The 57,327-nt window shown below is 64.3% G+C and carries 53 protein-coding genes (2 of these 53 running past the window's edge); 33 read left to right on the top strand and 20 right to left on the bottom strand.

Going from position 1 to position 57,327, the window contains the following annotated elements:
* The 4 genes from NR193_RS06120 to pcaQ all read right to left on the bottom strand — a co-directional run.
* Positions 1-137: the beginning of an ABC transporter ATP-binding protein gene (locus NR193_RS06120; RefSeq protein WP_256749976.1), read on the bottom strand. 592 nt of this gene lie to the left of the window's left edge; only the first 137 of its 729 coding nucleotides appear in the window; it begins with the start codon at positions 135-137; the stop codon falls past the left edge of the window.
* Positions 134-877 (bottom strand): ABC transporter ATP-binding protein, encoded by a 744-nt coding sequence (locus tag NR193_RS06115; RefSeq protein ID WP_256750282.1) that lies wholly within the window; start codon positions 875-877, stop codon positions 134-136. The genes NR193_RS06120 and NR193_RS06115 overlap by 4 nt, the downstream gene beginning before the upstream one ends.
* A gap of 21 nt (positions 878-898) precedes the next feature.
* On the bottom strand, positions 899-2,212 hold the full coding sequence (locus NR193_RS06110; RefSeq protein ID WP_256749975.1) for an ABC transporter substrate-binding protein: 1,314 nt from the start codon (positions 2,210-2,212) through the stop codon (positions 899-901).
* 142 nt (positions 2,213-2,354) lie between these two features.
* Positions 2,355-3,272, bottom strand: a complete 918-nt coding sequence (pcaQ, locus tag NR193_RS06105) for a pca operon transcription factor PcaQ (protein WP_256749974.1) — start codon at positions 3,270-3,272, stop codon at positions 2,355-2,357.
* A gap of 93 nt (positions 3,273-3,365) precedes the next feature.
* Here pcaQ and pcaD point away from each other — a divergent pair, with 93 nt between their 5' ends.
* From pcaD to pobA, 6 genes are read left to right on the top strand one after another with little or no spacing between them, the layout of a single operon-like run.
* Positions 3,366-4,175: a 3-oxoadipate enol-lactonase gene (gene pcaD / locus NR193_RS06100; protein ID WP_256749973.1), complete on the top strand. Its 810-nt coding sequence runs from the start codon at positions 3,366-3,368 to the stop codon at positions 4,173-4,175.
* The gene (gene pcaC, locus NR193_RS06095; protein WP_256749972.1) at positions 4,168-4,575 is read left to right on the top strand and encodes a 4-carboxymuconolactone decarboxylase; all 408 of its coding nucleotides are present in this window, start codon (positions 4,168-4,170) and stop codon (positions 4,573-4,575) included. Before pcaD ends, pcaC begins: the two co-directional genes overlap by 8 nt.
* Positions 4,565-5,320 carry a protocatechuate 3,4-dioxygenase subunit beta gene (gene pcaH / locus NR193_RS06090; protein WP_256749971.1) on the top strand — a complete coding sequence of 252 codons (756 nt, stop codon included), beginning with the start codon at positions 4,565-4,567 and terminating at the stop codon, positions 5,318-5,320. Before pcaC ends, pcaH begins: the two co-directional genes overlap by 11 nt.
* Positions 5,320-5,934 (top strand): protocatechuate 3,4-dioxygenase subunit alpha, encoded by a 615-nt coding sequence (gene pcaG, locus NR193_RS06085; protein WP_256749970.1) that lies wholly within the window; start codon positions 5,320-5,322, stop codon positions 5,932-5,934. Before pcaH ends, pcaG begins: the two co-directional genes overlap by 1 nt.
* A 19-nt stretch (positions 5,935-5,953) precedes the next feature.
* A complete protein-coding gene (locus tag NR193_RS06080; protein WP_256749969.1) occupies positions 5,954-7,006 on the top strand; it encodes a 3-carboxy-cis,cis-muconate cycloisomerase in 1,053 nt (350 codons plus the stop codon).
* Complete coding sequence (gene pobA / locus NR193_RS06075; protein ID WP_256749968.1) at positions 7,006-8,178, top strand: 4-hydroxybenzoate 3-monooxygenase; 1,173 nt, start codon at positions 7,006-7,008, stop codon at positions 8,176-8,178. Before NR193_RS06080 ends, pobA begins: the two co-directional genes overlap by 1 nt.
* Positions 8,179-8,199: 21 nt before the next feature.
* Here pobA and NR193_RS06070 read toward each other — a convergent pair whose 3' ends face one another.
* Positions 8,200-8,871 (bottom strand): FadR/GntR family transcriptional regulator, encoded by a 672-nt coding sequence (locus tag NR193_RS06070; RefSeq protein ID WP_256749967.1) that lies wholly within the window; start codon positions 8,869-8,871, stop codon positions 8,200-8,202.
* Positions 8,872-9,076: 205 nt separating this feature from the next.
* On the opposite strand from NR193_RS06070, the gene NR193_RS06065 reads away from it, so the two are divergent.
* The 11 genes from NR193_RS06065 (at position 9,077) to NR193_RS06015 (ending at position 23,060) form a co-directional block, all read left to right on the top strand.
* Positions 9,077-9,955: a fumarylacetoacetate hydrolase family protein gene (locus NR193_RS06065; RefSeq protein WP_256749966.1), complete on the top strand. Its 879-nt coding sequence runs from the start codon at positions 9,077-9,079 to the stop codon at positions 9,953-9,955.
* Entirely contained in the window at positions 9,952-10,731 is a 780-nt protein-coding gene (locus tag NR193_RS06060; RefSeq protein ID WP_091576676.1) for an alpha/beta fold hydrolase, read from the top strand. The genes NR193_RS06065 and NR193_RS06060 overlap by 4 nt, the downstream gene beginning before the upstream one ends.
* Before the next feature lie 52 nt (positions 10,732-10,783).
* A complete protein-coding gene (locus tag NR193_RS06055) occupies positions 10,784-12,112 on the top strand; it encodes an amidohydrolase family protein (RefSeq protein WP_091576674.1) in 1,329 nt (442 codons plus the stop codon).
* Positions 12,109-13,158, top strand: coding sequence for a branched-chain amino acid ABC transporter permease (locus tag NR193_RS06050; protein ID WP_375162688.1), 1,050 nt, complete (start codon positions 12,109-12,111; stop codon positions 13,156-13,158). Before NR193_RS06055 ends, NR193_RS06050 begins: the two co-directional genes overlap by 4 nt.
* A complete protein-coding gene (locus tag NR193_RS06045) occupies positions 13,155-14,183 on the top strand; it encodes a branched-chain amino acid ABC transporter permease (protein ID WP_256749965.1) in 1,029 nt (342 codons plus the stop codon). Before NR193_RS06050 ends, NR193_RS06045 begins: the two co-directional genes overlap by 4 nt.
* Before the next feature lie 51 nt (positions 14,184-14,234).
* Positions 14,235-15,482 (top strand): ABC transporter substrate-binding protein, encoded by a 1,248-nt coding sequence (locus NR193_RS06040; protein WP_256749964.1) that lies wholly within the window; start codon positions 14,235-14,237, stop codon positions 15,480-15,482.
* 24 nt (positions 15,483-15,506) lie between these two features.
* A complete protein-coding gene (locus tag NR193_RS06035; protein WP_091576667.1) occupies positions 15,507-16,292 on the top strand; it encodes an ABC transporter ATP-binding protein in 786 nt (261 codons plus the stop codon).
* A complete protein-coding gene (locus NR193_RS06030; RefSeq protein ID WP_256749963.1) occupies positions 16,285-18,510 on the top strand; it encodes an ABC transporter permease in 2,226 nt (741 codons plus the stop codon). The genes NR193_RS06035 and NR193_RS06030 overlap by 8 nt, the downstream gene beginning before the upstream one ends.
* 89 nt (positions 18,511-18,599) lie before the next feature.
* Entirely contained in the window at positions 18,600-20,786 is a 2,187-nt protein-coding gene (locus NR193_RS06025) for a flotillin family protein (RefSeq protein ID WP_256749962.1), read from the top strand.
* A gap of 306 nt (positions 20,787-21,092) precedes the next feature.
* A complete protein-coding gene (locus tag NR193_RS06020) occupies positions 21,093-21,530 on the top strand; it encodes an SRPBCC family protein (RefSeq protein ID WP_256749961.1) in 438 nt (145 codons plus the stop codon).
* A gap of 9 nt (positions 21,531-21,539) precedes the next feature.
* Positions 21,540-23,060: a zinc-binding dehydrogenase gene (locus NR193_RS06015; protein WP_256749960.1), complete on the top strand. Its 1,521-nt coding sequence runs from the start codon at positions 21,540-21,542 to the stop codon at positions 23,058-23,060.
* An 8-nt stretch (positions 23,061-23,068) separates the two neighbouring features.
* On the opposite strand, the gene NR193_RS06010 is transcribed toward NR193_RS06015, so the two are convergent.
* Together NR193_RS06010 and NR193_RS06005 are read right to left on the bottom strand one after the other, a co-directional pair.
* Positions 23,069-24,352, bottom strand: a complete 1,284-nt coding sequence (locus tag NR193_RS06010) for a D-tagatose-bisphosphate aldolase, class II, non-catalytic subunit (protein ID WP_256749959.1) — start codon at positions 24,350-24,352, stop codon at positions 23,069-23,071.
* Complete coding sequence (locus NR193_RS06005; protein WP_256749958.1) at positions 24,349-25,302, bottom strand: sugar kinase; 954 nt, start codon at positions 25,300-25,302, stop codon at positions 24,349-24,351. The genes NR193_RS06010 and NR193_RS06005 overlap by 4 nt, the downstream gene beginning before the upstream one ends.
* A gap of 269 nt (positions 25,303-25,571) precedes the next feature.
* On the opposite strand from NR193_RS06005, the gene NR193_RS06000 reads away from it, so the two are divergent.
* Positions 25,572-26,606 carry a LacI family DNA-binding transcriptional regulator gene (locus tag NR193_RS06000; RefSeq protein WP_256749957.1) on the top strand — a complete coding sequence of 345 codons (1,035 nt, stop codon included), beginning with the start codon at positions 25,572-25,574 and terminating at the stop codon, positions 26,604-26,606.
* Here NR193_RS06000 and NR193_RS05995 read toward each other — a convergent pair.
* The 3 genes from NR193_RS05995 to NR193_RS05985 form a co-directional block, all read right to left on the bottom strand.
* Positions 26,594-27,562 (bottom strand): alpha/beta hydrolase, encoded by a 969-nt coding sequence (locus NR193_RS05995; RefSeq protein ID WP_256749956.1) that lies wholly within the window; start codon positions 27,560-27,562, stop codon positions 26,594-26,596. The genes NR193_RS06000 and NR193_RS05995 overlap by 13 nt on opposite strands.
* 10 nt (positions 27,563-27,572) lie before the next feature.
* Entirely contained in the window at positions 27,573-28,721 is a 1,149-nt protein-coding gene (locus tag NR193_RS05990) for a Gfo/Idh/MocA family protein (RefSeq protein WP_256749955.1), read from the bottom strand.
* 268 nt (positions 28,722-28,989) lie between these two features.
* Positions 28,990-29,751, bottom strand: a complete 762-nt coding sequence (locus NR193_RS05985; protein WP_091576910.1) for a DeoR/GlpR family DNA-binding transcription regulator — start codon at positions 29,749-29,751, stop codon at positions 28,990-28,992.
* 162 nt (positions 29,752-29,913) lie between these two features.
* Between NR193_RS05985 and NR193_RS05980 the strand changes: the two genes are divergently transcribed.
* From NR193_RS05980 to NR193_RS05925, 12 genes are all read left to right on the top strand, one after another.
* On the top strand, positions 29,914-30,714 hold the full coding sequence (locus NR193_RS05980) for a class I fructose-bisphosphate aldolase (RefSeq protein ID WP_256749954.1): 801 nt from the start codon (positions 29,914-29,916) through the stop codon (positions 30,712-30,714).
* Positions 30,715-30,717: 3 nt separating this feature from the next.
* Entirely contained in the window at positions 30,718-31,668 is a 951-nt protein-coding gene (locus NR193_RS05975; RefSeq protein WP_256749953.1) for a PfkB family carbohydrate kinase, read from the top strand.
* 89 nt (positions 31,669-31,757) lie between these two features.
* Positions 31,758-32,903 (top strand): ABC transporter ATP-binding protein, encoded by a 1,146-nt coding sequence (locus NR193_RS05970; protein WP_256749952.1) that lies wholly within the window; start codon positions 31,758-31,760, stop codon positions 32,901-32,903.
* 124 nt (positions 32,904-33,027) lie between these two features.
* Entirely contained in the window at positions 33,028-34,275 is a 1,248-nt protein-coding gene (locus tag NR193_RS05965) for a sugar ABC transporter substrate-binding protein (protein WP_256749951.1), read from the top strand.
* 133 nt (positions 34,276-34,408) lie between these two features.
* Positions 34,409-35,305: a carbohydrate ABC transporter permease gene (locus tag NR193_RS05960; RefSeq protein ID WP_256749950.1), complete on the top strand. Its 897-nt coding sequence runs from the start codon at positions 34,409-34,411 to the stop codon at positions 35,303-35,305.
* Between the two features lie 5 nt (positions 35,306-35,310).
* Positions 35,311-36,153 (top strand): carbohydrate ABC transporter permease, encoded by an 843-nt coding sequence (locus NR193_RS05955; protein WP_256749949.1) that lies wholly within the window; start codon positions 35,311-35,313, stop codon positions 36,151-36,153.
* A gap of 63 nt (positions 36,154-36,216) precedes the next feature.
* Positions 36,217-37,038 carry a sugar phosphate isomerase/epimerase gene (locus tag NR193_RS05950; protein ID WP_256749948.1) on the top strand — a complete coding sequence of 274 codons (822 nt, stop codon included), beginning with the start codon at positions 36,217-36,219 and terminating at the stop codon, positions 37,036-37,038.
* A gap of 11 nt (positions 37,039-37,049) precedes the next feature.
* Complete coding sequence (locus NR193_RS05945; RefSeq protein ID WP_256749947.1) at positions 37,050-38,126, top strand: Gfo/Idh/MocA family protein; 1,077 nt, start codon at positions 37,050-37,052, stop codon at positions 38,124-38,126.
* The gene (locus NR193_RS05940; RefSeq protein ID WP_256749946.1) at positions 38,126-38,944 is read left to right on the top strand and encodes a sugar phosphate isomerase/epimerase; all 819 of its coding nucleotides are present in this window, start codon (positions 38,126-38,128) and stop codon (positions 38,942-38,944) included. Before NR193_RS05945 ends, NR193_RS05940 begins: the two co-directional genes overlap by 1 nt.
* Positions 38,944-39,777, top strand: coding sequence for an alpha/beta fold hydrolase (locus tag NR193_RS05935; RefSeq protein ID WP_256749945.1), 834 nt, complete (start codon positions 38,944-38,946; stop codon positions 39,775-39,777). Before NR193_RS05940 ends, NR193_RS05935 begins: the two co-directional genes overlap by 1 nt.
* Entirely contained in the window at positions 39,774-40,496 is a 723-nt protein-coding gene (locus tag NR193_RS05930) for a ribulose-phosphate 3-epimerase (RefSeq protein ID WP_256749944.1), read from the top strand. Before NR193_RS05935 ends, NR193_RS05930 begins: the two co-directional genes overlap by 4 nt.
* Positions 40,493-41,515 carry an ROK family protein gene (locus NR193_RS05925; RefSeq protein WP_256749943.1) on the top strand — a complete coding sequence of 341 codons (1,023 nt, stop codon included), beginning with the start codon at positions 40,493-40,495 and terminating at the stop codon, positions 41,513-41,515. The genes NR193_RS05930 and NR193_RS05925 overlap by 4 nt, the downstream gene beginning before the upstream one ends.
* A 165-nt stretch (positions 41,516-41,680) precedes the next feature.
* Here NR193_RS05925 and NR193_RS05920 read toward each other — a convergent pair whose 3' ends face one another.
* A complete protein-coding gene (locus NR193_RS05920) occupies positions 41,681-43,009 on the bottom strand; it encodes a dicarboxylate/amino acid:cation symporter (protein ID WP_256749942.1) in 1,329 nt (442 codons plus the stop codon).
* Between the two features lie 276 nt (positions 43,010-43,285).
* On the opposite strand from NR193_RS05920, the gene NR193_RS05915 reads away from it, so the two are divergent.
* The 3 genes from NR193_RS05915 to NR193_RS05905 all read left to right on the top strand — a co-directional run bounded on the left by NR193_RS05915 (position 43,286) and on the right by NR193_RS05905 (position 47,011).
* Complete coding sequence (locus NR193_RS05915; RefSeq protein WP_256749941.1) at positions 43,286-45,127, top strand: sensor histidine kinase; 1,842 nt, start codon at positions 43,286-43,288, stop codon at positions 45,125-45,127.
* On the top strand, positions 45,124-46,515 hold the full coding sequence (locus tag NR193_RS05910) for a sigma-54 dependent transcriptional regulator (protein WP_256749940.1): 1,392 nt from the start codon (positions 45,124-45,126) through the stop codon (positions 46,513-46,515). The genes NR193_RS05915 and NR193_RS05910 overlap by 4 nt, the downstream gene beginning before the upstream one ends.
* 67 nt (positions 46,516-46,582) lie before the next feature.
* Positions 46,583-47,011 carry an N-acetyltransferase gene (locus tag NR193_RS05905; protein ID WP_256749939.1) on the top strand — a complete coding sequence of 143 codons (429 nt, stop codon included), beginning with the start codon at positions 46,583-46,585 and terminating at the stop codon, positions 47,009-47,011.
* 85 nt (positions 47,012-47,096) lie between these two features.
* Here the strand turns inward: NR193_RS05905 and NR193_RS05900 are convergent, their stop codons facing one another.
* The 9 genes from NR193_RS05900 to murA form a co-directional block, all read right to left on the bottom strand.
* On the bottom strand, positions 47,097-48,212 hold the full coding sequence (locus NR193_RS05900) for an anhydro-N-acetylmuramic acid kinase (protein WP_256749938.1): 1,116 nt from the start codon (positions 48,210-48,212) through the stop codon (positions 47,097-47,099).
* A gap of 63 nt (positions 48,213-48,275) precedes the next feature.
* Positions 48,276-49,280: a serine hydrolase gene (locus NR193_RS05895; protein ID WP_256749937.1), complete on the bottom strand. Its 1,005-nt coding sequence runs from the start codon at positions 49,278-49,280 to the stop codon at positions 48,276-48,278.
* Between the two features lie 37 nt (positions 49,281-49,317).
* Positions 49,318-51,066, bottom strand: coding sequence for an ABC transporter ATP-binding protein (locus tag NR193_RS05890; RefSeq protein WP_256749936.1), 1,749 nt, complete (start codon positions 51,064-51,066; stop codon positions 49,318-49,320).
* Entirely contained in the window at positions 51,063-51,902 is an 840-nt protein-coding gene (locus NR193_RS05885) for an ABC transporter permease (RefSeq protein ID WP_256749935.1), read from the bottom strand. The genes NR193_RS05890 and NR193_RS05885 overlap by 4 nt, the downstream gene beginning before the upstream one ends.
* Complete coding sequence (locus NR193_RS05880) at positions 51,902-52,861, bottom strand: ABC transporter permease (protein WP_256749934.1); 960 nt, start codon at positions 52,859-52,861, stop codon at positions 51,902-51,904. Before NR193_RS05880 ends, NR193_RS05885 begins: the two co-directional genes overlap by 1 nt.
* A 34-nt stretch (positions 52,862-52,895) precedes the next feature.
* Positions 52,896-54,410 carry an ABC transporter substrate-binding protein gene (locus tag NR193_RS05875; RefSeq protein WP_256749933.1) on the bottom strand — a complete coding sequence of 505 codons (1,515 nt, stop codon included), beginning with the start codon at positions 54,408-54,410 and terminating at the stop codon, positions 52,896-52,898.
* 197 nt (positions 54,411-54,607) lie between these two features.
* On the bottom strand, positions 54,608-55,555 hold the full coding sequence (gene murQ, locus NR193_RS05870) for an N-acetylmuramic acid 6-phosphate etherase (RefSeq protein WP_256749932.1): 948 nt from the start codon (positions 55,553-55,555) through the stop codon (positions 54,608-54,610).
* Positions 55,556-55,735: 180 nt separating this feature from the next.
* Positions 55,736-56,620: an N-acetylglucosamine kinase gene (locus NR193_RS05865; protein ID WP_256749931.1), complete on the bottom strand. Its 885-nt coding sequence runs from the start codon at positions 56,618-56,620 to the stop codon at positions 55,736-55,738.
* Positions 56,617-57,327 carry the 3' portion of a UDP-N-acetylglucosamine 1-carboxyvinyltransferase gene (murA, locus tag NR193_RS05860; protein WP_256749930.1) on the bottom strand. Its footprint extends 546 nt past the window's final position, so 711 of the gene's 1,257 nt are visible here — the last part of the coding sequence; its start codon lies off the right edge, out of view; its stop codon occupies positions 56,617-56,619. The genes NR193_RS05865 and murA overlap by 4 nt, the downstream gene beginning before the upstream one ends.

Genomic DNA, 57,327 nt, shown 5'->3' with positions numbered 1-57,327 from the left:
AGCAGCGTCGTCTTGCCGGCGCCGTTGGCGCCGACCAGCGCCAGTGTCTCACCGCGTTCGATTGTGAAACTGACGCCGCGCACCGCCTGTAGCAGGCCATGCCGGACAACCAGGTTCTCGACCGAAAGCAGGCTCATTTCGGGCCTCCGCCGAGATAGGCGTGGATCACTTGCGGGTCGGCCATCACCGTTTGCGGGTCGCCGTCGGCGATGATCCTGCCGGCGTCCATGCAGATCAGCCGCTCGGCCACCTGCAGCAGAATGTGGACGATGTGCTCTATCCAGACGATGCCGATCTTGCGCCGGCGCAATTCCTTGATGGTCTCGACAAGTTCGCCGGCTTCGCCATCGGTCAGGCCGCCGCCGATCTCGTCCAGGAGAAGCAGCGTCGGCCTTGCGGCGAGCGCCCGGGCCAGTTCCAGCCGTTTGCGGTCGAGCAGCCCGAGCGTCTCGGCGCGCCGGTTGGCGACGCTGAGCATGCCGCACAGTTTCAGCGAGCCGAGCGCCTCCTCATAGGCTTCGTCTCGGCCGAGGCCGGCGCCGTGCGACGCGGCGACGAAAACGTTCTCAAAGGTGGTCATGCCGCTGAACGGTTTCGGCACCTGATGCGTGCGCACCAGGCCGAGCCGGCAGCGCTGCGTCGCTGTCAGGGTCGTCACGTCACCGCCCTTGAAACTCACCTTGCCCAAACTCGGCGGAAAGGCGCCTGAAAGCACGCTGAGCAGCGTGGTCTTGCCGGCGCCGTTCGGGCCGACAATGCCGACCGCCTCGTCGGCGCCCATCGTAAAGTCGACGGCATCCAGCACCACAAGCGCGCCGAAGCGCTTGTGGATACCGGCGGCAGTGAGAACAGCCTGTTGTTGCGGATGGGTCACCAGGCGATCCTCGTCAGCGGTCCATCAACCGTTGTAAGGCAGAAGCTTGGCTTCGACGGGCACCTTGGGGTCGGTGGCGTTCTCGGTCACCACGTAGTCGAGCGGGAATTTGCTGCCTTCCTTGGCGGCGACCCACTGCGTGCCGATGATCGGGCCGGGCGAGACATTGGCCACTGGCCCGCTGGTGAAGTCGACCTTGCCGATCATCGTCTCGGTCTTGAGCGTGCTCAGCGCCTTCGCCACCGCCGCCTTGTCCTTGGCGTCGGTGCTTGCCTTCAGCGCCTCGAAGCCGGCATCGAGCAGCGACATCGAGGCGCCGAGCTGCTGCGTCCACTGCTTGCCGCTCGCCGCCTCATAGCCGTCGGCAAGCTCGGTGCCCGAAACGCCGGTCAGCGGCGACTTGTAGGGAAAGGCCTTGTGCCAGTAGGCGGCGCTCGAAATCTTCATGCCGAGATCGCCGAGCGCCTCGATGTCCGAAGGGAACAGGCCGGTCTTGGCGACCTGGCAGATCTTGATCTGTTTGATCAGGCCCTGTTGCGCCGCCTGGCGCCAGAAGGCGGCGAAATCCGGCGGGATCGGGAAGGAGTTGAAGATCTCGACACCCTCCTGCTTGAACAGCGCGATCTGCGAGGAATAGTCGGTGGTGCCGGTTTCATAGGCGCCGGGATCGACGATGGTGAAACCTTGCTTGGCCAGCAGCGGCGCCAGATTGGCGCGGATCGCGTTGCCGTCGGCATCGTTCGGATACATGACGCCGACCTTCTTGTTGGTCTCGATCAGGTTCCATTGCGAGATGTAGGTCTTGAAGAACTCGCCGACGCCGAAGCCGAAATGATAGGTCCATTTGAACGGCGAGGGCGCACCGGGCTTGGCGCCACGGCCGAAATACCAGGCTTCCCACGGCATGACCGTGGAGAGGCAAGGCACGCCGGCGGCTTCGCAGGCGTCGGCTACCGGATTGATCACCTCGGGCGTCGAGACCGCCAGCATCAGGTCGATGGCCTGGTTGTTGATCAGGTCCTTGGCCAGCTGGCCCGCGCGGGACGGATCCGATTGCGTATCCTGGTCGAGGATTTCGACGCTGTATTTCTTGCCGCCTATATCGAGGCCGCCGGCCAGCGCCTTGCGGGCAAGGTCGAGCACGTAGCCGTCGGTCTGGCCGAAGCCGGCCAGCGGCCCGGTGCGCGGGCTGACGAAGCCGACCTTGAGCGTGTCGCCTGCCGCAAAAGCCTTGCGGCCGCCAAGTGCCAGCGCCGTGCTGCCGGCGATCGAGGTGGCAATGAACTGGCGTCGCGAAATGCCTGGAATCGTGGATCTGCTGCCGAGTGCGTGTGTCATGTGTTCCTCCCTCTGTGGCTCCTCCAACACCACAGTGCACCACGCGTTTGGTTCGGTAAAATGATATTTTGCGGTGTTTCATTAACCTATGGGTTAGGAAATCTCAGGTCGCGACAACATCTTGTTCGGATGTTTCGGCGCGTCAACCGCCTTGCCTTGCCGCTTCGCGGATGGTCTGCAGCAGGATGGAGAAAGCGGGCGAGGGCGCCGTGTCGGTCCGCATCGTCAGGCCGACCGGTCCCTTGGTTTCCTCCGTGTTGACCGGCAGGGCGACAAAGGCGCCGCTGCCGAGCTCATTGGCAACGACGCCCGCCGAAATAATCCAGACCGCATTGCTTTGCCGCAGGAAAGCGCGGCCGAAGGAGTCCGATACGGTTTCGATTTCGGTTGCCGGCGCCGTCATGCCGTTGGTGATGAACAGCCGGTCGACGAAGGGGCGGATGACCGATTCCCGCGTCGGCATCAGCGCCGGGAATTCGTCGAGCCGTGCGAACACGTCCTGTCCGGCTTCGAGCAGCGGATGGCCCGCGCGCACCACGAACAGCACCTGTTCGGAATAGAGGTGCTCGAAGAAGAAGCCGGTCATGTTCTCCGGCGCCGCCAGCCGTCCGACAACGAGATCGAGCGCTCCGACACGCAACTGCTCGAGCAGCACCGCGTTCTCGCCGGTGACGATCTTGATCGCAGCACCGGTGCTCTCCTTGAGGAACAGGCTCATGGCGAGCGGCATCACGCGCGCCGAAACCGTCGGCAACGCGCCGATGCGGATCGGGTGCCGGTTGACCGCGCCATCCTGCCTGACGGAATCGACGCCTTGCTTCAGCGCCGTGATTGCCGTGCCGGCATGGCGAAGGAAGATTTCGCCGATGCGCGTCAGCCGGATGCCGCGGCCGTCGCGTTCGACCACCGCCACACCCAGCGCCTCTTCCAGTTCGCGCAACGTCTTGGTCACCGCCGGCGGGCTGACATGCAGGAAGTCGGCCGCTCTCGCCACGCTTCCCTGCCGCGCAACTTCAAGGAACGCCTGCAGGTGACGGAAGCGGATGCGGCCTTCGGACATGAATTCGATAACCTCTGAGTTAATGAAACGGCGCAAAATATCATTTTACCGAACCAAATGCCTTGTGCAATGTGGAGATGGAGGACCGAAATCGTGCCATTCGTCACCATCGGCGGCATCACGCTGCACCATCGTCGCGTCGAAGCGAACAGCGAGGCACGCCCGATCGTGTTCATCAATTCGCTCGGCACCGACTTCCGGATCTGGGACGACGTCGTCTCGGCGCTTGATGGTGAAATGCCCTTGCTGGTCTACGACAAGCGTGGCCACGGGCTCTCCGACATCGGCGATATCAAGTCGATCGACGATCATGTCGACGACCTCTGCGGCCTCGTCGATCACTTCGATCTCGGCAAGGTGGTATTGTGCGGCCTGTCGGTCGGCGGTCTGATTGCGCAGGGCTTTTATGCCAGGCGCCCCGCAGACGTCGAGGCGCTGATCCTCTGCGACACGGCACACAAGATTGGCACCACGGACAGCTGGAACACACGCATCGCGACGGTCGAAACCAAGGGCATCCAGGCCATTGCCGATGCCGTGCTCAAAGTGTGGTTCACCCCGGCCTTCCACGCGGCACGTTTGCCCGAGCTGGACGGCTATTGGAACATGATGACCCGGCAAGCGCTTGCCGGTTACATCGGCACTTGCGCGGCGGTTCGCGACGCGGATTTCACCGACGCGGCGCGCCGCATCGCGGTGCCGACACTTTGCGTTGTCGGCGACCAGGACGGCTCGACGCCTCCCGATCTTGTCCGCTCGCTGGCCGCTCTCATTCCCGGCGCGCGCTTCGAGATCATCCGCGACGCCGGGCACATTCCGTGCGTCGAACAGCCTGAAGCGCTGGTCGCCCTGATCCGCGAGTTTATCGCATCGCTTCCCTCTGGAGCAGAAACCCATGGATGAAGTCCCCGGCAACGCAGCCAGATATCGCGCCGGCCTCGCGGTGCGGCGGTCCGTCCTCGGCGACCGCCATGTCGACCGGGCCGAAGTCGCCGCCACCGATTTCGATCAACCGTTCCAGGAGCTGATCACCGAGGCAGCCTGGGGAACCGTGTGGGCACGACCGGGCTTCACCAGGCGCGAGCGTTCGATCGTCACGCTGGCGCTGCTGGCCGCGCTCGGCCATGATGAGGAGGTCGCCTTGCATGTGCGCGCCACCGCCAACACCGGTGCCACGCGCGACGATATCTGCGAGGCGTTCCTGCATGTCGCCATCTATGCCGGCGTGCCGGCCGCCAACCGTGCCTTCAAGATCGCCAAGGACGTGTTTTCGGAAATGGACGGAGCCAAGAATGTCCGCTGAGTCCGGCTCGAACCGGAGGCCTGAGACCGGCGCCTTTTTCCAGCGCGACCGGACATGGCATCCGCCGGCGCTGACGCCGAACTACAAGACTTCCATCCTGCGCTCGCCGCAGAAGGCGCTGCTCGCCTTCGACAACACGCTGTCGGAGATTGCGGGCCCGGTCTTCGGTCATGCCATGCTGGGCGAACTCGACGCCGACCTGATCCACAATTTCGCCAGGCCCGGCGAGAGCGCGCTCGGCGAGCGTATCATCGTCCATGGCCGCGTGCTCGACGAACGCGGCGCTGGCGTGCCCGGCGTGCTGCTCGAATTCTGGCAAGCCAATGCCGGTGGCCGCTATCGCCATAAGAAGGACGGCTATCTGGCGCCGCTCGACCCGAATTTCGGCGGCTGTGGCCGTGCCATCACCGGCGAGGATGGCGGCTATGCCTTTCGTACCGTCAAGCCCGGTCCTTATCCCTGGCCGAACGGGCCGAATGACTGGCGGCCTTCGCACATCCATTTCTCGGTCTTCGGCCATGGCTTCGCGCAGCGGCTGATCACGCAGATGTATTTCGAGGGCGACCCGCTGATCTGGCACTGCCCGATCGCGCGCGGCATTCCCGACAAGGCCGCCGTCGAGACGCTGATTGCCGCGCTCGACATGCAAGCGACGATCCCCTTCGACGCGCGCGCCTACAAGTTCGACATCGTGCTGCGCGGGCGCCGCTCGTCGCTGTTCGAAAACAGGCTGGAGGGCAATTGATGGCCCAGTCGCTCGACCGGCTGAAGGAAAGTCCTTCGCAGACCGCCGGACCCTATGTCCATATCGGGCTCACCCCCAATTTCTGCGGCATCGCCGGCGTCTATGCGACTGACCTTGGTGCGACCATGGTCAACGAGAAGACCAGGGGCGAACGCATCGGCCTGCGCATCCGGGTGCTCGACGGCACCGGCACGACGCTCAAGGACGCTCTGATCGAAATCTGGCAAGCGGATGCGGACGGGCTCTACAATTCGCCGGCGGAGATGCGCGGTGCCGCCGATCCGAATTTCCTCGGCTGGGGTCGTTGCCCGACTGACATGGAAACCGGCCTGTGCACATTCGAGACGATCAAGCCGGGCCGGGTGCCGTTCAGGGATGGCCGCCAGATGGCGCCGCATATCACGCTCTGGATCGTCGCCCGTGGCATCAATCTCGGCCTGCACACTCGGCTCTATTTTTCCGACGAGGAAAAGGCCAATGCCGAGGATCCGATCCTGGCGCGCATCGAGCATCGCGTTCGCGTGCCGACCCTGATCGCCGAGCGCAAGGACGACACCTACGTCTTCGATGTCCATCTCCAGGGGGAGAAGGAAACGGTCTTCTTCGACAGCTGATGGTCAGGAGGACAAGGACATGACCGTATCGCCCTTCGACCATCCGCTGCTTTCCGCTCTTCTCGGCGACGAGGAGGCGAGCCGGCATTTTTCCGTCGAAGCCGAAATCGAGGCGGCGCTGGGATTTGAAAGCGCGCTGGCGCAAGCGCAGGCCGAAAATGGCATCATCGCCAAGGATGCGGCGGCAGCGATCGTTTCGGTCCTATCCTCGTTCCGGCCGGACACCGCCTTGCTGCGGGCCGCGGTCGCCAGGGACGGGGTCATGGTGCCGGAACTCGTGCGCCAGATCAGGATGGCGGTCGGCGAGCCGCATGGCCAGAAAGTGCATTTCGGCGCGACCAGCCAGGATGTCATCGACACCGGCCTGATGCTTCGGCTGAAATCCGTCGTCGAGCATCTCGGCCTGCTGCTGACCGAGACCATCTTACGGCTCACTTCCCTCGATGAGCGCTTCGGGGGCAGGGTGCTGGCCGGGGTGACCCGCATGCAACCGGCGATCCCGATCGAAGTGGCGGATCGCGTACGAGCGTGGCAGGCACCGCTGCGGCGGCACCAGGAAAGACTACCGGAACAGTCGAGGCGCCTGCTGGTCGTGCAGTTCGGCGGTGCCGCGGGCACGCTCGAAAAGCTCGACGACAAGGGGCCGGCGGTGCGTGCGGCCCTTGCCGCCAGGCTTGGTCTTGCCGATGCGCCGCAGTGGCAGAGCCAGCGCGATGCACTTGCCGATTTCAGCGGCTGGCTGTCGCTGGTGACCGGCAGCCTCGGCAAGTTCGGCCAGGATATCGCCCTGATGGCGCTGGGCGGAACCGAAGTCGAACTCTCGGGCGGCGGCGGTTCGTCGGCCATGCCGTACAAGCAGAACCCGGTGAAGGCGGAGGCGCTGGTGGCGCTTGCCCGCTTCAACGCCACGCAGCTTTCCGGCATGCATCAGGCGCTCGTGCATGAGCAGGAGCGTTCGGGATCTGCATGGACGCTGGAGTGGCTGTTGCTGCCGCAGATGGTCGTTGCCACGGCGGCATCGCTACGCCTCGCCGCCGAACTGGCCGCACAGGTCGAAAGTCTCGGTCACTGATGCGCACCCAGGTCGTCATCATCGGCTCCGGACCGTCCGGCCTGCTGCTCGGACAGTTGCTCCACGGCATCGGCGTCGAGACAATCATTCTGGAACGCGCCAGCCGCGATCACGTGCTTGGCCGCGTGCGCGCTGGCGTCCTCGAACAAGGCACCGTCGAGCTGCTGGAGGAGGCCAGCGCTGCCACCAGGCTGCATGCCGAGGGGCTTCCCCATTCGGGCATCTCGCTTGCCTTCGATGGCCGCTTGCATCGCATCGATCTGGCAGCGCTGACCGGCGGCAGGCATGTCACCGTCTATGGCCAGACCGAAGTGACGCACGATCTGATGGACAAGCGCGATGCGGCAGGACTGACCACGGTCTACGAGGCGGCAAACGTCACACTGCACGATTTCGACGGTAAGGCGCCTTTCGCCACCTATGACAAGGATGGCGTCGGCCATCGCATCGACTGCGACTTCATCGCCGGCTGCGACGGCTATCACGGTGTCAGCCGCAAATCGGTGCCCGATGGCGCGCTGAAAACCTTCGAGCGGCAATATCCGTTCGGCTGGCTCGGCGTGCTGGCCGAAGTGCCGCCGGCCGATCACGAGCTGGTCTACGCCAATCATGAGAGGGGTTTTGCGCTGTGCTCGATGCGCTCGACGCACCGCAGCCGCTACTATGTGCAGTGCCCCGAGGGCGACCGCGTCGAGGCATGGTCGGACGACCGCTTCTGGGACGAGCTGCGCAGCCGCTTGCCGGAGCAGACGGCGGCAAGTGTCGTCACCGGGCCATCCTTCGAGAAGTCGATCGCGCCGCTGCGCTCCTTCGTTGCCGAGCCGATGCGTTTCGGCCGGCTTTTCCTGGTCGGCGATGCCGCCCACATCGTGCCGCCGACAGGGGCCAAGGGCCTCAATCTTGCCGCCAGCGACGTGCGTTATCTCTTTGCTGGCTTGCGCGACTTCTATGCCGAGAAATCGCATGCCGGCATCGATGCCTATTCAGGCAAGGCGCTGGCGCGGGTCTGGAAGGCAGTGCGCTTTTCCTGGTGGATGACGACGATGCTGCACCGCTTTCCCGACACAGGCGAATTCGGCCAACGCATCCAGGAGGCCGAGCTCGACTATCTCGTGCATTCCAAGGCGGCATCGACGGCGCTTGCCGAGAATTATGTCGGCTTGCCTTACTGACGCACGGCAAACGATGCGCGGCTATCGGCCCAGGAGATTGCGTTCGACGGTTCTCAGATGCGCCAGCATCGCATTTTTCGCACCTTCCGGATCGCGGTGAAACAGGCAATCGAGGATCGCCTGGTGCTCGTCGCAGTAGGCCTGGCGACGTTCCTCCGAGAACGAACGCTTCTTCATTTCGAACCAGGGTGACTGGTTGCGAATGGCGCGCATGAGATTGTGGATCTCTTTCAGGAAGTCATTGCGGCAGCATGCGAACACCCGGTGATGGAATTCGGCGTCCCAATGCTCGAAATCCGGCATGTCCTTGGCGTCGCATGCGGTCTGGTGCGCTTCGCGAACCGCGTTCAGTTCGGTCGCGCTGGCATTGGTCGCGGCAAAGGCCGCTGCCGCCGGTTCGAGCAACTGCCTGATCTCCATCATGTCGGCGGGGCTGGTGCCCTCCATCCGTGTGACCATCGATGTGATCGACGTCGGGTTGGTCGCGGTCAGGAAGGTGCCCCGCCCGACATGCCGGACGACAGTTCCGTCGTTCTCGAGGAAGCCGACGGCACGGCGCACGGTATTGCGCGCGACGCCGAATTCGACCGCGAGGTCGCGCTCGGGCGGCATGCGGCCGTCCTCGAGCCACTCGCCGGAGGAAATACGCTTCTTGAGCATTGTGGCGATATCGTTGGCGACGAGCTTCGGCATTCGGTGAGAACTTTTATCTGATCCAATGTTGAACCAATATTATCAAGCGATTGCCGGTTGGTCCAGTGTTCAGACGAAAACAGGCGCCGCATGCGCATGTTTTGTTGAATCGGGAGCTGAAACCCTCTTGAAGCGTGAACCAATCGGCGATAGCGTGTAGCGAAAGAGCCAGTATTGGTTCATAAAAGGTTCAGGGAGGAATCGAATGCGGGTCGCGACATTTTCGATCGCCGGCGAACGTCGCGTGGGTATGGTCGATCTCGATGCCCAGACCATCGCTCCTTTCGATTTTGCCGTCGATCAGGCCAAGGCCGGCATTCTGGCACTGATCGAGCGCAACGGCGCCGGCGTGCCGCGCACCCTGTCACCGATCCCGCTGGCGCAGGTGGAAATCGAGGCGCCGATCCCGCAGCCGCGCCGCAACATCTTCTGCGTCGGCAAGAACTATCACGAGCACGCGCACGAGTTTGCCCGCAGCGGTTTCGATTCCAGCGCCGGCGCCGGCGCGATCCCAAAACACCCGATTATCTTCTCCAAGGTGCCTGAATCGGTCGTCGCCAACCATGCCAGCGTGCTGATCGATTCCTCGGTCTCGACGGCCATCGACTACGAGGCGGAGCTTGCCGTCATCATCGGCAAGGGCGGGCGCGGCATCGCCAAGGAAAATGCGCTCGACCACGTCTGGGGCTACACGATCGTCAACGACGTCACCGCCCGCGACCTGCAGGGCAAATACAGCCAGTGGCTGATCGGCAAGTCGCAGGACACGTTCTGTCCGATGGGCCCCTGGGCGGTAACCAGGGATGAGTTGGATCTGGCGACCGCCGGCATCCGCTGTTTCGTCAATGAGGATCTGCGCCAGGATTCCAGCATATCGCTGTTGATCTTCGACATCCCGACCATCATCGCGACGCTCTCGCAAGGTATCACGCTGAAGCCCGGCGACATCATCGCCACCGGCACGCCGGTCGGCGTCGGCATCGGCTTTGATCCGCCGAAATATCTCAAGGCCGGTGACGTCGTGCGCATCGAGATCGACGGCATCGGCACGCTGGAAAACCGCTTCGTGGAGTATGCGCAATGACGACCGTGACGGTTGGCCAGGTTGTCGCGGAGGTCGTCGGCGAGGGGGCGGCCGTGGTGATGATCCATGGTCTTGGCGGCACGTCCAACATGTTCCAGCCGCAGATGGCGGCGCTTTCCAGCTATCGCGTCATCCGGCTCGACCTGCCGGGCTCCGGCCGCTCGCCGCGCCCGATCGAGCCGCTGACCATCGAATTGATGAGCGAGGCGGTCATCCGCGCCATGGCCGGCATGGGCGTCACCACGGCGCATTTCGTCGGCCACTCGATGGGCACTATCATCTGCCAGCAGATTGCCGCGACGCAGCCCTCGCTTGTTGCGTCGCTGGCGCTGTTTGGCGCGCTGGCGGAACCGGCGGAAGCGACCAGGCAAGGGCTCGCCAATCGCGCCCGGCTGGCGCGCTCGGGCGGCATTGCCGATATCGCCGACCAGATCGTCGCCAATGCGATCTCGGCGCACACCAGGGAAACCTCGCCAGCCGCTGTCGCCTTCGTGCGCGAATCGATCACACGCCAGGATCCGGAATCCTATGCCCGTACCTGTGAGGCGCTGGCCAAGGCGACCGCGGTCGACGCGCGCCGGATTTCCGTGCCGACCTTGCTTGTCACCGGCGACGCCGACACGGTCAATCCGGCTGGTGTCGGGCAGGCGCTTGCCGACAAGATCAAGGGAGCCATATTCTCGTCTCTGGATCGGTGCGGGCACTGGGCCACGGTGGAAAGCCCGCGCGAGAGCAGCCAGAAGCTCGCCGATTTTTTGAGACGGGTTGATAGGTGAGGATTTCTGATCGGGCGTAGAACTACGCGCTCGGCAAGTTGGGAGGCTTGTGATGGCAGACGACAGCTGGAACGGTAACGGCTCGAGCAGCACGCTCTTCACCAATGTGCGCGTGCTCGACGCGACAGGTGAATATCCATACACCGGTGAGGTACTGGTGCAGGGCAACCGCATCAAGCAGATCACCAAGGGCTCGTCGCGCTTCGGCTCGTCCTCGTCGTCTTCCTACAGCGGCGGCGCGACCGTCATCGACGGCATGGGCGCAACGCTGATGCCGGGCATGATCGACGCGCATCTGCATCTGTCGTGGAACAACGCGCCCGGCATCGACCCCATCCAGATGATGGAGATCGAGGAGCACATGCTGGTCACTATGGAGATGGCCAAGCTGGTGCTCGATGCCGGCTTCACCGCCGGCCGGGGTGCCGCGGCCGCCAAGCCGCGTCTCGATGTCGTCGCCAAGAAGTTCATCAACCAGGGCCGCTTCCCCGGTCCGCGCTATCTCGCAGCAGGTCCGGAGATCACCACGGTCGGCGGGCTCGGCGATTCCGCGCCTTCGCACATTCCGCATGAAGGGCTGAACCTCGGCATCGTCGTTTCCGGTCCCGAGGAAATCCGCCGCACCGTGCGCCAGCTGATCAAATACGGCGTCGATTCCATCAAGCTCAACCTGTCCGGCGAGAGCATCACCGGCATGGGCGCCGAGGAAACGCCGATGTCGGAGGAGGAGGTCGCGATGGCGGCTTCCGAGGCGCGCTGCCGCAACAAGGTGCTGTCGGCGCATGCGCGCTCGTCCGGCTCGGTCAAGCAGTGCATCCGCCACGGCATCCAGAACATCTACCACGCCTCCTTCGCCGACGAGGAAGCGCTCGACATGCTCGAGGCGGTCAAGGACAAACACTTCGTCGCGCCTGGCATCGCCTGGCTGATCAACACCGCGCGCCATGCCGAGCAATGGGGCATCAAGCCCGGTTCGCCGTTGTCGCTCGAATATGAGCGCGAGCTCGAAATGTGCATCGAGACGATGAAGAAAATGCACCGGCGCGGCATCCGCGTCTGCATCGGCGGCGACTACGGCTTTGCCTGGACGCCGCAAGGCACCAACGCCAAGGACATCCAGACCTTCGTCGAGATGCTCGGCTTCTCGCCGATGGAAGCCATCCAGGCCGGCACCAAATATGGCGGCCAGATCATGAACATGGGCGACGAGCTCGGCCTGATCAAGGAAGGCTACCTCGCCGATATCCTGCTGATCGACGGCGACCCGATTTCCGACGTGCGCATCCTGCAGGACAAGAACCGCATCCTTGCCATCATGAAGGACGGCAAGTTCCACAAGGCGCCGCGCATGAACGAGCAGCGCCGGCGGCTGACTGCATGAGCCTGCTCGACCAGCCATCCTCGCCGTCGCTTTCAAGTGGCGGCATGACACGCCGGCAGGCCTGGGGCCTCGTCGGCCTGCTTGCCGCCGCCGTCATCGCATGGCTGGTCTTTGCCGTCTGGCCGGATTGGCTGAACGCGATCCTGATCTCGAAGAAGGCGTTCGTCAGCGCAATCCTCAACGGCATCACGCTGGCCGGCCTGTATTTCCTCGTCGCCAGCGGTTTCACGCTGATCTTCGGCCTGATGCGCAACGTCAATCTGGCGCATGGCTCCCTCTATCTGCTCGGCGCCTATATCGGCTACGAGGTCACCAGCCGCACCGGCTACTGGCTGCTCGGCGTCGCCGCCGGCTTCGCCGCGCTGGCCATCGTCGGCGTCGTCATGCAGGTCTTCGTCTTCCGTCGCCTCGAAGGCGATGACCTGCGCCAGACCCTGGTCAGCATCGGCATCTCGATCGTCGCCGCCGACCTGATGCTGGCTGTCTGGGCCGGCGGCACCTATCAGATCGCGACGCCGGAATGGCTCGATGGCGCCTTGACCTTGCCCGTCATCACCGCGGTGCGCTCCAACGGCGCCTCGGTCTTCCTCACCTATCCGCTCTACCGCGTGGTCGTGCTGGCGGCGGCGATCGTCATCGGCGTGGGCCTCTGGCTGATGCTGCATAAGACACGCGTCGGCATGATGATCCGCGCCGGCGTCGACGACCGTGCCATGCTGCAGGCTTCCGGCGTCAACGTGCACGCGGTGTTTGCTATCGTCTTTGCGGTCGGCGCCGGGCTCGCCGGCTTTGCCGGTGTCGTCGGTGGCTCGGCGCTGTCCGTCGCGCCCGGCGAGGATGTCCGCTACCTCCTGGCATCGCTGGTCGTGGTCATCGTCGGCGGCATGGGCTCGATCACGGGTGCCGCCATCGGCGCGCTGCTGATCGGCCTCGCCGAACAGATCGGCCTCGTCTATTTCCCGACATATGGCATCGTGCTGACCTTCGTCATCATGGTGGTCACGCTGGCGGTCCGGCCACAAGGCATCATGGGGAAGGCCCGATGAGCCTGGCCATCGCCACGGACGGCGCGACACCGCGGCAGAACTGGCTGGAAAGGCTGGGCGCCGGGCACATCATCCTTGCCGTCGTGCTGGTGCTCTATCCGCTGGTGGCGTCGGATTTCTTCCTGACGCAGATCGGCGGCTACTCCCTGATCTTCGGCATGATGGGCCTGTCGCTGATGCTGCTCGCCGGCTATGGCGGCATGGTCAGCCTGGCGCAGATCACGGTTGCTGGCATATCAGCCTATGCCATCGCCATCCTCGGCAACAACAATTCCAACATTCTCGGCTTCGGCTGGCCGTGGTGGCTCGCGGTGCCGTTCGCGGTTCTCGCGGCGGCACTGGCGTCGGCGCTGATCGGCTGGATCTCGGTGCGTACCGAGGGCATCTACACGATCATGATCACGCTGGCGATCGCCACCGCGACCTACTATTTCGCTCAGCAGAACTACGCCATCTTCAATGGCCATTCCGGCTATGCCGGCATCCGCGCCCCGGCCTTCTGGGGCATCAGCTGGCGTGATCCGAAGCCCTTCTATTATCTCTGCCTCGGCCTGGCCGTGTTGTCCTACGCGGCGGTGCTCTACGGCTCGCGCTCGACCTTCGGCATGACCTTGCAGGCGATCCGCGACAACCCGCGCCGCATGCGCGCGCTCGGCTACCACGTCACCGCGCACAAGGTCTTCGCCTGGCTGCTGGCCGGCGTCATCGCCGGATTGGCGGGCGTGCTGCTGGTCTGGTTCAACGGCCGTGTCTCGCCCGGCACCATCGGCGTCGATGCGGCGATCGACGTGCTGATCATTGCCGTCATTGGCGGCCTTCGCCATCCGATCGGGCCATTTCTCGGCGCGGTCGTCGTCATCCTGATGCAGACCTTCGCCATCGACATCGTCGGCGCCGAGCGCTTCAACACGCTGATCGGGCTGGTGTTCCTGGTGATCGTCTTCGTCTCACCGGATGGAATTCTTGGGTTGTGGGGGAGGATCAAGCCACATCTTGCCCAGGAGTCCTTGCGTCCCGGCTCGTAGCGGCCGGGATGGAATGAGCCACTGCAAAACGAAATCAACGGGAGGAAAATCATGAGGATGCATAGACGTACATTGCTGGCCCTGGCGGTGTTCACCGGGCTGACCGCGCCTTCGATGGCGCTGGCTGCCGACGACACCATCAAGATCGGCCTGCTCGCCACCTTCGAGGGACCGTTCACGGTGCTGGGCGAGGACGGCGAGCGCGGTGCGATGACCGCTGTCGCCGAGATGAACGGCACCGTCGCCGGCAAGAAGATCGAGATCGTCAAGGGCTCGTCCGACGCCTCGCCCGACAGCGCGGTGCGCGCGGCACGCAAGCTGGTCGAGCAGGACGGCGTCAAGGTGCTGGTCGGTCCGCTTTCGGGCGATGAAGGCCTGGCCGTCAAGGACTACGCCAAGACGCAGCCCAACGTGACCTTCATCAACGGCACCTCGGCCGCGCAGGACACCACGCTGCGCGACCCGGCGGAAAACTTCTTCCGCTTCTCGACCGACGGCGCCCAGTGGATGGCCGGCCTCGGCACCTATGCTTTCAAGGACAAGGGCTACAAGAAGGTCGCCACCGTCGCCGAGGACTATTCCTTCCCCTACACGCAGGTGTTCGGCTTCATGGCCGAGTTCTGCAAGGCCGGCGGCCATGTGCCGTCGAAATCCTGGGTGCCGATCGGCAACAAGGACTTTTCTTCGGTCATCGCCGCCATCCCGGAAGACGTTGACGCGATCTACGTCGCGCTCGGCGGCGCCGATGCGGTCAACTTCCTGACCCAGTACCAGCAGGGCGGCGGTTCCGCACCACTGATCGGCGGCTCGATCACCGTCGACCAGACGGTGCTGACCTCGAAAGGCAAGCTGCGCGACGTCCTGAAGGGCACGCCCTCGGCCGGGCCGACCGCCGACACCAATGACGCGCCGGCGTGGAAGGCCTTCGTCGAGGCCTACAAGAAGCAGCCGGGCGCCTTTCCCTCGCCGTCACTCTTCGCCCATGGCTACTATGTCGACATGAAGGCGACGCTGCTCGGTCTCGACCAGGTCGGCGGCGATCTCTCCGACGGCGGCAAGAAGCTGCGCGATGCGCTGTCGAAGCTGTCCTTCGACACGCCGACCGGCAAGGTGTCGCTCGACAAGAACCGCAACGCGATTGCCGACATCTTCCTGACTGAGGTCACCGAAGGTGCCGACGGCAATCTCCTGAACAAGCTGGTCAAGGTGGTGCCGCAGGTCAACCAGACGCTCGGCATTCCCGAAGACGAGTTCATGAAACTCGGCGCGGTCAACCGCGACAATCCGAGCTGCCCATAACAGCGACATCGAGTGTAGCCGCCAGTGACCGAAAGCTTCGCAGCAAACCGTCTCCAGAGCACCGGCGCCTATGCGCTGGAGCTCGATGGCGTGGCGCGGCATTTCGGGGCGCTGGTGGCGCTCTCGGGCATCAATATGAGGATCGCGGCTGGCGAACGGCGCGCGGTCCTCGGCTCCAATGGCGCCGGCAAGACGACCCTGTTCAATGCCGTCACCGGCGACTTCCTGCCGACATCAGGGCGCATACGCTTCTTCGGCGAGGACATCACCGACTTGCCGCCGCATGAACGCATCCGGCGCGGCCTGCGGCGCACCTATCAGATTTCGCAATTGTTCAAGGGCCTGTCGGTCCTCGATTCCATCTTTCTCGCTTGCCGCGGCGTCTCGCGCCGGCGGTTTTCGCTGCTGCGCCCGGCGGCAAGCGACGTCAACATGGTGCAGGCGGAATCGATCCTCCACGCCGTGCATCTCGAAGCCTATCGCGACACGCTGGTGGCGACGCTGAGCCACGGCCAGCAGCGCCAGCTGGAGATCGCGCTGGCGCTTGCCGGCGCGCCGCGCTTCATCCTGTTCGACGAGCCGGCCGCAGGCCTGTCGCCGACCGAGCGCCGCGATCTCGTCGCCATTCTCAATGCGCTGCCGAAACACATCGGTTACATCATCATTGAGCACGATCTCGATGTCGCTCTGCGCGTGTCGGAATATGTCTCGATGATGCACAATGGCCGCCTGTTCAAGGAAGGCACGCCGCAAGAGATCGAGGCCGATCCCGAGGTGCAGGAGATCTATCTCGGGGGCAAGCATGGCTGAGCGCCCGCCCTCTTCCGGCAAGCCGATCAAGGCCATCCTCCGGATAGACGACCTGCAGGTCTTCTATGGCGAGAGCCATGCGCTGCAAGGTGTTTCGCTGACGCTGGAAAGCGGCGTGCTGTCCGTGGTCGGCCGCAACGGCATGGGCAAGTCGACGCTCTGCAACACCATCGTTGGCCTGAAGCGCGCGCGCTCCGGTTCGATCCGTGTCGATGGCCGCGAGATATCGGCGCTCGAGCCGCACGAGATCCACCGCCTCGGCGTCGGCTATGTGCCGCAAGGACGTCGCGTCTGGCCGAGCCTGACGGTCGACGAGCATCTGCGGCTTGCCGCCGGCAACCGGCGCGATGCCAGCTGGACCGTCGAGCGCGTCTACCAGACCTTTCCGCGCCTGGCTGAACGCCGCACCAATGGCGGCTCGCAGCTGTCGGGCGGCGAACAGCAGATGCTGGCGATTTCGCGCGCGCTGCTCAGCGACCCGAAGCTGCTGGTCATGGACGAGCCGACCGAAGGCCTGGCGCCGATCATCGTCGACCAGGTCGAGCAGATGCTCGTCAACCTTGCCGCCGAAGGCGAGATGGCGGTGCTGGTCATCGAGCAGAATATCGGCGTGGCGACCGCGGTGTCGAACCAGGTCGCCATCATGGTCAATGGCCGCATCAACCGGCTGATGGATGCAAAGGCACTCGCCGCCGACCGCGAGTTGCAGCAGCGGCTGCTTGGCGTTGGACGCCATGCCGAGGAAGCGCCCGTCACGCCGGCCGAAGCCGCACAAGCAAAGGAACAACTGGCGGAGGTCTACCGCGTCGACCGCACTACCGCCGGCTCGGCCAAACCGAAGCCGCGGAATGGCGTCTATCGTCCGGTCACCGACTTGCCCAACCGCTGGAACGTGCCGGTCACCGAAATGCGGCAGGCGGCGGTCGACAAGGCGGCACCTCAGGACGATCTGAAGCAGGTTTTCGCCATCCCCTTTGCCGAGCGTATCGGCCGGACCGTGCTGGTCGTCGGCACCTTCGACACCAAGGGCAAGGAACTGCGCTTCGTCGCCGACAGGCTGAAGTCGCTCGGCATTCCTGTGCGCACCGTCGATCTCTCGACATCGGGAAAACCGACAAGCGCCGACGTGCCCGCCGTGCAGGTGGCCGGAATGCACGCGCGCGGTTCGTCCGCCGTCTTCACCAATGATCGCGGCGGCTCGGTCAGTGCCATGGCGGAAGCCTTCGCGCGCTGGATCGAGCGCGAGCCGCGTATCGGCGGCGTCATATCGGCCGGTGGCTCCGGCGGCACCACGCTGGCAACGGCGGGCATGCGGGTGCTGCCTGTCGGCATACCCAAGCTGATGGTGTCGACGGTGGCGGCCGGCGATGTCGCCAAATATGTCGGCGGCGCCGACATCATGATGTTCCATTCGGTCGCCGATGTGCAGGGGCTGAACTCGATCACCGAACAGGTGCTGTCCAACGCCGCGCACGCGATGGCCGGCATGGTCGCGCAATTGCCCAATGCCGAGGCGCGGGAAGCCAGGCGCAAGCTGGCGCGGCCGGCTGTCGGCATCACCATGTTCGGCGTCACCACACCGGCGGTGCAGGCGGTGACCAGACGGCTCGAAGCCGACTATGACTGCCTTGTCTTCCATGCCACCGGCATCGGCGGACGGGCCATGGAAAATCTCGGCGACTCTCGCCTGCTGTCGGCCTTCCTCGACCTGACCACCACGGAAGTGGCCGACATGATCGTCGGCGGCGTCTTCCCGGCGACCGAGGATCGTTTCGGCGCGGCGATCCGCACCGGACTGCCTTATGTCGGCTCTACCGGCGCGCTCGACATGGTCAATTTCGGCCCGCGCGACAGCGTGCCGGAGAAATTCCGCAGCCGCAAATTCGTCATCCACAATCCGAACGTCACCCTGATGCGCACCACGCGCGACGAAAACCGCGCCTTCGGCGAGTGGATCGGCGCGCGGCTCAACGCCATGAATGGCCCGGTGCGCTTCCTGCTGCCCGAAGGCGGCGTGTCGATGCTCGATGCGCCCGGCCAAGCCTTTCATGATCCCGAAGCCGACAACGCCCTGTTCGAAGCCATCGAGAAAACCGTTCGCCAGACCCCGCTGCGCCATGTCGAGCGGGTTCGGGCAAACATCAACGAAACGCCTTTCGTCGACGCTGTGATCAATGCGTTCCACGCGATCACGCCGAAGCTGCAGAGGCGGGCATGAAGAATTGGACTTCGCCACCGTGCGGGTGGATGTTTGAGAATATCGCCGGTCGCCCCGTGCCGACCGTATTGTCTTGGGGAGGATAGATCATGGACGCGCAAACCTTTGGCGCTTTCCTGTTGTGGCTGATCATTGCCGCGGTCGTCGTGGTGGTCGCCGTCTACATCTTGCGCTGGCTCTATCGCCGCTCGACCAAGGAGACGGCGTTCGTGCGCACCGGCTTCATGGGCGAGAAGGTGGTGGTGAATGGCGGCGCCTTCGTCATTCCGGTGCTGCACGAGATCACCCCGGTCAACATGAATGTGTTGCGCATCGAGGTGCGTCGCGAGGATGGTTTTGCGCTGATCACCAAAAACCGCATGCGCGTCGACCTGATCGCCGAGTTCTTCGTCCGCGTCGGCGCCAGCCGCGACCTGGTGGCCGCCGCCGCGCAGACGCTTGGCCGCCGGACGCTGCAGCCCGACAGCCTGCGCGAATTGCTGGAGGGCAAGTTTGCTGGCGCCCTGCGCACGGTCGCGGCCCAGATGACGCTGGAGGAGATGCACGAATTGCGCGGCGACTACGCCGCCAAGGTGCGGAGCCTCGCTTCGGAATCGCTCGCCGCCAACGGGCTCGAGCTGGAGAGCGTCGCCATCGTCGATCTTGACCAGACCAGCCTCGAATATTTCGACCCGTCCAACGCCTTCGACGCCGAGGGTCTGACGCAGCTGACGGAATCGATCGAGACCCGGCGCCGGATGCGCAACGAGATCGAGCAGCGCACGCTGGTCGATATCCGCAACCAGAACCTCGACACCCAACGCAAGGTGCTGGAGATCGACCGCGACAGCGAATATGCCCGCCTCGAACAGGAGCGCGAAGTCGAGATCCGCCGTGCCGCGCAGCGCTCTGAGCTCGCCATCGAGCGCGCACTGCGCGACCAGGAATCCGAGCAGGCCCAGCTCTCGTCGCGCGAAGCCGTCGAGAAGTCGCGCCTCAACCAGGAGCGCAACATCACCGAGGAGCGCATCAAGAGCGAGGAAGACACGCAACGCCGTGAGATCGCACGGCGCCGTTCGCTCGACGAGACCGAGATGAAGATGCGTGAACTGACCGAGCGCGAGCAGATTGCGCTCGAACTGTCGCTGGAAAAGGCCCGCATCGAGCGGGAGGGCACGCAGAGCCAGCTCGAGATCGAGCGCAGGAAACTGCTTGAGGTCGCTGAGTTGGAGCGTCAGATCGCGCTGGCCGAAAAGGCGCTGGAAGTGACCAAGGCAGAGGCGGAAAAGCGCCGCGCCGAGATCGGCGAGAACCAGGCGACCGAGACGGCGCGGATCGCGCAGGATCGCGCCATCGACGAGGTCAGGATCGCCAGGGAGCGTCACCTCGAAGCGCTGCAGATCGCCAAGCGTCAGGCTTTCGAGGAAGCGGAGATCTCGGCCGGCGAAGAGGTCGAGCGTGCCCGCATCACCACCGAGCGCGGCATCGAGGAGGCCCGGCTGATCAAGGATCGCGATATCAGGCAGCTTGGCGTCGACCGCGACCAGAAGATCGAGATCGCCGAAATCCAGAAGGCAATCGACATCGCCAAGAAGACGCAGGAGCGGTCCTCGGCGATCGCCGCTTCGGAAGCCGTCCGCGCCAAGGCTATTCAGGCCGAGGAACAGGCCTTCACCGCCCGCGAGCGCGAGATCGCCGAGCGCCGCAAGCTGACCGACCTGATCGGCGCGCAACGCGAAGCCGAGCGCGACGCCTTGCGCATAGTCTCTGCCGCGGATGCGGAGATGAAGGCGGCAAAGAGCCTTGCCGAGGCGCAGAAGATCGCCGCCGTCGCCTCGGCCGAGTCGGAGAAGATCCACGCCCTTGCCGCCGCCCAGCGCTACGAGGTCGACGCCGCCGGTCATCGTCAGCTCAACGAGGCCGAGAACATCCTTTCCGAAGGCGCGCGGGCAGGGCGCCTGCGTGGCAAGCTGCTCGACCACATGGAGGGCATCATCCGCGAGAGCGTCAAGCCGATGGAGAAGATCGAGGGCATCAAGATCCTGCATGTCGACGGCATCAACGGTGGCACCGGCGGCAACCGCAACGTCACCGACGAGGTGATCGACTCGGCGCTGCGTTACCGTGTGCAGGCCCCGATGATCGACAATCTGATGAAGGAGATCGGCATCGAGGGCGGCTCGCTCGGCCGCATGACCGACGTGCTGCGCGATGCCAAGGACATTTCGAGCCTGACCCGCGACAAGAAGGGCAAGGGAAAGACCGCCAAGGACGACGATGACGACCGCGATCGCTGAGGTGAGGGCGGTGTTTCCTTGCGCTTCGTTGGGCCGTGCGAGACAATATTTGAAGCCTGATTGCCATGCTGCGTCGGTTCGCAATGATTGCCAAGTGGTTCCCCCGCTCCGTCGCTGCTTCGCAGCGCCACCTCTCCCCCCTCCGGAGGGAGAGGAAGGGAGCCCGCCGCGGACGGTTCGCGCCCTTCCTCTCCGCCGTCGATCGGGGGAAAGGTGTCGAGCGAAGCTCGACGGAGTGGGGGTCGAGCTGGCGCGGCGCGAGACAATGCATGCGCGGACTGCCATGCCGATAGCCGGCTCGTAAGCATGACCAAGGTCTATGTGTCCTCGGTCATTCCCGCGCCGGCGGCGGAAGTCTGGAAGCTTGTGCGCAACTTCAATGGTTTGCCCGGCTGGGCGCCGTTCGTTGCCGAGAGCCGCATCGAGCAGAACGCGCAGGCCGACCAGATCGGTTGCATCAGAAGCTTCACGCTGAAGGACGGCGGCCGGATTCGTGAAAGGCTGTTGGCGCTGTCCGACTATGATCTGACCTGCAGCTACGCGATCCTCGAAAGCCCGATGGCGGTGGAGAATTATGTCGCCACCCTGTCGCTGACACCGATCACCGACGGCAATTTGACGCTCGCCGAATGGCAGGCCGAGTTCGATTGCGCCGCCGACCGCGAAGCTGCCCTGATGCAGCAGATCGGCAATGGCGTGTTCCAGACCGCCTTGACCGCATTGAAACACCGGTTCGGGCGCTGACATCAGCCGATGGTCCAGGTTCGCCAGAGCACGATCATCGATGCGCCGATCGACGAGGTCTGGGCGATCCTGCGTGATTTCAACGGTCATGACCGCTGGCACCCGGCAATTGCCTTCAGCGAGATCGAAGGCGGCGAGCCTGTCGATGCGGTCGGCTCGGTGCGCCATTTCCGGCTCGCTGACGGTGGTGAGTTGCGTGAGCAACTGCTGGCGCTGTCGGACAAGGATCATCGGTTGAGCTATTGCCTGCTCGAGGCGCCGCTGCCGCTGATGGGCTATGTTGCTTCGGTGAGGCTGAAGCCGGTGACCGATGGCAACGCGACCTTCTGGGAATGGCGCTCCGAGTTCAACCCGCCAGCGCATCGCCGCGACGAACTGGTCAAGCTTGTCACCGAAGGTATCTATCAGGCCGGCTTTACGGCCGTGCGCAACCTCTTGCGACGCCGAAGCGTGGGCTCGCCGATCGACGCGAGACAACGGCGGGCGGTTGCAGTCCCGATGCCATCCGCAAGCGTGCCTCGCACGGTGTCAACGGTTGCTCCAGGTCAGGCCTCGACGACCAGGGCAATCCTGGTCGAGCGTTATGGCGGACCGGAGGAGTTACAGCTGAAAGAAATCGGATTGCCGCCGCTGGGGCCGAACGAGGTGCGGATCCATCATACGGCGATCGGCGTCAACTTCATCGACGTCTATTGCCGCACCGGCTTTTTCGACCTGTTGCAGCCGCCTGGCGTGCCGGGCATGGAGGCCGCCGGCGTCATCGAGGCGGTTGGCCCGGTGGTGTCGGGCTTTTCGGTCGGCGATCGCGTCGCCTATGCCTGCCCACCGGTTGGCGCTTATGCAGAGCGGCGCAACATGGCGCCCGAGCTGCTGGTTCATCTCTCCGACGATATTCCAGATGAGATTGCCGCTGCCGGCCTGCTCAAGGGCGTTGCCGCGAGTTTCCTGCTGCATGATGTCCATGTCGTGAAGCGCGGCGACATCGTCCTCATCCATGCGGCGGCCGGCGGCATCGGCCAGTTGCTTGTGCAATGGGCACGCCATCTCGGCGCGACGGTGATCGCCACGGTGTCGAGCGACGACAAGGCGCGGATCGTCGAGCGTCTCGGCGCCGACCATGTCATCGTCTACTCCCGCGAGAATTTCGCCGAGGCCGTCATGCGGCTGACCGGAGGCATGGGCGCCAATGTCGCGTATGACGCGGTCGGCAATGACACGTTCGCCGGTTCGCTGGCGGCCCTTGCCGTGCGTGGCCATCTCGTCAGTTTCGGCCAGGCTTCGGGGCCGGTCGGCAATTGGGACATCGGCCGCTTCGCCTCCAGGTCGCTCACCATCTCGCGGCCCAACTACGCCCACTACACCGACACGCCGGAGAAGCTCGCGCCGCATGTCGCCAGGTTTTTCCAGGCCCTTCGCCAGGGCGTCGTCAGGGTCGAGGCGCCGACACGTTACGATCTTGCCAACGCCGCCGACGCGCACCGCGATCTGGAATCCCGGCGCACGACGGGAGCCCTGGTCTTGCTGCCGTAATTGGCGGGTCAGCCGGTCGCGCTGGCGTAGATATCGAGAACCTGTGTCACGCTGCCGATCAGCAGGTCCCTGGCCCTTGGCGCGACGGAACCGTTCGCCACCGCGCCATAGAGATGACCAAGGTACTGGCTGATGAGGGGTGGGGGAATGTCGCGGCCGCCGAGCGCCTGCATCAGCGCGTCCGTGGCCTGCTGCGCCGCCGGTGCCGGCCAGTAGTAGCGGATGCGGTCGCTGTAGGAGAAATGGCGTTCTATCCGCTGCTCGGCCTCCGGGCCGTGGTAATAATTCTTCCAGTTGGCGGGCGCTGCCTGCATGGCGCGTTCCATGGCCGCCGGCAGGCTTTCGCGCGCCGCATCGGGGGCGAGGATGTCGGCGATGTGGCTCAGCCCATAGAGCGCCTCGCGGAGCGCGAAGGTCAGCCATGGCCCGACCTTGAGGATGGCGAAGCCATTGTCGACCAGCGCGGTCAGCGCTTCGACCGGCTGGTAGTCCGTCGAGTGAGCCTCGAAGACGAATTGCGGCAGGTCCCGCAGCGTGCCGGCCAAGGCGCCGGCGCGTTCCGGCTGGTAGGCGATCACCTCGGCATTGCCGAATTCGACGCCCGGCTGCACGACGACGCCGATCGCGCGCGAAAAAGCCTGGTCGAGGCCTCGGCGGCTGAAAGCCTGCCGGTGGATGCGTACCGTCTCCAGTGCCGCCTCCGGCGTCGTCACCTCCAGATGGTCCAGCGCCTCGAAGGCACCGCCAGGCACCGGCACTTCCGTGCCGATGACGTAGACAGGTTTGGCGCCGCCCGATCGTTCGGTCGCGGCCTCGGCCACCGCGGCCAGTTCCGCCGCGCGCGCGGCAATCGTCGCGTCGGGCGGTGCGGCACCTTCGCCGGCGCAGCCCATGCTCGCGTCGAGATGGATCTTGGTGAAGCCGGCTTCGGCATAGGCGTCGACCATGCGCGAGGCCTTTGCCATGGCCTCGCCTGGCGGAAGGTGCTTCCACGGATTTGGGCCGAGATGGTCGCCGCCGAGCACGAGCCTGTCCAGCGGAAAGGCGACCTTGCCGGCGATCGCCTCGACGAAGCGACGGAAGTCCCCGGGCGTCATGCCGGTATAGCCGCCCTCGTGGTTCACCTGGTTGCAGGTGGCCTCGATCAGCACATCGGCATCGCGCGCCTTGCCGTGGCGCAGTGCCGCCTCGATGACCAGCGGATGGGCCGAGCAGATCGAGGCGATGCCGCGGCGTTCGCCAGCCGCGCGACGCGTCGCGATGGCAGCCAGCCTGTCCGTCGCCTGGCTCACGCCGTCTCTCCGGTCTCGGCCGTCTCGATGAAGGCCTCGACTGCGGCAAGGGAAGCTATGCCCTCCATCGGCCCCTTCTTCGTAACCGCCAGTGCGCCGCAGCCATTGGCGATTCTGAGCGCCTTCTCGGGCGCCGCCCCGCGCAGCCAGAAGGAGACGAAGGCGGCGGCAAAACAGTCGCCGGCGCCGGTCGGGTCGATTTCGTCGACGACGAATCCGGGCGACGCGGTGCGTCCGGCCTGGTCGTATTGAACGGCGCCTTGCGCCCCCTTCTTGATGACCACCGCCGAGATGCCGCGTTCCAGCATTTCGTGCACCGCACCTTCCTCGTCGGTCGCCTTGGCAAAGATGAAGAGTTCCGGCCCGCTTGGCAGGAACAGATCCGTCTTCGAGAGCACGAAATGCAAGGCTTCGCGCATACCCGGCAGATCGAGCATCTCCTTGCGGATGTTGGGGTCGAAGGAGACCGTGCCGCCACGCGCCTTGACGGCCTCGATCCCGGTGCGCGCCACCGCGATCGTTTGCGGAGAAAAGAGCGACGTGCCCATCACATGAAAATGATCGGCGCCGGCCAGCAGCGCGCGCGCCTCGGTGCCGATCTCGATCAGGCCGGCGGCACTTTGCCTGATGTTGTAGACGAAATGCCGGCTGCCATCAGTCTCGTAGGTGACGAAGGCGGTTCCCGTGGCAGCACCGCGATGCACCTTGATGGCCGAGATATCGGCCCCGTCGGCGCGCAGGCGCTCGATGTTCAAATGGCCGAAATCGTCATCGCCGACCGCGGCGATCAGGCCCGCCGGTTGGCCGAGCCGCGCCGCCTGGTCGATGAAAATGGCCGGTGCGCCGGATGGAAACGGGCCGACGAATGGCCCGGGAGAAAGGAAACTCTGGCCGATCCGCTCGGCCATGATCTCGACCAGGATCTCCCCGGCGCAAACCAGTTTCTTCATGTCCTCACCATTCGCCGGATAGCATCGGGCCGGCGGCCGGATGCGAAGCGTCATGTTGCGTCTTGTCGCTTTCTCGAAGCCTATGTCGTCAGTTTTAGAGCGTCAATAAATAATTTGACGCACGTAATGTTTTTGCGCTGTATTGGGAAACGTGAAAATTTGACTGAATAAGTTCGGTCAAGCATTGCCGCTTCCGGGCAACGGCCGCATGACTGGTGACGGCCGGATCGTTCCGGTCGGCGATTGTGGCAAGAGGACCTGAAAGATCGATGGCGGAGAAGACGCACCGCACGATGGATGACTTCGCCCAGGCATGTGGCGTGTCGCGCCCCACGCTGTCGAAGTATTTTGACGATCCGGCGAGCGTGAAGCCGGCGACGCGGGCACGCATCGAAGCCGCCTTGCGTTCGTCGGACTACCAGCCGAACCTTTTCGCCCGCAACCTCAACCGCAAGCGCACCCGCAACATCGGCATCGTCGTGCCGACGATCACCGATCCGTTCTATGCCGAGATGGTCAGCCGCATCGAATTTCGCTGCCGCGACGAAGGCTATTGGCCGATCGTCATCTCCTCGCACGGCTCGCCGAAGCTGGAAGCGGAATCGGTCAGGACGCTGTTGTCACTGAAGGTCGCGGGCGCGATCATCGCGCCGCTGGGCCTGGCCTCCGACCGCAGCGTTTTCGACAAGCTCGGACAGGACATTCCGATCGTCTATTTCGACACCTATATCGAGGGCGATACGCCATTCGTCGGCAACGACAACCGGCAGAGCGTGTCGACCATCGTCGACTATCTGTGCCGGTCGGGCGAGCCGCCGGCCTATCTCGACATTCCGCATGTCAACCACAACTCCGGCGAACGGCAGGAAAGCTACATCATCGCGATGGAAACGGCCGGGTTCGAGCCGGTCGTCATCGAGGCGGCGCGCGATTACACCTGGGAGTTCGAACGCGTCGGCTACGAGCAGATGGAAACGATGCTGGAGACCGGCACCTTGCCCGGCCGCACCATCCTGTGCGCCAACGATCGCCTGGCCTTCGGCGTGATGTCGGCGGCGTTCTCGCGCGGCCTGAAGATCGGCCGCAGGCCCGACTGCGACCTGCGCGTTGCAGCGCATGACGATCATCCGCTGAGCCGCTACACCTGTCCGGCGCTGACCACCATGGCGCAGGATTTCGCCGCCATGGCTGGCCGCAGCGTCGAGATTCTGCTGGCGCTCCTGGACGAAGCCAACCTGCCAAGGCAAGGCATGGAACGCACGGTCAAGCTCGATGCGACCCTGGTGATGCGTCAGTCGGCTTGAGCAGCCGACGCCAGCGAATCCTGTTCGAATTGGCGCCAGGCAGCCACGCCTTCGGCCACCACTTGCCGCGCGGCAGGGATATGGCGTCCCATCGAGACGAAGCCATGGATCTGGCCCGGCCATAGCCGCAAGATCACCGGAACGCCCGCGGCCTGCAGGCGCTTGGCATAGGCTGCCCCTTCGTCGGCAAGGATATCGCAGCCGGCAAGCGCCACGAAAGCCGGCGCGACGCCGGCGAGATCAGGCGCCAGCAGTGGCGAGACGCGCCAGTCCACAATGTCGCCGGGCGTTCGTACATAGTGGTCGCGAAACCATGCCATGGTGGCGGCCGTAAGCCCGAAGCCGTCGCCGAAACGCCGGTAACTGTCGGCCGTCTGCCGCGCATCGGTGTTGGGATAGATCAGGATCTGCGCGGCAAGCGATGGCGCCAGCCCGTCGCGGGCGAGCAGCGCCAGCACGGCGGCGAGATTGCCGCCGGCGCTGTCGCCGGCAACGCCGATTCGGGATGGGTCGATGCCGAGTTCGGCGGTGTTCTCCACCATGAAGCGGAGCGTTGCCCGGGCATCCTCCAGCCCGGCGGGAAATTTGTGTTCCGGCGCCAGGCGATAATCGGGACAGACAATGACGGCGCCGCCGAGATTGGCCAGCCACCGGCAGATCTCGTCATGCGAATCGAGATTGCCGATGACCCAGCCGCCGCCATGCAGATAGAGCAGCGCCGGCGCCCCGCTTCGTGGCGCGCCGATGCCGCGATGGATGCGGATCGTGACAGGCCCGTTCGGCCCGTCGATCTGCTGCTCCGAGGTCGTTGCCACCGGCTCGTGCTCGCCCTGCAGCGTCGGGAACGAAGCATTGTAGGCGGTGCGCGCCGCCGCCACGCTACCATTCTCGAATGCCTCACCGCCGGCCGTGCGGCCGATTTCGAGGACGCGCAGCGCATCCGGGTCGAGTGTCATCGTCATATCCTCAGGCCAGCAGGCTGCTTGCCTCGTCCTCGGTCAGCAGGGCCGGCTGGATGACATCGCCGGCGATGGCGACCGAGCCCCGTGTTTCACCGGAACGCAGGATCGCCTCCATGATTTCCAGCACGTGCAGTGCCAGATTGCCGGAGGCGCGGGGCGTGTTGCCGGTTTTCAGCGAGCGCACCAGATCGGCGACGCCGAGCATGCGGTAGTTGGCGCGATCGGGCGCCGCATAAGGCCAGTTGCGGGCGCCATAGAGTTCACCTTCGCTGGCGAAATCCTTCCACTCGGCGCCGCGTTCGGAGAGCGAGACGGTGCCGCCGAACGTGTCGGGGTCGGGCAGCCGCAGCGAGCCTTCCGTGCCGTGCAGCTCGATCGGGTGGTTGGAGTGGCGAAAGACGTCCCATGAGGCGCCGAAGGTGACGGTCGCGCCCGAGCGGAATTCAAGCAGTGAAAGCACATTGGTGGGCGTGCCGACCTTGAATGTGGTGTTCTTGAATGGCCCCTCGGCGGTGATCAGCCGTTCCTCCTGGCCGCGCGTGGCCATCGCCATGACCCGCTCGACCGGACCGAGCAGGTTGACCAGCATGGTCAGATAGTAGGGCCCCATGTCGAACACCGGCCCGCCGCCCGGCTGGTAGTAGAACTGCGGGTTGGGGTGCCAGTGCTCCATGCCGCGGCCCATCATGAAGGCCGTGCCGGTGACCGGTCGGCCGATGGCGCCGTCGTCCATCAGCCGGCGCGCGCGACGTCCGGCGGCGCCAAGGAAGGTGTCGGGCGCCGAGCCGAGCAGCAGGCCGCGCTTTGCCGCCTCCGTCACCAGGCGGCGCCCGTCGCTGGCCGAAGTTGCCAACGGCTTTTCGGTGAAGACGTGCTTGCCGGCCGAAAGCGCCGAGAACGAAATGTCGAAATGCGCCGCCGGAATGGTCAGGTTGAGGACAAGATCGATCTCGGGATCGGCCAGCAGCGCATCGACGCCGAGTGCCTGGATGCCATATTCCTTCGCTCGCACCGCTGCCATGTCGGCCGAGATATCGGCGCAGGCGCGCAACTCGATCCCGCCAAAGAGGGCGGCATTGCGCAGATAGGTCATCGAGATATTGCCGCATCCGATGACGCCGATCCCGAGCTTCGTCTTTGATTTTCCGTGCATTTTTGATCGTACCTCCCCAATGCGGTCATGGTCTGACAAATCCATTGCGCGGGCAACGGAGCGCCTTCGAAAGCGCTATACAACATTTTAAATATTGACGCGCGTAAAATTTTTATACAACATGCGAAAATGCTGGCGCGTTATCGGGAGGCTGCCAGCCCTGGGAGGAGAAAATGACAGACACGAAAAACGGCCGGGCGCCGATGCGAATCCCGTGGGGTCATGCGCGCATTGGATATTGCCGTCGCGGCCAGGGATCTCGACGGGATCAGGCATAGATCACCTTGACCCCGGTCCTATCAAGCTGGCTGCGTATCGGGCCGGACAGGCCATCGTCGGTGATCACGACATCGACGCTCGACAGCGAAAATGCCTTGGAGGTCCCGCTGACGCCCCATTTGCTCGAATCCGCAAGGAGGACAACGCGCCGGGCCATGCGCACGAGGTTTCGCTTCGTTCGCGCCATGTCTTCATTCACGTCGACCACATCCAGTGACGAGTCAATCGCATGCGCTCCAACAAAGACCTGATGCGCTACCAAGCCGCCGAGAGCCGTGTCGGCATCGGTGATCAGCGTGCTCACCGTGTCTGGATAGACCCGGCCACCGATCATGTGAACGTCGAGCCCGGGCCGATGCATCAGATGCTGCACGATATTCATTGCCGTGGCCGCGACCACGACATTGCTGAGCGGCGGTAACAGCATGGCAACCTGCATCAATGTCGAGCCGCCGTCGAAGATGACCGATTGGTTGTCCTCGAACAGCTCTATCGCCGCCCGGGCGATGCGTTTCTTTGCATCGAGGTTCGTTTGCATCCGCCGGGCGAACGCGGCCGTGGTCGAATCCGTGGTCCGGGTCACCGCCCCTCCACGAGTCTTGGTCAGCAGCCCCTTGCGATCCAGTATCTCAAGGTCGGAGCGCACCGTGACTTCCGACACGCCAAAATCGTCTGACAGGTCCTTGATGCGAACCTGTCCGCTGCGTTGCACTTCACCCAGGATCGATTGGCGTCTCTGCTCTGACAACATTGCCTTGTCCTTGCCTCCATGCGCCAAGCGATCGCCCTGGCCTCGGTTCACTCTACCAAAAATATGCGAATTCGAAAGATTTCGAAAGATTGCATTTATTCTTTCTTTCGAAAACACTGAGTCCGGGATTTTGAAGTCAATCAATTGGAGAGTTTTGGACTCATGAGCCTCGGAACCAAGGTGCGCCTGGCGCGCCTCTTCTCACATCCATCGGGGAATCTTTTTGGCGGCGCGGTCGACCACTTTGTCGGCTATGGCGACGTGCGCAAAGGAGGTCTTGCCGACCTGCCGGGCGCGCTTGCACGCGTCATGGTGGGCAAACCCGACTACGTCAGCATCCAGCCTGGCACCGCGCGCCATCTGTGGCCGCAATACGCGGGCAAGGCTTCCCTGGTGATCCAGGCCGGCTGCTTCACCCCAGACGATCGCATCAGTGAACTGATTGCAACGCCCGAGGATGCGGTGCGCGCTGGCGCTGATGCGTTGGCCGTGGCCATTCCGGTGCGCGGCGCGACCGAGGGCAAATACATTCGCTGGCTGACCGATTCGGTGAATGCGGCGGCCCGTTACGGCATGCCGGTGGTGGCGCATATCTACCCTCGCGATTTCACCGACGGGGCAAAAATCGTCTTCACCCCCGACGAGATCGCCTATGCGGCGCGCATCGGCTACGAGTCCGGCGTCGACGTGATCAAGATCGGCTACACGGGCGATTTCGACTCGTTTCGAGAGACCGTTCGGACCTGCCCGGTGCCGGTCGTGATCGCGGGTGGTCCGAAGACGGATACGCTGCTCGGCGCGCTTCAGCAGACGGCGGACGCCATCCGGGCCGGCGCGCGCGGTGCCGTGGTGGGCCGCAATCTCTGGGGGCATGGCGATCCGGAAAAGGCGGCGATTGCCTTTCGGGGCGTCATCCATGACGGCCTTTCGGCGCAAGACGCCCTGGCGAAGGCGGGTGCCTGATCGATGCCCACCGTCCCTTCAATCCTCGGCTTCGGAGCTATTGCGATCGACGACATCGTCTATGTCGATCAGCCGCTGTCGGCAGGCAAGGGGAAGGCTCTTGAAAGTGCCCGGGCGTTCGGGGGAAATGTCGCGACGGCGCTTGCCACCGTCGCGCGGCTCGGCGGAAGCGCCGGGTTCGTCGGATGGCTGGGCAATGCCGCGGACGACGCCGTGCTGTGTGATCTCATTGAGAGCGGTGTTGAAACCGCATTCGCGCCACGCCACGCCGACGCGCGCCCGGTGCGCTCACGCATCACAGTGGGCTCGGACGGAGAGCGGTTCATCGCATATGACGACGATGCGATGCTGGGCACCGCGCCGGACTTTCCGGACGAGGTCCTCAGCCGTGCGACCGTCCTGATCGTCGACAGTTACGCGATCCGGTCGCTGGATGTCGTGGCTCGGGCTCGCGATCTCGGCCTTGCGATCCTCGGCGATATCGAATGGAGCAGCGGCCAGGCCACGGAGCGGCTGATCGCGCTCTGCGACCATCTCATTCTGCCACTCGGCTATGCTCGGACTGCCACGGGGTGCCGATCGCCCGCCGAAATGCTCGATGCATTGTGGTTGCCGTCGCGGTCCGCCGTGGTTCTGACCGATGGTGGCAGGGGCGTGTACTATCGCGGACGCGATGAGACAGGGCTCTGGCACCTGCCTCCGCACCGGGTTGCCGTCGTCGACTCGACCGGCGCCGGTGACTGCTTTCATGGCGCCTATGCCCTTGCATTGACGCGCGGTGCCGACACCGCCGGCCGAGTGGCATTCGCTGCCGCGGCGGCGGCCTTTTCGATAACGGGGCGTGGCGGGCGCGAGGCGCTTCCGACCGCCGACCAGGTCACGGAACTCCTGGCGTCGACGAACGCGCCGTCGGCAGTCGAACTGAAATATGCGCAACTCGATACCGGAACATAGCCCGAACTATCCGAGGAAGTATTTCGCAGGTGAACATGAGCCGAGGACAATCATAAAAATCAGTGGCTTAGACTTGTGGAGGGAGGAATATGGCAGAAGTCGTTCTTGAGAATATCTGCAAGACCTACGGGAACAATTTTCACGCAATCGACCAATTGAACCTGTCGGTCGAGGACGGCGAGTTTTTGATTCTCGTCGGGCCGTCCGGCTGTGGCAAATCCACCGCGTTGCGGATGATCGCGGGATTGGAGGACGTCACAAGTGGCAGCCTTCGGATCGGCGGTACCGACGTCGTCGACATGCCGCCCAAGGACCGCGACATCGCGATGGTCTTCCAGAGCTACGCCCTCTACCCGCATATGACGGTGTTCGAAAACATCGCCTTTTCGATGCGGCTGGCAGGCAAGCCGAAGGCCGAACGCAAGAAGCGCGTCGACGAGATCGCCAAGACCCTTCAGCTGACGTCTCTGTTGGACAGCAAACCCGCGAACCTTTCAGGCGGACAGCGTCAAAGGGTTGCCATGGGCCGCGCCATGGTGCGCGAGCCGGCAGCCTTTCTCATGGACGAACCCCTTTCCAACCTGGACGCGAAACTGCGCGTGCAAATGCGCGCCGAAATCACCCGTCTGCAAAAGCAGCTCGGCGTGACGACCATATATGTGACCCACGACCAGACCGAAGCGATGACGATGGGGGACAGGGTCGCCGTGCTGAAGGGCGGCGTGCTGCAGCAGGTCGACACACCCAAGAGGCTCTACGAATCGCCGGTGAACGCCTTCGTTGCCGGCTTTATCGGGTCTCCTTCGATGAACCTTTTCGAAGCGACCATCACGGGCGGCGAGCTGATGTCCGGCGCCTTTGCCATTCGGCTGCAGGATGCAGCCTTCGTGCGCAGGCCGGGTTTGAAGTCGTATGCGGGGCGCAAGGTCGTGTTCGGGATACGACCGGAGGATCTCTATGACAGCAGCCTCGAATCCGGCCGCAAGTATCAGACCATACCGGCAAAGGTGACCTCGATCGAAGAACTCGGGTCGGAACATATCGTCCATCTGAACATCGACGCGATCCGGGTGGACTCCGGCGACCCCGACGCGGTGCAGGATTTCGGCCTGACGTCGAATGCGGTGGCGAGATTCGAACCGGACAGCGCAGTCCGCTCCGGTTCGGAAATCCGGTTGGCCCTGGATGATACCAAGCTCCATTTCTTCGATCCCGAGACGCATCTGGCGATCTGAAGAATTGTGGCAGAGCCCGCAGGCGAGAGCGAGGCGCCTGCGAAAGTACGCGTAAGAAGACTTCTGAATGAAGCAGACGATCGGCTGCATTGTGCGGTCGATCCCAGAGAAGGAGGAGAAAAAAATGACGTTTCGGATAAAGCCCGCGATGCTGAAAATAGCCGCGGCAGCATGGTTGCTTGGCGCAACCGCCGCCATGGCGGACACGACGCTGGAATTCACCCAATGGTGGGAGCCTGAGCTGCCCGCAGGCTCCTTGCGGAAAATCATGGACGATTTCGAGGCCGCGAATCCCGGCATCAAGGTGACGCTGGTCAGCGGTCCCTATGCGACCACGCGAGACCAGATCTCGGTTGGCGCTGCAACCGGAACGCTCAGCGACGTCGTCGGTCTCGACGGCGCCTGGGTGAACAATCTGAACGCGCAGGGTGCGCTCGCCGACATGAACCCGATGATGGATGCGAGCAAGTTCGACAAAGCCCAAGTCGCGGACATCATCAAGGTGGACGGCAAGGCGGTGATGTTTCCCGTCGCTTCCTTCGTCTACCCGGTCTTCGTGAATTTGGACCTCGCCGCCCAGGCAGGCGTGACCAAGCTGCCGTCGACCCGCGCCGAGTTTCTCGAAGCCGCCAAGAAGATGACCCATGCCGACAAGAACCAGTATGGCTGGGTGCTGCCGCTGTCGCTGCAAACGCCGTCCGGCGTCCAGAACGACATGATGTCGTGGGTCTGGGCATCGGGTCAGTCGATGATGGGGGACGGCAAGCCCGCTCTCGAGGGCAAGCCCGTGGTGGACATGCTCACCTTCGTCAAATCGCTCAATGACGCGGGCACCATCTCGCCCGGCATCGCCACCAAGACCGAACAGGAAAAGGTCGAGGAATTCGTCAACGACCGGGTCGGGATGATGATCGACTCGCTCGCGCATGTGAACCTCATCCGCAAGCGCAATCCCAATCTGAACTTCGACCTCATCCCGGTCCCGGTCGTGGAGGGCTATACGGGCAAGCGCGGCCTTCCCTATGCCTCCTGGGGCATCGGCATCTCTGCTGCCTCGAAACATCAGGAAGAGGCCTGGAAACTCGTCCAATATCTGATGAGTGAAAAGGTGAACGCCAAGCTCGTGTCGCTTGCAAACGCCTTCCCGGGCAACGTCAACGCCAAGCCCGATTTCGTGACCTCGGACAAGGCTTTCGGCAAGGCTTTTGAAATCTTCAAGACCGGTTATCTCGCCAATGAGTTCACGGGCCTGCCGGTGGCTGAAGACCTGATGACCCAGTTCGACGTGCAAGCCCAGAAGATGCTCGCCGGCGAGCAGTCTCCGGAACAAGCCGCCGCCGCCGCTCAGAAGGGCTGGATGGCGAAATTCTGATCGGCCTGTTCCCGTTTCTTCGACCGGGTGGCCTGACTTCGGGCAGGCCACCCGGCAACAACGGATCGGCAATTTGAGATGGACCTGTTTTTGAAACTTACCTTCTCATGAAGGCGTATCCCAAGGTTGGCACATGACCCGGCAAAAGCGCTCCCACCACAAGCTGAAACGAGCGGTCGCACCCTACCTCTATCTGTCGCCATCGCTGCTCATAATCGGGCTTCTGATGCTGCTGCCGATGGTGACGGTGATTGCCTACTCGTTCCAGAACAGCGCGGTGCTGCGTCGTGACCCATCGTTTGCCGGACTGAAACACTACCAGGCGATCTTCGACGACCCCGTGTTCTGGGCTTCGCTGTGGCACACGCTCTACTTCACATGCATGAGTGTCATTTTCCACATGACCATCGGCATGATGTTCGCGCTCATGTTGAACAGCGATCGCATCAATCCGACGCTGCGCAATATTTTGCGCGTGCTCTACATACTGCCCTGGCTGTTCACCGCAGTGATCATCGCCGTGATCTGGCGCCTCCTGCTAGAGCCGAACGGTGTCGTGAATAGCATTCTCATGCAATTGGGCATCATCGGTTCGAAGGTCGAGTGGTTTTCCTCGCCCGAGACCGCGCTGCACGCCGTCACCTTCGCCAACATCTGGGCGGGCTATCCGCTTTTCATGGTCAGCCTGCTCGCGGGTTTGCAGGGCATTCCCAAGGATTTCTACGAGGCCGCCGATATCGACGGGGCAAAAGCCTACCAGAAGCTGATTTTCATCACCATCCCGCAGCTGATGCCGATCATCATCAGCATCTCGCTGCTCGACTTCATCTGGACCATGCAGGTCTTCCCGTTGATCTGGATAACCACGGGCGGCGGCCCGATCTACTCGACCGAGGTCCTAAGCACCTACACGTACAAGCTGGCGTTTTCGAGCTACAACCTGTCGCAGGCTTCGGCGAGCGCCGTGGTCATCTTGTTGATCTCTCTCGGCCTGACGCTTTTCTATATTCGCTATCAAAAGGCTCGGTAGTCACCATGAGGAAAAGGCATACGCCGAAAGACAGGCTGATCACCGTCGCGCTCCATGTAGCGCTTGCAGCGGGGCTCCTTTTCGCGGCATTCCCGATCTACTGGATGCTGAGCAGTTCGTTCAAATCGAATACCGAAATCTTTGCCCTGCCACCAACCATCCTGCCAAAGGCCTTCACGCTGGAAGCGTACGCAGCCATCCTTGGCGACCCGGTAAAGCTGCGCTTCTTCTTCAACAGCTATTTCGTAGCGGGAGCGGTGACCGTGCTGACGGTGCTGATCGCCTTGCTGGCGGCCTACGGGTTCAGCCGCTTCAACTTCCGCGGCAAGGGCAGCCTGAACACACTCATCATCAGCACGCAGACGATCCCGCCAATCACACTTTTGATCCCTTTCTTCGGGCTTGTCGTCTCATATGGCATCTTCGACACCTACGTCGCACTGATCCTGACTTACCTGGTATTCACGCTGCCCTACGCGATCCTGCTGATGACGGGATATCTGAACACCTTGCCCCGCGATCTCGATGAAGCCGTGGCTGTCGATGGCGGCACCAGTTGGACAGCGCTCTGGCGGGTGGTCGTCCCGATTTCACTGCCCGGTATCGTAGCGACGTCGGTCTACACCTTCCTGTTGTGCTGGAACGAATTTCTCTTTGCGCTGACGCTGACGAAGTCAACGTCCATGCGCACCGTCCCGATCGGCATCCAGCTGTTGATGGGGCAGCACGCCTTCGAATGGAACCAGATGATGGCGATGAGCGTGCTTGGCTCGCTACCGCTCTTGGTCATCTACCTCGTTGCCCAGAGGTACTTCCTCGCCGGCATGACCGCGGGCTCGGTCAAGTAGGATGTCCATCCCAGGGTGACGCAGAGTGGCATCAAGCAATAACCGGTATCAAGGATTGAAAGGATGAACGTGAAAGACCTCAAAGTCGGCTGCCAGACCTTCACCTGGGAAATGCTCGGCGACCGTTTTAGCGGCGGCCCCGACGATCTGTTGAAGGCCATCGCCGATGGCGGTTACTCCGGCATCGAGATCACCGACACCATGATCGGCCTCTATGCCGACAAGCCGGCGGAGTTCGCGACCGCGCTGAAGGCATCCGGCCTGACGCTGGTCTCGTTCGCCTTCGGTTCGAAGAGCGGCTTCACGCTGAAGGAGCAGGTCGGCGCCGACCTCGAGACCGCGAAACGCTGGATCGACTTCGCCGCTGCCTTCCCGGGCGCGCTGGTGTCGATGGGCTCGGCAACCGTGGTGTCCGACGGGCCGCGCGACGACAAGTTCGCCATCGCGGCGGAGGTTTACAACAAGGCCGGCGAGCTTGGCCGCAAGGCCGGTGTCCAGGTGGCGGTGCACCCGAGCTCGCACCACAACACGCTGCTGTTCGACCGCGCCGACTATGACAGGATCTTTGCCTTGCTCGACCCCGACCTGGTCGGCTGGGTGCCGGATACCGGCCACATATTGCGCGGCCACAAGGACATGTCTGACACGCTGCGCACCTATCGCGATCGTATCCGCTACATCCATTTGAAGGACGTAGACGCCAACGGCACCTGGGCGATGCTGGGCCAAGGGGTCTGCGACACGCCTGCGGTCATCGAGATCGCAAACACCGCGCCACACTTCAACGGCTGGCTGGTGCTGGAAGAGGAATCCGACACGGCCGCCGCCGATCCTGCTGGCGCGGTCAAGACCAACCGCCAGACGATGCGTAGCTACGGCGCCTGAAGAACGAGACGATGATCAAGAAACAAGACAGACGCCTCAGGGTCGGCGTGCTCGGCTGCGGTCCCATAGCGCAGTTCGCGCATCTGCAATCCTGCACGAAGGCCGCCAATGCCGATCTCTACGCCATCTGCGATGCGGCGCCCGATCTGATCGCCCGCATGGGCGCCACCTACGAACCGCAAAAGATGTATGCCGACTACGACGCGATGCTCGCCGATCCCGAATTGGAAGCCGTGATCGTCGCCACCTCGGATGCCTATCACGTGCCGATGTCGATCAAGGCGCTCGACGCCGGCAAGCATGTTCTCTGCGAAAAGCCCATCGGCACCTCGGTGGAGGAAGGCGAGGCACTGGCAGAGGCAGTCAGGCGTTCCGGCAAGGTCCTGCAGGTCGGGCACATGAAGCGCTTCGATCCGGCGCTGGAGGCCGCGCGCGACTTCGTTCGCGACGAGATGGGCGACGTGCTGGCGCTGAAGGCGTGGTACTGCGATTCCACCCACCGCTACACCAACACCGATGCCGTGCAGCCGCTGCCCGTCACCAGCAAACTCGCGCGGAAGCCGGCGGGCAATCCCAAGGCTGATCTCAGGCAATACTTCATGCTGGCCCACGGCTCGCATCTCGTCGACACGGCACGCTTCCTGTGCGGTGATATCGTCGCCGTGCGCGCCCGTCTCAACGAACGTTTCGGCGCCTATTGCTGGTTCGTCGAAACCGAATTCGCCAGCGGCGCGCTCGGCCATCTCGATCTGACGGTGGCCGTACGGATGGACTGGCACGAAGGCTTTCAACTCTATGGCGAGAACGGTTCCATCATCGCCAAGACCTTCAACCCCTGGTACTTCCGCGCCAGCGAGGTCGACATCTTCCATGAGAAGGACGCGACATCGCGCAAGCCGCTCGGCGCCGACGGCCATTTCTTCCGCCGCCAGCTGGAAGGTCTTGCCGACACGGTGCTTGCCGGCGCGCCGATGCGCGGCGCCAATGTCGAAGACGGCATCGCGTCGATCCGCGCCATGGTTGCCATAGCGCGCTCGGTGGAGACCGGCGAGCGGGTCGAACTCGCCTCGGTTTCGGGAGCAGTCTGATGCGTCTCGGCATTTTCGCCAAGACCTTTCCCGGGAGCGAACCGGCCGCGGTGCTGATGGCGGTGCGACAAGCGGGCTATGAGACGACGCAATTCAATCTCGCTTGCGCCGGCCTGCCAGCGATGCCGGACGCAGTGCCGGCGGACGCCATCGCGGCGATCCGCGCCGCCGCACGGTCGACCGGTGTTTCACTCGCCGCGCTATCGGGCACCTACAACATGGCGCATCCCGACAAGGCCGTGCGCGACGACGGTCTTGGCCGTCTTGAGGCCGTTGTCGAGACCGCGGCGGCCCTCGGCATTCCGCTGGTCACGCTGTGCACCGGCTCGCGCAATGCCGCCGATCAATGGGCATACCATCCGGACAATGCCACACCGGCCGCATGGTCCGACATGGCCGCCGAGATGGAGAAGGCGCTGGCGCTGGCCGAAGCCGCCGGCGTCGATCTCGGCATCGAGCCGGAGCAGGCCAACATCGTCACCTCGGCCAAGGATGCGACTCGCCTGATCGCCGAGATGGGCTCGAGGCATCTGAAGATCGTGTTCGACCCGGCAAACCTGTTCGAGCACGCCACGCCGGGCGAGGCGCGCGCCATCGTCGCCGCCGCGATCGACGAGGCGGCCGGCCACATCGCCATGGCACATGCCAAGGACCGCCATGGCGACGGCCGCTTTGCCACCGCCGGGCAAGGCATTGTCGATTTTCCGGATTTCGTCGCGCGGCTGAAGGCTGCGGGTTTCGGGGGGGCGCTCGTCACCCACGGCCTGTCCGCCGACGAAGCTCCCGGTGTTGCCGCCTTCCTGCGGAGGCTGCTCTGATGGTTACCGCGCCGGCGATCATGCTCCGCGACGATGCAGCACTTCGTGTCTTCGATATGGGGCAGGGCAGGCTTCCCGTCGTCTTCCAGCATGGTCTCGGCGGCGATGCAGCGCAGGTGGCACAGAACTTTCCCGACAGCCCGTCACGCCGGCGGCTGACCGTCGAATGCCGCGCACAAGGCGGCTCCGGCGCCGGCAGCCGTCGCCCCTTTTCGATCGCCATGTTTGCCGACGACGTGCTGGCCGCCGCCGACGCGGCCGGCCTCGACCGTTTTGTCGCCGGCGGCATCTCGATGGGCGCGGCAATCGCGCTGAACCTGGCGAGCCGTTACCCGGAGCGCGTCATTGGCCTGGTACTCGTGCGCCCGGCCTGGGCCTTCGACGCAGCGCCGCTGAACATGCGCCCTTACGTGGAAGTGGCGGAGCTCATCCGCAGCCGTCCGCTGGATGAAGCGCGCGACGCCTTCGCGGCATCCGCCACTGCCGCCCGCTTTCGCGCTGAAGCACCGGACAATCTCACCTCCTTGCTCGGCTTCTTCGCGCGTGAAAATGCGGCAGTTTTCGCCGAGGTCATGCAGGCGATCGCAAACGATGGGCCTGGCGTCACGCGGGCGGCTGCTTCCGGCCTCGCAATCCCCACGCTGGTCATCGGCAGCGGCATTGACCTCGTTCATCCGCTGGCGATCGCTCGCAGCCTCGCCGACGCCATTCCCAACGCCGCCTTTGTCGAGGTAACGCCGAAGGCCACCGACAAGGATCGCCATTTCACGGAGGTCCGCGCCGCCATCACCCGCTTCCTCGACGATCGTTTCAACAACCAGGACCAGCCATGATCTCGAAACCTCTCTCAGGCCCGGCCGCCATCGCCGCATTGCCGCGCGATCGCATGATCGCTGAATTCTCGCTGTGGTCCGCCGACCTCGTCAATTTCGAGAGCGACCTGAAGCGCATCGAACCCTTTGTCGATCTTCATCATATCGATGTGGCGGACGGTCATTTCGCCCCGTCCTTCCTGTTCTTTCCCGACCTCGTCGCCCGCATCGCGAAGCTCACGGCCAAACCCATCCATGTCCACCTGATGGTCGATGCTGACATAGTCGAGGCGCAGACGCGCCAGTTCATCGAGGCCGGCGCCGACATGATCAGCGTCCATGCCGAGAATGGCGAGGCGGGATTGCGCGCCGTTCGGCTGGCCCGCGAGCTCGGCGCCGAAGCCGGTGTCGTGCTGAGGCTGGAGACGCCGGTCGAAGAGGTGACGCCCTTCGTCTCCGAGGTCGCTTTTGTCACGCTTCTCGGCACGGCAATCGGCGTCAAGGGGCAGAGCCTGTCGGAAAAAGCTTTTGACAGGCTTGGCGCCGCGCGCGCCATCCTGAGAAAGGCCGGCCGCGAGGCGGCCTTGGTTCTGGCCGCCGACGGCGGCATCCGCCACGAAACGGTGCCGTTGCTGCGTGCCGCCGGCGCCGAGACGGTGGTTCTCGGTTCGCTCGCCTTTGGCGACAAGGATCTGGCCGGCCGCATCGGCTGGCTGCACGGACTGAAGGTAGCGGCATGAGCACTGAAGCCGCCCTCGCGATCGATCTTGGCGGCACCGAGCTTCGCGCCGCCCTGGTCGATCGCGACGGCAAGATCCTGGCATTCGCAGCGGTGCCGACGCAGGCGCAGGCCGGCCCCGACGTGGTGATCGGCCAGATCGAGGCGTTGGCCGCGACCGTCCATGCCGAGGCACCGGCGCTTGCCGTCGTCGGCGTCGGCGTCGGTGCGCCGGGACCGCTTGATCCGCTCGCCGGCATCGCGGTCGGGCCGCCGACGCTGGCCGGCTGGCTGGATGTGCCGCTTGCCGATATCCTCGAACGGCGGCTCGGTCTGCCGGTGCGGCTGGAGAACGACGCCAACGCCGCCGCGCTCGGCGAATGGCGTTTCGGTGCTGGCCACGGTGCGCGCTCGCTGGTTTTCGTCACGGTTTCCACCGGCATTGGCGGCGGCGTCGTCGTCGATGGGCGCATCCTGCACGGTCGTCGTGGCCTTGCCGCCGAGATCGGCCATATGACCATCACAAACGAAGGCGAACGTTGCGTCTGCGGTGTCGTCGGCTGCTTCGAGGCCATCGCCTCGGGAACCGCACTTGGCCGTCGCGCGACCGCCGCCACGGCTGCTGGTGACGGCTCGACTTTGCGGCGCCTGTCGGCGGACGCGGAAGTGACAGGCCGTCACGTGGTCGAGGCGGCACGGCTGCAGGACGGCCTCGCTTTGGCCCTGCTTGAGGAGGAAGCGCGCTGGCTGGGGGTCGGCTTCACCAATCTGCTGCATCTCTATTCGCCCGATGTGCTGGTCGTCGGCGGCGGCATCGCCAATGGGCTCGACCTGATGCTGCCTGTCCTCGAGGCGACCATCAGGCAGCGGGCCATGCGCGCCTATCGCGACGTGCCGGTCGTCCAGGCGCAGCTCGGCCGCCACGCCGGGCTCGTCGGCGCCGCCAGCCTCGTCCTGTTCGACGACGTCGGCACTTTGGCTGCACGCATGCCTGTCGGCCCAACCACGTATCCTGACGCAAGGAGGGACTTCAATGGCTGAGCTCAAGATGCGCGGTGTGCGCAAGTCTTACGGCGGCGTGGAGGTGATCAAAGGTGTCAAGGCGCTGGAGCCGCTGAGCAAGACCGGTACCGTCTGACTTTGCGACCTGTATGACAAAGGCCGGAGGCAGCACGCCTCCGGCCTTTGTCCTATTGACTGCGCTGATTACTCGGCCGGAACGACGTCCGCCGGCAGGCTGTCGTCCGCCGTGCCCGCCAGAGCGCTGGCCAGCTTGGCCTCGTCGAGTTCGCCTTCCCAGCGGGCGACGACCAGCGTGGCGACGGCATTGCCGATGAAATTGGTCAGTGCCCGGCATTCCGACATGAAGCGGTCGACGCCGAGGATCAGCGCCATGCCGGCGACCGGCACCGATGGAACGACCGAAAGCGTGGCGGCAAGGGTGATGAATCCGGCCCCGGTGATACCGGCTGCGCCCTTCGACGAAAGCATGGCAACCAGCAGCAGCAGGATCTGGTCACCGATCGACAGATGGATGTTCGTCGCCTGCGCGATGAACAGCGCCGCCAGTGTCATGTAGATGTTGGTGCCGTCGAGGTTGAAGGAATAGCCGGTCGGAATGACCAGTCCGACCACCGAGCGCTTGGCGCCGGCCTTCTCCATCTTTTCCATCAGCGAGGGCAGGGCGGCTTCCGACGAGGAGGTGCCCAGCACCAGCAGCAGCTCCTCCTTGATATAGCGGAGCAGCGACAGGATGGAGAACCCGTTGTAACGGCAGACGGCCCCGAGCACGACGAACACGAACAGCAGCGACGTCATGTAGAAGGTGCCGACCAGCATGGCGAGATTGATGACCGAGCCGATACCGTATTTGCCGATGGTGAAGGCCATGGCGCCGAAGGCGCCGATGGGCGCGGCCTTCATGAGCACGCTGACCAGCTTGAACATCGGCGCCATCAGCGCCTGCAGGAAATTGAGGACCGGCGTGCCCCTGTCGCCGACCAGCGCCAGCGCAATGCCGAACAGCACCGAGAAGAACAGAACCTGCAGGATGTCGCCGTCGGCGAAGGCGCCGACGATGGTCGTCGGGATGATGTTCATCAGGAAGCCGGTGACCGACTGGTCGTGCGCCTTGGCGGCATAGGTGCTGACGGTCGACGCGTCGAGTGTCGCCGGGTCGATGTTGAAGCCGGCGCCCGGCTGCACGACATTGGCGACGACGAGGCCGATGATGAGAGCAAGCGTGGAGAAGGTGAGGAAGTAGAGCATCGCCTTGCCGGCCACACGGCCGACCTTCTGCAGGTCGCTCATGCCGGCGATGCCGGTCGCCACCGTCAGGAAGATGACCGGGGCGATGATCATCTTGACCAGCTTGATGAAGGCATCGCCGAGCGGCTTCATGCTCTCGCCGATCGACGGATAGTAGTGGCCGAGCAGGATACCGACGGTGATCGCGACGAGCACCTGCACGTAGAGTTGGGCATAGAAAGGCTTGCGCTGCGCGGAAGGCGCGCCTGATTGGTCTGCGATGTGCATCGAACTCTCCCTGCCGGATGGGGCGGAAATGCGCCGCCCTGCGTGACTTCTCCCATCGCGGCGCTCCGGTCGCACGCCGCTGCAGGAACTTTTGCAAGCGCTGTGCCAGATCGGGGAAAGGCGGAAATCCGGCGTTTTGGCCACTTTTCGGGGTCGCGCGGCGAAAACCTGTGCGGATTTCCGCACAGGTAGCGTTTGCCTGGGCGGAATTTCGCATTAGACTAGCGAGGAAAAAGGGAGAGGCAGACGCCACAAGCAGGCACCGATAGCAGGTCGATGGGGATCGCCGGACGGGATCTGCTGCGCGAGGCGGTGGCCCGGCTGCGCGATGGCCGCTGGCTTGTAGTCCTCATCGCCCTCGCGGTCCTGGCGGGCGCGATCGTCATTGCCGGGCGCATCGCCTCCAGCCAGGCGGCCGACAATCTGCGCGACGGGGCGCTTGCCGCCTTGCCGCTGGCGGCGGGAACACTGACCGGCGAAATCGAAAAGCAGCGACTGGTCCCGTTGGTGCTGGCACGCGACGATGCGGTGCGCGAGGCGCTGCGCCGGGCCGGGAAAACGGAAGAAACGGCCCTCGACGACAAGCTCAAGGCGATTGCCGGCGATGCATCGGCGTCCGCCATCTATGTCATCGACACGGCCGGCATCGCGATATCAGCCAGCAATGCCGGCGAGCCGACGAGCTTTGTCGGCATCGACTATAATTTCCGCCACTATTTCAACGAGGCCATGGCGAAGGGTTCCGCCAGCCAATATGGCCTGGGCACGATCAGCGGCCGGCCGGGTCTCTATCTTTCGAGTCGCGTCGACGACAACGGCAAGCCGCTGGGCGTCGTGGTGTTGAAGGTCGAACTGGACGGTGTCGAGGCCAATTGGCGCTCCAGCGGGTTCCTGGTTTTCGTCACCGACGAACGCGGCGTCGTTCTGGCTACCAGCGAGCCCGAATGGCGGTTTCATGCGCTGGCGCCGCTCTCCGCCCAAGATGCCGCCGCTGCCCATGAGCAGCTGCAATTGGCCGATGCCGCCTTCGAACCGCTGCCGATCCGGCGCGGTGCCGGCGACGGCGTGGCGACGATCGGGAGCTCGGGAAAGCCGCGCCAGTTCGTCGAGGTGGTGCAGGACCTGCCCGGTGCGGTCCCCGGCTGGCGCCTGTGGCTGCTGACGCCGGCGGACGCCGCACTCTCGTCCGCCGCCAACACGGCGCGCCTGACCACGCTGCTCGGATTGCTGCTTACGGGTTTGCTGGCCTTCGTGCTCACCCGACGTCAGCGTGCGCGCCGGCTGAGGCAGGAGGCGCTGGCGCGCATGAATGTCGAACTGGAAAGCCGCGTCAGCACGCGAACGGCCGAACTGACGCGCTCCAATACAGCCCTTGCCGGCGAAATCGCCGAGCGCGAGAATGCTGAAGCCAAGGTCCGCCGGCTGCGCGACGATCTCGCCCAGGCCAACCGGCTTTCCATTCTCGGGCAGATCGCGGCCGGCGTCGCGCACGAGATCAACCAGCCGGTCGCCGCGATCCGCACCTATGCCGAGAATGCCCGCCGCTTTCTCGCCGACGGCAGGACCGAACCGGTCAGCGGCAATCTGACATCGATCGTTTCGATGACCGAACGCATCGGCGCGATCACCAGCACCTTGCGCACATTCGCCCGCAGGCCCGGCGTCGCCGCTTCGCCATTGCCGGTGCGCGAGGCGATCGACGGCGCGCTGTCGCTTCTGTCCGGCCGCATCCGCGATTCCGGCGTGACCATTGTCAAGCCGCGCGGCAACGCATCGCCGACAGTCATGGCCAGCCGCATCCGGCTGGAGCAGATCCTGGTCAACCTGTTGCAGAACGCGCTGGACGCCATGAAGGACCAGCCCGATCCCCGCATCGAGATCGAAATTGCCGAGCGCGACGACCGGGTGCTGATTTCGGTACGCGACAATGGCCCCGGCCTCGGTCCGGAAGCGGCCGGCAATTTGTTCATGCCGTTCCAGACCACCAAGGAGAAAGGGCTTGGCCTCGGGCTGGTGATCTCGCAGGAGATCGCCCAGGAATTGGGCGGCACGCTGCGGCTCGATCCCGACAGCGTCAGTGGCGCGTCCTTCACCATCGACTTGAGGCGAATTGAATGACGCAGGGATCAGGGCTGGTGGCGCTCGTCGACGACGATGCGGACCTGCTTCACGCCACCACGCAATTGCTCGAGCTTGCCGGCTTCAGCGTGATCGCGCTCGATGCAGCCGAGGCGGCGCTTGCCGTCATCGACAGGAGTTTCGAGGGCGTGGTCGTCAGCGACATCCGCATGCCCGGCATGAACGGGCTGCAACTGTTCGATCGCGTCAAGGCGATCGACCCGGACATACCGGTGATCCTGGTCACCGGGCATGGCGATGTCGATCTTGCCGTGGCCGCGCTCAAGGACGGCGTCTACGATTTCATCCCGAAGCCCTATGCCGGCGATCGCCTTGTCGAGGCATTGAAACGGGCGAGCGAGAAGCGGCGGCTGGTGATGGAGAACCGGCGGCTGCGCGAAGCCGCGGCGCTGGCCGCCGATGGCCTGCCGCTGATCGGTGAGGCGCCCGCCATCCGGCGGCTGCGCGAGACCTTGCGCCAGATTGCCGACATGGATGTCGACGTGCTGGTGGAAGGAGAGACGGGAACCGGCAAGGAAGTGGTGGCGGACCTCCTGCACAGATGGGGGCGGCGGCGCGCGAAACCCTTCGTGGCGTTGAATTGCGGCGCGCTGCCGGAGACCGTCATAGAAAGCGAGCTGTTCGGCCACGAGGCAGGCGCCTTCACCGGCGCGCAGCGGCGCCGCATCGGCCGCATCGAGCATGCCAGCGGTGGCACCCTGTTCCTCGACGAGATCGAATCCATGCCGCCGGCCCTCCAGGTCAAGCTGCTGCGGGTGCTCGAGACGCGCAGTCTCACGCCGCTTGGCTCGAACGAGATCCGGCGCATCGACCTCAGGGTCGTCGCGGCAACGAAGGTGGATCTCGGCCGGCCGGACCAGCGCGGCGATTTTCGCGAGGATCTCTATTTCCGCCTCAACGTGGTGACGCTGCGCATCCCGCCACTGCGCGAGCGGCGCGGCGACATCCCGATGCTGTTCGGGCATTTCCTCGGCAAGGCGGCGGAGCGTTTCGGGCGGCCTGTCGCCAAAGTGAACGTAGCGGTGAGCGACCATCTCCAGTCGCATGCCTGGCCGGGCAATGTGCGCGAGCTCGCGCATTTCGCCGATCGCGTCGCGCTCGGTCTCGGCCCGGACGACGAGACGAAAGTCGCTCCCGCGCGACTGCCGGAGCCCGAGGCTACACTGCCCGAACGGGTTGGCCACTACGAGGCGCAACTCATCCGCGACGCGTTGCGCGATCATGGCGGCGACGTGCGCAGCGCCATCGACGCGCTCGGCGTGCCGCGCAAGACGTTTTACGACAAGCTCAAGCGCTACGGCATTGCCGCGTCCGAATTCCGCAATGGTGGCGATCCGGATGCGCAACCTGTTCGGGAACAGATATAGAAGTTGCGCAAGCGCGCCGCCCTTCGTAACGCTTGGTTCGTATCCAGCCGCATATGTCGGAAAAGCCATGAACACGACACTTGAGACGACGGCAAATCCGTTGCCGGAAGAACTTGCCTTTCTCGGCGAGCGCCTGACGGCGTTCAACGACGCCGATGTCGGCGCTTCCGAAAGAAAGGCCCTGGCTGTGTTCGTGCGCGACGACGACGGCGCGGTCGTCGCCGGCATTTCGGGCTATACCGCCTGGGGCTGGCTCTATGTGCAATGGCTTTGGGTCGACGAAAGGCTGCGCGGCCAGCACATGGCCGGCAGGATGCTGGACGCGGCCGAACAGGAAGCCATGGCGCGCGGCTGCCAAAGCGCCTGGATCGATACCTTCAATCCGAACGCGGCCAGGGTCTATCAGCGCCAGGGCTATCAGACCTTCGGCACGCTTGCCGATTTCCCCATCGGCCGCAGCCGCATCTTCCTGCAGAAGAAACTGTCGCCGGCCTGATCAGGGCAATTCCAGGAAAGTGTGAAGCGGTTTTCCGGGAAAAGCGCGTAGCGCTTTCCCTTGGGAATTGCGTCAAAGCAAGAGTCTATCCGGCGAGCTTTCCGCCGCGCATTGGCTGCGGCGCGCCGGTCGTGCTCGGGAAGCTGATCGGCAGGCCGCGCAGCACGCGAACCGCGAGGAAGGCAAAGCACTCCGCCTCCACCGCGTCGCCGCTCCAGCCGAGGGTCTCGGCCTGCACCACCTCGACGCCGGCGCGGCTGGCCAGCATCGCCATCATCGTCGGGTTGTGGCGACCGCCACCGCTGACCACCAGTTTTTTCGGCCGACGCGGCAGAAGGTCGAGTGCCTTGCCGACAGCGGCGGCGGTGAAGGCGGTCAGCAAGGCAGCGCCATCCTCGGCGTTCAAACCGTCCGCCATGGCGGCGCCGAAATCGAAACGGTCCAGCGATTTGGGATAGGGTTTGGTCAGATAGGGGTGCTGCAGCAGCTTGGCGAGCCTTGCCTCGTCGACCGTTCCCGCGCGGCCAAGCGCGCCGTCGCGGTCCATTTCGCCGAGCCCTTTCGATTTGATGAAATCGTTGAGCGGTGCGTTGGCAGGCCCGGTGTCGAAGGCGATGACATTGTCGGCGCCATCCCACCAGGTGATGTTGGCGACACCGCCGAGATTGAGCACCGCCACCTCGCCACTGGCGCCGGCGCTGCGCATCAGCGCGGTGTGATAGGCAGCGGCCAATGGCGCACCTTGGCCGCCGGCGCGCATGTCGGCCGAGCGGAAATCGTAGGCGACCTTGGTGCCGAGGATCGTATGCATCAGCTCGCCGTCGCCGAGCTGCCGGGTCTGGCCAAGCCGGCCGACCTGTGGCGCGCGATGCAGCACGGTCTGGCCGTGAAAGCCGACGACGCCGATATCGGCCATCGTCATCCCATAGCCTTCGACGAGTTCCTTGACCGCCGCCGACTGGGCACGCGTCAGGGCTTCCTCCGCCTTGCGGAAGATCACCGGTTCCGGCCCGACAAAATTCCAGGCTCTTGCCTCCTTCAGCGTCTCTTCCAGCAGCGAGCGGATCGATTGCGGGTAGGGCATCAGCCGGTAGGTGCCGAAATCGTCGATCCGCTCGCCATCCGTCTTGATCAGCGCGACATCGATGTTGCCGTCGAGCACGGTGCCGGTCATCAGGCCGACGGCCCAGATTGGTTTCATTGTTGAGCTCTGCCTCTTTGCCTTGAGCATGATCTTATCCCAAAATCGGGTCCCTTTTGGGGATCATGCTCCGTTGACGAGATCGCCGACCTTCTGCCGAAGCGAAACGATTCCGCTGTCGAAATGACGTGTCGGATGGATCCGGTTGGTGAGCAAGGTCCATGCCTTGCCTCCGTCGAAGTCGATCCACAGTCCGGTGCCGGTGAAGCCGGTATGGCCGATGGTTCCCGGACTGCACAAGGCCCCACCGGACCAGCCGTCATAGGGACGCTCCCAGCCATGGGTGCGGGTAGCGGACAAGGGGGTCCGCATCAGTGCGATCGAACGCTCGGATGCACCCGTGCCATCCAGCAGCCCTTGCGCGAAATCGAGTACGGAAGCGGCCGTTCCAAACAGGCCGGCGTGCCCCGAGCCTTGCAGAGCCGCGCAATTGTCGTCGTGGACCTCGCCGGACAGCACGCGATGGCGCCAGGTGCAGTCCTCGGTGGCGGCTGACGCGTCCGGCTCCGCCGAGAAAGCAAAGCCTGCGCCGGCATCCATGTCCCTGATGGTCTTTCCGAACAACCGCTCGAGCGCAAAGCCGAGCAGAATGAAGTTGATGTCGGAGTAGACTGGGTCCCGTGCCCGCCATTCGCGCTGCAGGATGAAGGCGCGCAGCAGGTCGGGATCGCGCCCATAGGTATAGATCGGCTCGACGGCCGGAAACGGTGTCTGGTGGCCGAGGCACTGGCGGAACGTCACCTTCCGCTCCCAGGCCTCCGCATCATACTGGCGAAGGTCCGGCAGCACCGAGATCAGCGGCGCGTCGAGATCGATGACGCCGTCTTCGGCCAGCGCCAGGATGCACGGCGTGGTGAAGATGACCTTGGTCAACGACGCCAGGTCGAACCACGTCTCGTCCTGCATCGGTCGCGACTTCGGCACCAACTGGGCCGAGCCGATCGACCTGACGATGCGGTCGCCATTTTTGTCCACAATGCCGAGCACGCCGCCGGGAATGCGCTTGACGGAGACCGTTGCGGCGAGTGGTTGGAACGCGCGATCGAAGAGCTGGGCAAGGTCGTTCAATGCCAGCCTCCGTCTGGAAATGCCCTGATGACAAGCATCACGCCTCCGTCCTCGCTCGATGGTCCGGCCCAAGCTGCTCCCATCTGGCCGCAGCCGGCTCAAACCCCTGCGGGCGTACAAGCGAGGGAACCTGGCGCGTGTCGAGCTCGAAATGCTCATGGCGGCGGTCGATGGTCGGAACGGCGGCAATGAGTTTTTTCGTGTAGGAATGCTTCGGCTTCGACAGCACGGAAGCCGCATCGCCGATCTCGACGATCTGGCCGGCATAGATGACGGCGATCCGGTGGGCGATCCGCTCGACGACAGCCATGTCGTGCGAGATGAACAGATAGGCCAGCCCGAACTCGCGCTGCAGGTCGACCAGCAGCTCCAGCACCTTGGCCTGCACCGACACATCGAGCGCCGAAACCGCTTCATCGAGAACAACGACGGATGGGTTGAGCATCAGCGCCCGCGCTATGCACAGCCTTTGCCGCTGGCCCCCGGAGAATTCGTGCGGATAGCGTTCCAGGCTGTTCCCTGGCAGGCCGACGCGTTCGAGCAGGCTCGCCATCCGCGTCTGCGTCCCGGCATCCACGCGGCCGCCGGTTGCAATCACCGGCTCGGCCAGAATGCTCTCGATGGTGAGCCTCGGGTTGAGTGAGGCATAGGGGTTCTGGAACACCATCTGAACGGGCAGGGCGCTTTGCGCCGCGGAAGCCTTTCGCGCACCGACCGTGAAGCTGCCGCGTGTCGATCGCACCAGCCCCAGCACCGCGCGCGCGGTGGTCGACTTGCCCGAGCCGCTCTCGCCGACGATGGCCAGCGTCTCGCCTGGCATCAGGTCGAAATCGACACCGTCGACGGCATGCACGGCGCCCGTTGCGCGGCTGAAGAAACTGCTCTTGAGCGGAAACCGCACCACCAGACCGTCGACCTTCAAGGCTGGTTCCGTGCTTGCGCCCTTGTCGCGCTGTCCGTCAACGCGCGTCGCGCGGCCGTTGGCGAAATGCGGCACGGCATGCAGCAGGTGCTGCGTATAGGGATGCTGCGGATTGTCGAGGATCTGGTTCAACTCGCCCTGTTCGACAGCTTTTCCACTCTGCATCACCATCACCTTGTCGGCGATACCGGCAACCAGGCCGATGTCGTGCGTGATGAAGATCATCGACATGCCGGTTTCCCGCTTCAACTCGGCAAGCAGCGCCATGATCTGCGCCTGTACGGTGACGTCGAGCGCCGTCGTCGGCTCATCCGCGATGAGCAGGCGCGGATTGCAGGCGAGCGCAATCGCGATCATCACCCGCTGCAGCATGCCGCCCGACAACTGGTTGGGGGTGTATTTCAGCCGCCGCGCGGCATCGGGAATGCGCACGCGGTCGAGCGCATCCTTGGCTGCCGCCGTGGCCTGCCTGCCAGTCAGGCCGCGGTGCAGCCGGAACGATTCCTCGATCTGCGTGCCGATGGTCAGCACCGGATTGAGCGAGGTCATCGGCTCCTGGAAGATCATGCCGATCTCGGCGCCGCGAATGCCGGTCAGTTGCGGTTCGGTCGCGGTCATCAGGTCGAAAAGGCTGCCATCGGCCCGTTTCAGCTTCATCGCGCCGCCGGTGATGCGGCCGCCGCCGAAGTCGATGAGACGATTGATCGACAGCGCGGTGACCGATTTGCCGGAACCGCTTTCGCCGACGATGGCCAGCGTTTCGCCGTCGGCCAGATCGAAGCTGACGCCGCGCACCACCTCATTGGCTTGCGGATTGCGGCCGAAGCCGACGCGCAGGTCGCGAACGGAGAGCAGCGGGATCATGCCGGCGCCCTGCGCATCTTCGGGTCGAGGATATCGCGCAAGGCGTCACCCAGAAGATTGAAGCCGAGGATGCTGATCATGATTGCCAGGCCCGGGAAGATCATCAGCCAGGGCGCCGTCTCCATCAGGTTGCGGCTGTCGCTCAGCATCAGGCCGAGCGAGGCGGCGGGCGGCTGCGTGCCTAGCCCAAGAAAGCTCAGGCCCGCTTCCGTCAGCAGCGCCCAGGCCAGCGCCAGCGTCACCTGTACGGTCAATGGCGCCACCAGATTGAGCAGCAGGTGCCGGGTCACGATGTAGCTCGAACTGCTGCCGAAGGTGCGCGCGGCGTCGACGAATTCGCGTGCCTTGAGCGAAAGGGCAGGGCCGCGCACCACGCGGGTGAAGATCGGCGTGTAGACGATGCCGATGGCGACGACGCTGGTCCACGTGCCCGGCCCGGCGACGGTGACGATGAGCAGCGCCAAAAGGATTGCCGGAAAGGCCAGCAGCACATCCATGATCCGCATCAGCACGCCGTCCCAGCGGCGCCCGAGCCAGGCGGCGGCCAGCCCGAGCACGGTGCCGGCAAGGGTCGCGAAGGCCACCGAGAAGAAGGCAACCGTGAACGACTGACCGACGCCCGCCATCAGCCGGCTGGCCACGTCGCGGCCGAACAGGTCCGTGCCCATCCAGTAGGCGCCGTTGGGCGCATGCAGCCGGTCGACCCGGTATTGCGTGATCGGATTGTGCGGCGTCAGCCCCAGCATGCCGAGGACGGCGATCAGCAGATAGACGCCGACGATGACGCCGCCGATGCGGCCACTGGCGTGTCCGAAGATGGCTCGCAGGATGCGCATCATTGCTCTCCCAGCCGGATGCGCGGATCGAGCGCGACATAGGCGAGGTCGACCAGGAGATTGACGATCATGAAGTTGAGGGCGATGAACAGCACGCTTCCCTGCACCAGCGCGTAGTCGCGCTGCTGGATCGCATCCAGCACCATGCGGCCGAGGCCGGGCAGCGCGTAGATCTGCTCGACGATGACCGCGCCACCCAGCAGATAGCCGAATTCGATGCCGCTCAAGGTGACGACCGGGATCAGCGCATTGGGCAGGGCATGCCGCCAGATGACGCTGCGCGCCGATGCGCCCTTGCTGCGCGCGGTGCGGACATAGTCGTCGCTCAACACGTCGAGCATGGCTGAGCGCGATATGCGGGTGACCGAAGCCGCGAAGGCAAAGCCGAGCGTGATGGCAGGCAGGATCAACTGGCCGAGATTGCGCAAGGGATCTTGCCAGAGCGGCGCGAACTCGCCCATCGCCGGCAGCACGCCAAAGCCGGCCGACAGCGTGTAGATGATCAGCAGGCCAAGCACGAAGCTCGGCGTCGACTGGCCGATCATGGCGACGATGCGCACACCGAGGTCGGACGGCTTCTCATTGTGCGTGGCGGCAAAGATCCCGGCCGGCAAGCCGACGATGAGCGCGATGATCATCGACAGCACCGCCAGTTCGAGTGTCAGCGGGAAGCGCTCGAGGATGACGTCGAGCACCGGCCTGCCATAGGTGACGGAAATGCCGAGATTGCCGTGCAGGATGCCGCCTATCCAGCGCCAGTACTGGACGAACCAGGGCTGGTCGATGCCGAAATAAGCGGCGAGCGAATCACGTTGCGCCGGGGTCAGCAGGCCGGCCTCGGTGCCCAGCATCGCCGTGATCGAATCGCCTGGCACCATCCGGATCGCCACGAAGACCAGGATGGATACGCCAAGCAGGACGAGAGGAAACGCCGCCAGTCGTCGCATCAGATAGTTCACGCGAAGAAGTCCTCTCGTCCAATGCCAGCGGCGGCTACTGCTGAATGGTAACCTTGCTCAGGCTGAACAGCGTGCCGGTCGGCGTCGGCACGAACCCCGCGATGTTCTTCTGCTGGGCCGTATAGCTGTAGGAGGTGTAGAGCCAGATCCACGGCGACACCTCGGCGAGGTGTTTCTCGAACTCGGCGAAGATCACCTTGCGTTTCGCCGGGTCGGTCTCGGCGCGGCCCTTCTGCATCAGGCTGTCGAGCGTGTCGTCGATGTAGTTCGCCACCTTCTGCAGATTGCCGGCCTTGGTCCAATAGCGGTTGTACATGGTGTAGGGGTCGGCCCGGCCGCCGTTCAAGGCGATCGCCATGTCGAAATCGCCCTTCAGCCAGGCGTCGACATAGACGTTGAGTTCCATCATCTTGATGTCGAGCTTGACGCCGATTTCAGCCAGCTGCGACTGGATCACCTGGGCTTCCGCCGCCGCCGTTGGCGGCTCGCCGGTGGCGCCGATCACGGTCGCCGAAAAGCCGTCGGCAAAACCGGCTTCGGCCATCAGCTTCTTGGCCTTGTCGACATCGCGCTTGTAGCAGAACAGCTGGCTCGGATCGGTCGCGAGAGCCGGAATGGTCAGTGGTCCGGTGACCTTGCCTTCGCCGAGCGACGCGGTGTCCAGCACCTCTTGCCGGTCGATGGCGCAGGAGATGGCCTGGCGCACCTTGAGCTCGGTCATCGGCTTGCGCGACGGATTGAGCTGCAGCACGTGATAGGACAGGACCGGCACGCGGTTCAGTTGCAGGCTGGCCTCTTTCGGCACCAGCGTGGCGACGAGCGGGTCGTTGAGCAGCGCGAAATCGATCTGCTTGGTGCGCATGGCGGCCAGGATCGCCGCTTCGTCCGGCAGCACGCTGATCTCGATGCCGTCGACGCCGGTCGCGCCGCCGGCCCAATCCTTGTTGGCGCTCAGGACTTCCTTGGCGTTAGGGTCCCATTTGTCGAGCTTGAACGGACCCGAGCCGACCGCCTTGGTGCCGATCGAGCCGGCCTTGATTTCGCTTGCCGGAACGATCGCCGCGTTGACATCGCTCATCGCCGTCAGGATCGGCACGTCGGGCTGCGACAGATGAAACACGACGGTCGCCGCATCGGGCGTGTCGATGCTGGCGATCGACAGGAAGTTGGCGCGGGCGGCCGCGCCCGTCTTCTCGTCGAGGATGCGCTCGAACGATGCCTTGACGTCGGCCGAGGTGACCGCGGTGCCGTCCTGGAATTTCGCCTTGGGGTCGAGCTTGAAGGTCAGCTCCTTGCCGTCCTTCGAGAACTCCCAGGATGTAGCGATGGCGGGGATGATCTGAAGGCTGGCGTCGACCCGCACCAGCGGCTCATAGATCAGTTCCAAGAGCCGCAGCGACGAAAACGCCGTCTGCTTGTGCGGGTCGAGTCCGGTGGCGTCCTGCGACCAGGCCATGTGCAGCGTCGCCGCCTGCGTCGAAACCGTCGTGATGCCGAGCATCGCCGCCAGCGTGATGCCTGACAGCAGCTTTCTTGTGAGGTGGATCATTTTCGTCTCCCATTGTGATTGAACTTGATGCCTTGCAGTTTCTGCGGACCGCTTCCAAGACACACATGCTTTGGAGTATCGGCCCAGTCTATGCGGCTTCGCGCCGTCTTGTCTCAAGCGGCTTCACGCCGTCTTGTCCCAAGCGGCTTTACGCCGTCTTGTCTCATGCGGCTCATGCCGTCTTGTCCCGTACGGCTTCATGCCGTCTTGTCCGTGCGGCTTGATCCCGTCACGTCGCTGATTGCCTTTCTCAGGAAGCCTCCGGCCTTGCCGAGAGCCGCGCGCGCCTCCTCGACGCCCATGCCGGTGATCGTCACCAGGATCGCCAGTTTCACGTCATTGTCGGTCAGGGCGAGCACCTGTTTCGCCTGTTGTGCCGTGCAGCCGGTCGTCTGCATGACGATCCGGATCGCCCGGGCTACCAGCTTCTTGTTCGACGGGTTGAGATCCACCATCAGGTTCTGGTAGCTCTTGCCGATGCGGATCATGCTGGCGGTGGTCAGCATGTTGAGCACCAGCTTCTGCGCGGTTCCCGACTTCAGCCGGGTCGAGCCGGTGAGCACTTCCGGGCCGACAACCGGCGAGATCGCTATGTCGGCGATGCCGGCAATGGTCGACGCCGGATTGCAGGACAGGGCGACCGTCGTTGCGCCCACCTGCCTGGCATAGTTCAATCCGCCGATGACGTAAGGCGTGCGCCCGCTCACCGCGATGCCGACCACGACGTCGTCGGCGGTGAGCCCGATCTCCTGCAATGCCTTGGCGCCCATTTTCGGATCATCCTCGGCGCCCTCCGTCGACCGCACCAGGGCGTCGGGACCGCCGGCGATCAGGCCGACGACCATGCCTTCCGGCACGCCGAAGGTGGGCGGGCATTCCGAAGCGTCGAGCACCCCAAGCCGGCCGCTGGTGCCGGCGCCCATATAGACAAGCCGCGCACCTTTCTGGAAGGCAAGCACGATACGGTCCACCGCGGCAGCGATGTCGGGTAGAACCTTTTCGACAGCCGTCGGGACGGCCCTGTCCTCGTCATTGATCTTGCGCAGGACGTCGATGGTCGGCAGCAGGTCGATGTCCATCGTCTTTGGGTTCCGGCCCTCGGAAACCAGCCGGTCCAGCTCAGACATCAACCCGTGCTCGGTCATCGCTCGCTTTCAAAAATCATGCGGCCCAGCCGGCGGCGAGCATGGCTCGTACCGGCACCGCTGCGCACGGACCCATGGGTCCACGGTTGCCGCCCTGTTTTCTTTTGTTAACTTTTTAGAATTGAATATTCGTATCGTCAACAGGAATATGGAATATATTATTCCTTCTAAGGCAACGCGCTATCGACCGCCGAGGGACCTCTTGGCGAGGATGATCGCTCCCGACACGGCGTCTCCGTCAGCGGGCTTCAGGCGGCGGCGGACATCGGGAGAGAGCCAGGGTTCGAGCGGGCTGGAGAGGCCACCCAGCAAGGTCACGCGCGGTGCGCCTTTTTCGAACAGCACCCGCACCAGCGTATCGATCTGCTCGGCCGCGCTTTGCACGATGCGCCGTCCGACAGGATCACCCTGATCGGCATGGCGCATCACCATCGGCGCCAGGGCCGCGTAGTCGGTGGCACTGGCTCGGTCCATCCAGGCGACGGCTTCCATCGGGTCGCTTTCGAAGCGCTGCATCACCTCCGCCAGCAGTGCGGTCGGCTCGTGCCGGCCGTCATGGGCGCGCAACGCCAGTTGCACGGCCTTCAGACCAAGATCGGCGCCGCTGCCCTCGTCGGAGATCGGAAAGCCGTAGCCGCCGACGCGTAGGTCGCGCCCCTCGACAAAGCCGAGGCCGATCGAGCCGGTACCGGCGATGACGATGGCACCATCCTGGCCGGAATGCGCGCCAAGGCAGGCGCCGATGCCGTCGCTGACGAAATCGATGCTGGCGAAGGGATGAGCGATCGCCCGCAGCGTCTCCAGCGCGCCCTTGCGGCCGATGCCGGCAAGACCGATGCCGGCGCGGATCCTGGCGCTCTGCGCCGGTCCAAAGCCTGCCTCCTCGATCGCCGTGCCGAAAGCCTTCGCAATGGACGCCCAGGCTGTGTCGATGCCGAGCCGGGTCGTTGCCGGGCCCGACAGGCCCTGTCCCAGCACGGTTCCGTCCGCATCCTCGATGCGGGCCCGGCAACCGGTGCCGCCGCCGTCGACACCGAGAAAATAGTGGTCCGCCACGCTGCTCATGCGCTCAGCCGCTCTATGTCGGCGCCGCACAGGCGGAGCTTGCGGTCCAGTTGTTCGTAGCCGCGGTCGAGGTGATAGACGCGGTTGATGATGGTCTCGCCTTCGGACACCAGCGCCGCCAGCACGAGCGATACCGAAGCGCGCAGATCGGTGGCCATCACTTGCGCGCCGTGCAGTTTCTCGCCGCCACGCACCAGCGCCATGGTGCCTTGCAGCTTGATGTTGGCGCCGAGCCGCATCAGTTCGGGGACATGCATGAAGCGGTTCTCGAAAATGGTTTCACGCAGCAGCGATGCGCCCTCGGCACAGCACATCAGTGCCATGAACTGCGCCTGGAGGTCGGTCGGAAAACCCGGGTAGGGTTCCGTCGTGACGTCGACAGCCTTGAGCGGCCGGTCGCGCGACACGATGAGCCCGCGGTCGCCGGGCCAGACGCTGACGCCGGTGGCCTCGAGAAGCTGCACCACCGATGCCATGTGCTCGAGCCGGGCATGGGTCAGTTCCAACTGGCCACCGGTGATCGCCGCGGCGATGGCATAGGTGCCGGCCTCGATCCGGTCCGGAATGATGTCATGCCTGGCCGCATGCCAATTCGTCCTGCCGGCAATCAGGATGCGGTGCGTGCCGGCGCCCTCGATGTGCGCGCCCATGGCGTTGAGGCAAGCGGCGAGGTCCGCCACCTCGGGCTCGCGCGCCGCGTTCAGGAT

This window comes from Mesorhizobium sp. Mes31 (assembly GCF_024519675.1).
Taxonomy (GTDB): Bacteria; Pseudomonadota; Alphaproteobacteria; order Rhizobiales; family Rhizobiaceae; genus Mesorhizobium.
The sequence above is the reverse complement of the archived record's forward strand: the minus strand, read 5'-3'. Positions and strand labels throughout refer to the sequence as shown.

Coding starts and splice junctions, on each gene's coding strand:
- NR193_RS06110 (WP_256749975.1), bottom strand. CDS start 2,212: ATGACACACGCACTCGGCAGCAGATCCACGATTCCAGGCATTTCGCGA.
- pcaQ (WP_256749974.1), bottom strand. CDS start 3,272: ATGTCCGAAGGCCGCATCCGCTTCCGTCACCTGCAGGCGTTCCTTGAA.
- pcaC (WP_256749972.1), top strand. CDS start 4,168: ATGGATGAAGTCCCCGGCAACGCAGCCAGATATCGCGCCGGCCTCGCG.
- pcaH (WP_256749971.1), top strand. CDS start 4,565: ATGTCCGCTGAGTCCGGCTCGAACCGGAGGCCTGAGACCGGCGCCTTT.
- pcaG (WP_256749970.1), top strand. CDS start 5,320: ATGGCCCAGTCGCTCGACCGGCTGAAGGAAAGTCCTTCGCAGACCGCC.
- NR193_RS06080 (WP_256749969.1), top strand. CDS start 5,954: ATGACCGTATCGCCCTTCGACCATCCGCTGCTTTCCGCTCTTCTCGGC.
- pobA (WP_256749968.1), top strand. CDS start 7,006: ATGCGCACCCAGGTCGTCATCATCGGCTCCGGACCGTCCGGCCTGCTG.
- NR193_RS06070 (WP_256749967.1), bottom strand. CDS start 8,871: ATGCCGAAGCTCGTCGCCAACGATATCGCCACAATGCTCAAGAAGCGT.
- NR193_RS06065 (WP_256749966.1), top strand. CDS start 9,077: ATGCGGGTCGCGACATTTTCGATCGCCGGCGAACGTCGCGTGGGTATG.
- NR193_RS06060 (WP_091576676.1), top strand. CDS start 9,952: ATGACGACCGTGACGGTTGGCCAGGTTGTCGCGGAGGTCGTCGGCGAG.
- NR193_RS06055 (WP_091576674.1), top strand. CDS start 10,784: ATGGCAGACGACAGCTGGAACGGTAACGGCTCGAGCAGCACGCTCTTC.
- NR193_RS06050 (WP_375162688.1), top strand. CDS start 12,109: ATGAGCCTGCTCGACCAGCCATCCTCGCCGTCGCTTTCAAGTGGCGGC.
- NR193_RS06045 (WP_256749965.1), top strand. CDS start 13,155: ATGAGCCTGGCCATCGCCACGGACGGCGCGACACCGCGGCAGAACTGG.
- NR193_RS06040 (WP_256749964.1), top strand. CDS start 14,235: ATGAGGATGCATAGACGTACATTGCTGGCCCTGGCGGTGTTCACCGGG.
- NR193_RS06030 (WP_256749963.1), top strand. CDS start 16,285: ATGGCTGAGCGCCCGCCCTCTTCCGGCAAGCCGATCAAGGCCATCCTC.
- NR193_RS06025 (WP_256749962.1), top strand. CDS start 18,600: ATGGACGCGCAAACCTTTGGCGCTTTCCTGTTGTGGCTGATCATTGCC.
- NR193_RS06020 (WP_256749961.1), top strand. CDS start 21,093: ATGACCAAGGTCTATGTGTCCTCGGTCATTCCCGCGCCGGCGGCGGAA.
- NR193_RS06015 (WP_256749960.1), top strand. CDS start 21,540: ATGGTCCAGGTTCGCCAGAGCACGATCATCGATGCGCCGATCGACGAG.
- NR193_RS06005 (WP_256749958.1), bottom strand. CDS start 25,302: ATGAAGAAACTGGTTTGCGCCGGGGAGATCCTGGTCGAGATCATGGCC.
- NR193_RS06000 (WP_256749957.1), top strand. CDS start 25,572: ATGGCGGAGAAGACGCACCGCACGATGGATGACTTCGCCCAGGCATGT.
- NR193_RS05995 (WP_256749956.1), bottom strand. CDS start 27,562: ATGACACTCGACCCGGATGCGCTGCGCGTCCTCGAAATCGGCCGCACG.
- NR193_RS05990 (WP_256749955.1), bottom strand. CDS start 28,721: ATGCACGGAAAATCAAAGACGAAGCTCGGGATCGGCGTCATCGGATGC.
- NR193_RS05985 (WP_091576910.1), bottom strand. CDS start 29,751: ATGTTGTCAGAGCAGAGACGCCAATCGATCCTGGGTGAAGTGCAACGC.
- NR193_RS05980 (WP_256749954.1), top strand. CDS start 29,914: ATGAGCCTCGGAACCAAGGTGCGCCTGGCGCGCCTCTTCTCACATCCA.
- NR193_RS05975 (WP_256749953.1), top strand. CDS start 30,718: ATGCCCACCGTCCCTTCAATCCTCGGCTTCGGAGCTATTGCGATCGAC.
- NR193_RS05970 (WP_256749952.1), top strand. CDS start 31,758: ATGGCAGAAGTCGTTCTTGAGAATATCTGCAAGACCTACGGGAACAAT.
- NR193_RS05965 (WP_256749951.1), top strand. CDS start 33,028: ATGACGTTTCGGATAAAGCCCGCGATGCTGAAAATAGCCGCGGCAGCA.
- NR193_RS05960 (WP_256749950.1), top strand. CDS start 34,409: ATGACCCGGCAAAAGCGCTCCCACCACAAGCTGAAACGAGCGGTCGCA.
- NR193_RS05955 (WP_256749949.1), top strand. CDS start 35,311: ATGAGGAAAAGGCATACGCCGAAAGACAGGCTGATCACCGTCGCGCTC.
- NR193_RS05950 (WP_256749948.1), top strand. CDS start 36,217: ATGAACGTGAAAGACCTCAAAGTCGGCTGCCAGACCTTCACCTGGGAA.
- NR193_RS05945 (WP_256749947.1), top strand. CDS start 37,050: ATGATCAAGAAACAAGACAGACGCCTCAGGGTCGGCGTGCTCGGCTGC.
- NR193_RS05940 (WP_256749946.1), top strand. CDS start 38,126: ATGCGTCTCGGCATTTTCGCCAAGACCTTTCCCGGGAGCGAACCGGCC.
- NR193_RS05935 (WP_256749945.1), top strand. CDS start 38,944: ATGGTTACCGCGCCGGCGATCATGCTCCGCGACGATGCAGCACTTCGT.
- NR193_RS05930 (WP_256749944.1), top strand. CDS start 39,774: ATGATCTCGAAACCTCTCTCAGGCCCGGCCGCCATCGCCGCATTGCCG.
- NR193_RS05925 (WP_256749943.1), top strand. CDS start 40,493: ATGAGCACTGAAGCCGCCCTCGCGATCGATCTTGGCGGCACCGAGCTT.
- NR193_RS05920 (WP_256749942.1), bottom strand. CDS start 43,009: ATGCACATCGCAGACCAATCAGGCGCGCCTTCCGCGCAGCGCAAGCCT.
- NR193_RS05915 (WP_256749941.1), top strand. CDS start 43,286: ATGGGGATCGCCGGACGGGATCTGCTGCGCGAGGCGGTGGCCCGGCTG.
- NR193_RS05910 (WP_256749940.1), top strand. CDS start 45,124: ATGACGCAGGGATCAGGGCTGGTGGCGCTCGTCGACGACGATGCGGAC.
- NR193_RS05905 (WP_256749939.1), top strand. CDS start 46,583: ATGAACACGACACTTGAGACGACGGCAAATCCGTTGCCGGAAGAACTT.
- NR193_RS05900 (WP_256749938.1), bottom strand. CDS start 48,212: ATGAAACCAATCTGGGCCGTCGGCCTGATGACCGGCACCGTGCTCGAC.
- NR193_RS05890 (WP_256749936.1), bottom strand. CDS start 51,066: ATGATCCCGCTGCTCTCCGTTCGCGACCTGCGCGTCGGCTTCGGCCGC.
- NR193_RS05885 (WP_256749935.1), bottom strand. CDS start 51,902: ATGCGCATCCTGCGAGCCATCTTCGGACACGCCAGTGGCCGCATCGGC.
- NR193_RS05875 (WP_256749933.1), bottom strand. CDS start 54,410: ATGATCCACCTCACAAGAAAGCTGCTGTCAGGCATCACGCTGGCGGCG.
- murQ (WP_256749932.1), bottom strand. CDS start 55,555: ATGACCGAGCACGGGTTGATGTCTGAGCTGGACCGGCTGGTTTCCGAG.
- NR193_RS05865 (WP_256749931.1), bottom strand. CDS start 56,620: ATGAGCAGCGTGGCGGACCACTATTTTCTCGGTGTCGACGGCGGCGGC.